Consider the following 44,876-nt stretch of genomic DNA (forward strand, 5'->3'; position numbering starts at 1 on the left):
AAAAGCAGCCTTACTACATACGGCGCAAGGACGGCGAGCCGCTATGGTTCGCAGCCCTGGCCCAGTTGGACCGGAACGGGATGGCGGAGCGCGAGGGTGACGGGTTTGTGATCCTTACGGCAGACAGCGACCAGGGCATGGTCGATATCCATGACCGCAGGCCGATCGTACTTGAGGCCGACCTGGCTCGCGAATGGGTCGACCCGGACTTGCCCCTGCCACGCGCTGAGGCAATCGTGCGAGACCTCGCACTACCGGTCGAAGCGTTCGAGTGGTTCGCGGTCGACCGTGCGGTTGGCAATGTCCGCAACGAGGGACCGGGGCTGATCGAGGCGATGTCGACCTAGCCAGATCGCCCTGCTATTCGTAGCATGAGGAACACCTCCCCCCGGAGGGAGGCGTTGGGTTATCGCCGTGCCTGGTGTCACATGGCGTCAAATGCTGCCTGCAGGTCTTCTTGCCCCGACGTCCCGCTTTGCAAAAGCAGCATGAGAAGAATGCGCGCCTTTTGTGGGCTGAGATTCCCGGCCATGACAGCGCCCGCATCCGCAGTCGTTTTGCCACCGCCTTCGAAACCGTAGTTGGCCATGACGCGACCGTTATAAACACGCGTCGAGATCACGACGGGCACCTGCTTTTCCAGGGCGTACTTAACGGCCTCGAACATCGGCTGATTCATGTTTCCCATGCCCAGGGCTTGCACTACTATTCCTTTCGCGCCCTGGTCGACAGCGCTGCGCAGCAGGCTGCCATCGGCCCCGCCGTACATGGCAACAATTTCTACTTTTGGCATCTCATCGGTCTGGATTTCGATGTGCTGTCGGCGCAGCGGCTCCCTCGCAAATATCACACGATCGGGATAGACCTCTCCCAGAAAGCCGTAGTCACCGGATTGAAAGGTTTCTACATTCGCTGTGTGGGTCTTGGTCACATGGCGCGCCGCATTGATCTGGTTGTTCATGGCCAGCAGAACCCCTTTGCCCTTCGCCTGCTCATCGACAGCTATACGCACTGCATTGAGCAGGTTGCGCGGGCCGTCGAAGTCAGAAGACGATGCGTTGCGCTGCGCTCCGATAACAACGACCGGCTTGTCGGATTCAACGGTCAGGTCAAGCCAGAATGCGGTTTCTTCGAGGGTATCGGTGCCGTGCGAGACGATTACGCCAGACACCTCTGAGCGCTGCAGCGCAGCGTTGACCGCTTTGGTGAGTTCGATCCAGCGCGGCGGATCCATGTAGTCCGAAGGCACATTCGACAGGTTGTCGACTTCAATCTTTGCGTATTCCCCTACCTCCGGCACCGTCGCGAGCAAGTCATCACCCGAAATGGCAGGCACGGGCGCCTTTTTGACCGGGTCGATCTTCATGGCAATCGTTCCGCCAGTCGCAATCAACTGAACCGTGGGCTTTTCCTGCGCGTAGGCGTTACCAAGCAGGGCTGCGCAGAGCCCGGCGATCAAAAATGAGCTCTTTCTCATGTCAGTTCCTTACCATCATTCTTATGGGGGTAAGGAAACTGACAAGCGATCTTCTGTTTGGTTGTGGCTCTGCCAGCAGGCCACTACCCCACGATGCCCCGGAAACTGGCTCGGTAGTCGGTCGGCTGGAAGTATAAGTGCTGGCTCAGGTCGCCGCTGTGGTTGAACAGAAGCGGGCAAGCGCTGCTGTTAGAACTAAGTGCCCATTGCGCTTCTGCTCGGCCAGCTTGCGGAGTGTTTCATGCTTAGGCACCGAGACAAGCACCGCCAGGTAGGTTTCACTTCTCCCAGGACGTTAACCGCTTGCTGGCAATTCAGGAAATACGCTTGTACGAATTTCCGCAGCAGTAATTGGCAATTGCCCCGGGCTTGGCATGCCAAGTGCCGTACGGCGCTCACGTTCTGATGCTTGAACTCGACTGAGAACATATATGGCCATGGTGTAGGCGCCGCAGGGCCTGGTTGTGCTCGAATTTATTGTAGGGTAGGCCAGCTGCCTCGGCATGCAGCATTTCGAAGGTGTGGCGCATCGTGGCCCCGGCTTCCAGTCCTCGCCAATACGAATGGTGGTGCCCCCATGGTTCGTCAGCCGGAATGAGAACTGCCTCGCCAACGCAACAATTTTCGGCGCTCAGCGGGCCTGGTTTTGAGAACTGCTTGCCGAAAGCAACCAGTGGCCCCGCCGTTGATACGCTTGAATGGCCTATCAGCCACTCACCCTTTGGCTTTATTACAGCTGTCTAACAGAGCGTTATCGGTAGCCGCCATCGCCCTGGCGGCGCAGACGCCGTACAGTTTCATAACGATCCAATTACGATTCAACTGCTTGTTAAGCGTGATTAGGTCAGGCAGGAGTTCAACCGGCTCACCGTAGCGATCGTAGCTGCGCTGCGCGAGTGTCAGTGCCCTTTCGGGCTCACGCTCCCGTAACACCTCCACCAGGAGCAAGTTGTCGCTGTAGAGCGCCCGCTCATCAGAAACGACGCTTTCGAGTTCAACGACCGCATCGCGCCCGAGGCCGTTCACACTCAACGCATTGATCAGTACGTGACGCGCAAAAGCTGCACTGGATGCAGGGCTTTGCCCAGCCTGACGCGCACGCGACAAAGCGTCTTTACGGTCCTGCTTCATTAGGGCAAGCGAGGAAACATGAGCTTTGTCTAACCCTTCGAAGAAACGACGAGCCTCAGAGGCGGCCACCACCCGTTTATAAGCGTCAACACGAAGGGACGGCCGCTCCACTTCAGCGTAATGCTGCTTGATATACCTGCGCAGTCCATCCATTCGAGTTGCTCCCGAATCATGGTGCCGGCTCCACTTCCCGATAAGCTTCTCAGCCTCATGTTCGAGTTTGTCTACCTGGCCGTCGATAGCCTTAGCTAGTGCGCTATTGTCGCTAGGCTTAAACAGCTGGAAATAGTCTTTTTTACGCGCCTCGCGTTGAGCCTTGGTCATATCGTCCCAAGTCCTGATACGGCTCAACAATTTATGCGCGCCGATATAAGAGTACCCTGCCCGGATTACGAGGTCGGCGCCCAATCGGTCAGCCTCGTCTTCCTGAGAACGTGTCAAACCAGGAATAAGCCCGATCTGAGACAGTCCAAGCCCAGCCTCGTTGATGGCAAGCATACGCAGCAGATCGCTCTCTACCGCATCAGCCTGTCGCCGGCCGATGTACAGCTTACCGGCGCTGTAGAGAAAACCGGAGGCGGTATCAAGCCAGTTAGTCTTGTGATGGTTCAAAAGAACATGCGCGTACTCGTGTGCGATTAACGCGGCTAACTCATCTTCGCTCTCGAGCGCACCTAGCACTTTGTATGGGATATAAATCCCGCCGTCCTCATAGCTCGCTGCGCTGAACTCGGTATTCGGCGTGATGTATACCCGTCCCGCAGCAGGGGTTCCCGGTAACGTGCGCTGCAGTTTTTTTAGGATTGAGTTTGTGTACTCGTCGATACGCGGATTGTCGGCTGTGCCTAACGCACGATGCTGCAGCAAAAAGCTATCAGTGGTTTGCAGACCCACCTGTTCCTTGTTAGCTGCCGTACCAGGGAAACGCGAGTCCAATAGCGTGATGGTTGGGTCATCGGCTGCCATGGCTATAGGCAATTTCGGCACGCTAACCTGCGCGCAGCCACCTATTACAGCCAGAGACAGCGCCGCACAAACAAGCCGCTTCATGGGCACCCCTCCCCAGCTCCACGCGAGACGGCCGCTACGGAGTCCTGAAGCGTCGGCACACAGCCACTTTTCCCGATACTCGGCGGCGGGAATACTTCGACATCCATGCTGTCGAGCCAAAGTTCCTGCCCCTTAAGTGAAACCTTCAAGTAGCCCCTAGGGCTTTGCTCGAGCAGCACTAACGGTAACGATAACTCTTGGACCGAACGCTTGCCGGTTCGAACGTACAGCCCGTCTGCTTGACGTTCGTACACACTAACGGGGTCGACGTTTGCTTCGGTAACTTGCGAATCGGCAAGGCAGCTCAGCGGCAAGCCAGCAGTGAAGGCGAGACAAATGACAGATCGGATCATGGCGTTCTTCCTTAATTTACGGACGGCTGTCGCCGATTGGCAGAGGCTTCCAATATCCTCCGGGCAAGTTCGAAAATGAGCAGAAGCCCAAGCCAGTCAAGCGGAGGGCGATGCAAAACCAGGTAGAAAAAAGCACTAACGCCGAGTACAAGCACCGCTGCGAAGGCGTGCAATAGGAAATCCAGGCGTGCAGGATTGGCACGAATGAGAGCGGCAGACACCCAGGCCAAGAGCAGCCCGAGGACTAGAAGCGTGGGGGTACCTTCGGCCCGGGCGAAATAGTGATCGTCCCAGGTCAGTAAGTTATCCAGCGCCATGGCATGCAGATAAACACCTGGCAACTGTCCATGAACGGGGCTTGCTACGAGGTCATGGATCCCGGCAAGGCTCGTTCCGACCAAGACCACCCGGTCTTTCAATAGTCCGCGAACTCTAGCGCTACTCAGGTCCTCTTCGCGCACCGTCAATGTATAGGGGCATGTCTGACGGCCTTGGGCTTCGGACTCTTTATCGAAGCTGGCAAGTAAGCTTGACCACAGGATCCGTGCGGAGTCGAAGAGTCGGGTTCCGGGACTTACCTCAGACGGCGCACACTGACTTGCCGCGAGCAGGTCCCGAGCGCGGACCTGCGGCGCAACGTTGTATCCCCATTGAACAACCATCGGCGCACAGAAAGTACCGGTGTCACCTTGTGCTAAAGCTTCACCACAGCTCTTGTTCTCGCCGCGCTCGCAGAGTTGGCGATACAGAGCGAAGGCCGCAGTCGGCAGGCTATCGGCGCCACATCGGTTGTCGCTCACCGACGGCATCGCACCAAAGCGATGGGGGCCGTCCACGAGAAGTGGATAGTCGGCGCCATGTCCACTCCAACCGGCCATTGCCAAGTGAGTTCCAGGGACTTTTGCAAACAGGTTGCGCTCACCGCCGTCTAGGACCGCTAGGTATAGCGGAACCCCCGTTTCTTTAAGGGTCTCCTCTAGTGCCTTTTGTGCTAGCGGGAGGGACGAATCATAAGAGCGGCGGTCTTCGACAAGAACGTCGAGAAAGATGGCAGAGGGGCGTTGTTTAGCGATCCGTCGAACCACCTCCTCGTAATACAGATAGCGGGGCGGCCAGCTCTCACCGCGTACGGCCAAGGCGCCTTCGTCGATAAGCACTACTGCAATCCGCGATTGTGCAGTTGTTGGGTAAAAAGGCGCAGCGATCTTCTGCACAATCTGTTGGGAATGCCTTTCCACCGCGCCCGAAAGACCGAAAGGATCGACAACCTCCAGCAGCCATGCGGGAATGATGAGCGCAACGAAAATCACAAACATGCGAGAGACAGTTGCCCAGGCGACCAGATTGCCCGGCACTGTCTTTAAACGTTCATCCCGAAAGCTTGCGAAGTAGCCGAGCATTAACTGCCAGCGTCGCACGAAGCTTACGCCTACTCGATGCAGCAACTGGCGTGGCCGCCTGCACATGAGTATCAGCTTCGCCAGCTGTCGGGCGTAGTCTTCAATGCCTTTCATCTGCCCTGACGCGACGTCCGGGCATGGCTCTTGGTGATTCCCGCTCGGCATCCCTGTCCATCCGAAGCATGTAGCGAACCAGCCCATGCAAGTCCTTATTGATCGGATAGCATCATAACGCCATCAGCGAAAAAGCACGACGTATGTCACAAACCATTGGTCGGTTCCCTGATTGCGCTACTTTGGCGAGGAGCGTTGCGGCGTAGCCAAACCGTAGCCACTCTCCTGCTGACCCGCACGGTTGCTTTATTCCTGTTTTCGTCACCAGGCGAACTTGCTCAGCCACAACATAAGCTGTCGCAACGGCCGCGCATTATCCAGCCATCAACTGCACGAGCTCGAAGCGGCTAAGTCCGTGAAGATCCACCTGACCCAAACAGATAAGCTGTTATTTAGCCGGCCCATAAAGCTTCCGGCCGCACCTCTGGCCCGGGGCTCGTGGAACTGGTTGATGATGACATCTACCTGACCGACAACGCCTACCTGATGCAAAACAATGAGTGCAATAGGTCTTTTCTGACGATGCGGATTACCTGGCGGCAACGATGCAGCGTCTCAAATTGGGCGTACTGAACAATTGTTCAAACTCCGCATCCGCGCTGGCCGCGTGATTAAGCGCGCTGGAGGTTCCGTCCGAGCTTACCCGCATGCCACGATTCTAGGCACCACCAACTCCCAACGCTCGCACTTATGCCAAGCTCGATATTGCTCCTCGCAATGCGCCGATTGCCTGACCAGAATGCCCGCCGCCTCGCATCGCTCAACCTCGAGCGGGAGCTTGAAGGTTTTGGAGGTACGGCCAAGGGTTTGGCCCTGGCTGTTTTGGATGAGGTACCGGTCTTCACTCGGGACCAGCGTCAACGGGTCTCCCATCTGAAGCTGCGCAAGCGCCGCATGGATTGGTGCGTGTTGGGGCTGGCGCCCTGCGTAGTCGAGATCAATATCCTTGAGTGAAAGCTGAAGGTAGCGCTTCTTAAGCTCCGGAAGGTACCGACCCACGTATTCACGCCTTTGGACATTTGCGGGCAGATGACAGCTGAACGGATTGCCATCGGAGAATTCACACAGGGTCAGTGTCTGCTCAGCCCGGGTCATGCCCACGTAGTACAGGCGGCGTTCGTCATTGAGTACCTCTGCGCCGGTGGGCCAGCCACCGTCGAGCAGCACCACGTGACGGAACTCCAGCCCTTTCGCCGAATGCACAGTGCCCACATACAAACCCTGTTTGGGCTGCTGGCGCAGCTCGCGGGCGTAGTCGTAGAGCCAGTCGATAACCGCCTGGGCGCTGAGCTGACACTCACCCAACTCAGCAAGAAGTTGGCCGAACGCCGTTTCGAAGAACTCGTGCCATTCAGGATCAAGCGACGCACTTTCGAGATCGCGCCAATGGCCTTTGGCATCGAGGGACCTGTCCTGAGAGCGCAGTTGCTCGATCGCCTGTACAAAGCCCCGTTGACCTGTGAGCGGGAGCGCTGAATCCTTATCCGCAGCCAGGCAATAGGACACCCCGTTCTGCTCGCACCAGGCCTGAACCGGGTACAGGCACTCGTGCCGGCGAGCCAGGATAGCGCACCCCAGCCAGTCGCCATTTTCCAGATCCAACAAGCGTTGAAGCTCGGCTACCGCGGCCTGCGCCTGGAGGTTCGGTCTCGTTTGCTCATCACCCGTTATCAAGAGGCGAATGACCTGACCTCGCCGTTCGGCATCGATCTCCTCCCAGTCGCCGCCGCGCGGATGATCACGGCGTAATGCGTTGATCTGAATAGGATGACGATGTTTCAAGCGATCGGGGTTGCGCTCGATAAGGCTGTTGGCGGCCTCAATGATGTGACGAGTCGAGCGGTAGTTATCGATGAGGTAGCTGGTGGTGGCTTCGTAGTCTTCACGAAACTGCAGGATGTAGCGGTTATTGGTTTCCCGCCACTGGTAGATGTTCTGGTCGTCGTCCCCGACCGCAAGGATGCATAGCCGGCCGTCCTCTTCGGCCTTGCGCCCGGCCAACGCACTGACCATCCGGTACTGGAGCTCATCGATGTCCTGGTACTCGTCCACCAATATGTATCGGTAGCCACGCAGGAGCTGCTCACGCAGATCATCCTCGCCTTCGACCTGGCGTTTGCCCTCGAGCAGTTCAACCGCATCGGAGAGAACCTGTTTGAGCGTGCCCTCCTCGACCGTCTCGCCCCGGGCGAAGCGGGTGCCGGTCAGCCGCATCGCCATTCGGTGATAGGTCATCACGTTGACCCCGAAGGCATCGGCGCCTACCAGGCGCAACAAGCGTTGCTTGATTTCGTTGGCGGCGTGGCGATTAAAGGTCAGGGCTACAATGCAGCTGGCCGGCACCCGGCGCACGCGCAGCAGGTAAGCAATCCGATGCACGATCACCCGCGTCTTGCCCGAACCGGGTCCGGCAAGCACCAGCCGGTTCATGTCGTCATCGTCGGTCACCACAAGGCGCTGCGGCGCGCTCAGGGTTTCGATGATGGTGTTCCAAGACTCCTCGCTGGTGGCGAGCTTCAACACTTCTTCACGCCCGTCGAAATAGCGCTTGATGAAGTCCTGCTTTGAGTCGCTGAAGTAATGCATCACCAAGCTCAGCGCGGCAGCCATCTCGCCCAGCGCGACCTCGGCGTATTCGCGCATCACATGCACCTGGATGCGCTTTTCCCGGTAGTGCTCGTCGAGCTTGGTGTAGTCATCCTTCAAGAAGCCACTGCGTTTTTCCGGGTTGACCTCAATGGTCATGGCACGGCGCATCACCGTCATGCCGTGATTGAGGGTCAGGATTTCCTGTTTGTGCAGGTACAGCAGTACGTGCTCGATAGCCCGACGACGTTGTTCGGGAGGAATCAGGTGCGGCAGCTGCAGGTCCGCCTCGAGGGCGCGCCCGAGCTCACCAAAGGTGGTTTCCACCAGCAAATCTTTGCCGCGCAGCCCCGGCGGTATTTTGCTGATCAAATACTCGAGCAGCACACCGGCCAGCGCGCGACGCTTCTCGCCAAACTTATGGAGCTTCGCCCAAGTGTGGCCTCCCTTGATACGCAGTTTCAGATAATCCCGGCTGACCTGGCGCAGCTCCAGCGTGCCCTTCTGTTGGCTGTCGCTGTCATGGTCCTGGGCGAGGCTGCGTAACAGGCGCAGCACGTGCAGCGGAATCAATTCGCCCTGCCCGGTCATTTCTTTGAGCGCGGCAGTCAATGGCGGCAGGTTCAGGCCTTGCCAGGCTCCGCTCTCGGCATCCGGGGCCTGCTCACGCAGCGTGTCAAACCACCCAGCCTCCAGTTCGAGGGTGTGTTTTAAGCGCTGGGTGGCCGCGCCCGACACCCCATGACGCAGGTAAAGGGTCAGCTTGGAGTCATTCTCCAGCAGCCCCATGTCCTCCATCTGCTTGAGGGTCGCCGTGACCTCCTCGGAGGTGAGGCTAGTCAACGCCATCAGCGCATCGGTGTTAATGCGCTCATCGGAGCCGGCGTCATACAGGAAGCGCAAGATCGCCCGAAACTCTTCCAGGCGGCGCGCGGGCAGGTCGGCGTTATCAAGCCGTAGTTCGGCTTCAGCCTGAGGCAGACGCAAGGTCGCTGGAAAGATCTGGGTCTGGTTTTCTTCACGCTTGAGGTACTGGCCGCGCTCAAGCCAGGCTACCGCAGTGACCACTTTGGTTTCGGCGTCGCGGTCATCGGCGTTGAAGCTGGTTTCGACCTCCTCATCGAGCAAGACTTCGCCAGCTGTGATGACGAGCTTGCCGCCTTTGCGGCGTTCGCTTTCCCGGCGTAGCTTGCGCAGAATCTGCTGAATATCACGCAGGCCGAGCTTTGAGCGTTCGCACATGCCGAACTGGGTTTCGATGTCCTGCAGGTCATAGAGCAGCACGCAGCGGGCGTCACCCTGGTCGCGCCCTGCTCGCCCGGCTTCCTGAAGGTAGTTTTCCAGCGAGCCCGGTATGTCGGCATGCACCACCAGGCGAATATCGGCCTTGTCCACGCCCATGCCAAAGGCATTGGTGGCGACAATCACCCGCAGTTGGCCTGCCTTGAACGCATCCTGAATGTCGGTTTTCTCGTGGGGTTCGAGGCCTGCATGAAAGTGCTTGCAGGGCCAGCCCTGTCCGATCAGAAAGTCAGACAGTTCCTCGGCGCCCTTGCGGCTGGAGACGAAGACCACCGAGCCACCGTCCTGACGACCGATATGATCCTCGAGCAGTTGGTGAGTGCGGGCCCACTTCTCGGCGCGGGTGCACGGCAGCACCTCAAAGCTCAGGTTGGTGCGCTCGTGGGTGCCGAGAAAGGTCTCGAACTCAATCTTGAGCTGCTCTCTGAAATGCTGCTGGATATCTTCGAGCACATCGGGTTTGGCCGTGGCGGTAAAGCAGCCAATCGGTGCCAGCGGACCGTCACCGGTGTGCTCGCTGATAAAGCGCGACACGTACTGGTAGTCGGGTCGGAAGTCGTTGCCCCACTTGGACAGGCAATGCGCCTCGTCAAAGATCCAGGCGCCGATCTGACGTTGTTTGATCGCCCGGCGAAAGGCCTTGTTGCGAAACTGCTCAGGCGAGACTAGCAAGATACCCACATCGCCCATCTGTACCTTTTCCAGCACCTCGGCCCGCTCGGGCATGGTCAAAAGACCGTTGAGGGTGGCGGCGCATTGCACGTTGCGCTCAAGCAAGCCGTCAACCTGATCCTTCATCAACGACTGCAGCGGCGAGATGATGATCGTGAGGCTGCCGTTGCGATGGAAGCGATTAAGAGCCGGGAGCTGGTAGCACAGGGATTTGCCGCCCCCGGTGGCGAGAATGGCCAACACGTGCTTGTCGCGCATACCCGCCAGGACCACGTCGTGCTGCAGACTTTGGCCTGGGCGCTCGTAGCGAAAGTCATCAAAGCCGAAGTAGCGTTTGAGCTCGTGGCGGGGATCATGAGTTGTTGAGCAATACTCGCAGCTGCTTTTTCCGCACGGCAAATCACGCAGCTCAGTGATGAGCCTACCTACCTCTGGAAACTGATACCTGACCCAGGGCGCGAGCACCGAGTTGCCGCCAGAGACACGCAGCCAGGCCAAAGCATAGGCCAGTGGTAGGTGCAGGGTCTGGTCCAGCAGGTCCACTTCCAGCAGCTGCTCAAGGCGCGTGCTGCAGACCTTCATGCTGCGGGTCAGGGTTGGGTCGGTTTCAACGAGCAGCTGAGGGATCAGGCCACGCAGCTCCGTGACCGGCTTGGGGCTGATGCCACTGAGGGAGGCGAAGAACGAGCCGAGGTCGCTCCTGAGCGTGGGAGCTAGCAGCGTCTGGTAGCACAGGAGCTCGGCCTGATTGGTATCGTTCAGTTGCGCAAAAGCCTGACGCTGGTCCTGAAACAAGGTGAGTGTGGAGCGGCAGTCAGACAGCGGCGAGTTGAGGCTGTCACGAATGAGTTTGTAGTCCTTGACCAGGCGGTGATACGGATTCTGCGGAAACGCCAACGGCGACAGACGCAGAGTGTCGATCACGGGGAGCCCATGCAGGGCCAGATGTGGAGCCTGTTGTTTTAGGATTGGAATGTCATGGTCGATGACGTTGTGGCCGAGGACGAAGCTTGCTCCCTGCGCCAGACCGCCCAAGGCGTTGAGAACGTCAGGCAGGTCTCTTTCGACCTTGCGCTCCAGTTCGGCTCCCGTGTCGGGGCGCAGGGCGCCGACCATGAAGATTCGATCGGGCTTATCAGCTGTGCCGGGAGCAACTTCGAGATCGAAGATCAGGCTTTTGGGTTGAGACGGTGAAGCCATCCGGACGGCGATCCTTGCAACAGACTACGGGGCTAACTGCACTGTAGCGGCAAATGCCCGGTCTAGGTAGGTGCGCAGGGTCGCGGTGAGGCGTGCTTGGGGAGGTTTCCGACGGGTGTGGGGTAGCTCAACGGCAAGAGCAAAAGTGCAAAAGTGCAAAAGTGCAAAAGAGTATGGCGTCACCCGGCTGGGCCGGGTCGCGCTGGCGTGCTGCGCATCGAGCCGGCCAGCGCCGTCTCGCCCCTAGGGTCGTAAGCGCTCCATAGACCAAGCCCGAAGCCGGTGACGAAGCGATCGAGTTGACGGTCGACGAATTGAACTGGCTGCTCGACGGCATCGACCTATGCCGCAATCGTCCTCATCAAGTTCTGACGCCGCGTTACGTGGCCTGAGCCGGTATAATCCGGTGCCATGAAATTTGGCGCTGACTCCCTTCCCGACGATCCCGTCTTGCTCAAGGCCCTGATTCTGCAATTACAGGAACAGGTCGCCCTGCTGCGCCATAAACTGTTCTCGCCCAAGTCTGAGCGCAGCCCGGAAGACGCTGACTCGCCGCAGTTGGCCATGTTCAACGAGGCCGAGGAACTGGTCGAAGCGCCTGCCGCTGAGGCGGACGAAGCCGAAGCTGAGACCGAAGAAATCGTCGCCCCGGTCAAGCGCCGTGGCAAGCGCAAGCCGCTGCCGGCAAATCTGCCGCGCGTCGAGGTTATCCATGCGCTGCCCGAGCACGAGCTGACGTGCGAATGCGGCTGCCGCAAGCTCTCACGGGAGCCCCTACCATCCAGCCTGAATGACCTCGCCATGAATATAGCGCTCATTTTCTTTGTAGATAATCACATAACCAGGCAGCGCCGTGATTTGCCACTCTTCGCCCAACACGGTTTTAACCTGTCGAAGAACATTCAAAACACTGCTCTCCTCCGAACGCAGGCTGACCTGCGTTTCAACCAGGTCAGTATGCGGCCGTCTGGAACGACCGCCGGCATTTTGATACCTGACCGTGTAGGCCAATTGATCTTTTAATTGTCTCAGCACCTCGGCCACACTACGGTCACCTTCAGGCTGAACGACACGCGCCTCCAAACCTAGGTCGATGGGATAGATACTGTCGAAATGGCTCTCCTTAACCACGGACTTGTCTCTATTACGCCCAGGATCGTTAGAGCCGAAACCGCTGAGATTCCAGGCTAGAGAAACTCCGTCGCTGCGGTAATGCTTGATGAGCAAATCCTCGAGATCCATCGCGGTAAACACGTAGACCCGAACAGCCTTGAATCCAACCTGGCTCTGACGCAGATTCCGGCGAGAGCGGATTTTCTTCGCGTGGCGCAGCAGTCGTTGCCTCAAACCGGCGTCCGCGTCGGTTTTCCCCACGTAGACCAGATCGCCATCAAAAAACAGCTGGTAGACCCCCTGCTGCTCCGGCACCTCCAGAACCGCTTCCTCATTGAGTGGACCCGGCGTCATTTGCTCGAACAAGCCGACTAATTCCGCCAACAGTGCGGAAGGCAGATCAAACTCCAGATCCTTGAAATACTCCATGTCTCTTCGACTTCCTTAGTCAAATCACACGCCGCAAGCCGCACGCCTGCAGTAGCGTCGAACCAGAGACGCTGCCGTTCAGAAGCAGGGCTGACTTTTTAGATAGTAGAGTTACTCGCCTTCAGCCTCGATAAATTGACCTGAAAGGCATGCCGGCAACACTCGGAGGTAAGTTTCGGCATCCTGGGCGATCTGCTCTTGCGACTCTGGACGCTCCACGAGACGCATGGCCCACTCTCGTCCAGGATGCAAGACGTCCCATCGGGGGCGCATGCCAGCGTGTCGCCCCTTGCCGGGGTTGTGGTTGCCGAAGCCGTCAATAAGCGAATTCCACACCGGGGTGAAGCGGGCAATAATCAGTGACTCGCCAAGCGGAATCCAGATATCGTCCACCACAAGAAAGCGGCAATGAAAATCCTCGATGTGTAGGTTTTCAGCGGCGCGAATGCTGTCGGCATGCTCCTTCAGACGTTTCTGCAACACCTTCCCAGCCGGCACCTCAAGATTTGCCCCCATCCGTGCGCCTGGCGGAACAGCCTTGCCTACGTAAATGGGCAGCATGAACCTACCTTCACGGTTCAGCCGGGAAACCTGGGCGTACGCCGGGAAGTCGCCCGAATAGTAGATGGCATAAATGCCCGCTCCCTCGAACGCCGGCAGATCACCCAGCGGATGGACCTCTTTTGTCAACAACGCCTCGGCGACGCTCGCGCCCAGATTCTTTTTATCCAGCGGATTAAACGGAATTACCTTTCCAGTCACGCGATTTCCCTTCCTCTACAGATGTCCTGTTTTTTCAGTTTGCTCAATTCCGCCATGGCAAGTTTTTCAGCCACACTCGAGGCCACCCGCTGGGCCAGTAGCACCGGCACCGCGTTGCCTAGCTGGCGCATCGTCTCAGTCCAACTGCCATGAAATCTGTAGCCATCCGGGAAGGTTTGAATGCGCGCGCTCTCCCGCACCGTGAAGTAGCGGACGCTGCCGTCGCGCCTAACCAGCATGTTTTCGCCGCCAGGAACGCCATGGTCCCCGGCTTTGAGTGTCTTGGCGGGCAGGTCCAGTGGGCTCCCCGTGTGGCCTGGATATACGCGCGCGCCGAACTGAAACAGGTGATTTGGCACGGTCATGGCCAACGACGACTCTGGGTCCGGCAAGTCATGTATGGCGTCCCTGACGGTGCGCCATGGCAGCGTCGTCAACGGAGCCTTTGCTGTCCGGAGCTTTTCGACACGCCCTACAAGCTTGGTCGGCACTTCCGGCACCGACAAACCATGGCGCGCCCAGTAGGCGCCGGTGACCCATTGATCGTGAAGCAACGCCTCGTAACTGTGAGTTGGTTCAGGGAATGACCACTCCACTCCGAGGTCATCTCTGAACCCAACTAGGAATACCCGCTCGCGCTTTTGTGGAACGCCGTAGTTGGCTGCATTAACCAGCGTGGGCACAACATTATAAGTTAGCCCAGCTCCCTTGCTTTTGCCCGAGGTCCGCTCTTCCTGCAAGCGCTTGAGATGCACACTCCAATCTTCGTCGCCAATGGGTGGGAGTTCCGGAAATTCGAGCTGAAGCTGGATGTAGTGGAAGTAATTGGCGAATGTCGCGCGGGTCAGGCCCTTGACGTTCTCAACGATGAACGCCTTTGGCCTTAGGCGACGTATGACCTCGACGGTGGCTGGAAACATGTCGCGCTTGTCCGCTTGGGCGCTGTGCTTTCCGCCAATTGAGAACGGCTGACAGGGCGGGCCACCCGAGAGGAGCTCGATGTCCTTAGGAATGGAATCCCAATCGAACTCACGCACATCCCCCTCATGAAGATTCCAGCTCGCGAGCAGCGGATATCCACGCCGTTTGTTCTCTCTCACGGTGTCACAGGCCCACTTGTCCCATTCCACCACGGCAAGGTGTTCGAAGCCCGCGATCTCGCATCCCATTGCCAGGCCACCCGCGCCGGCGAATAGTTCCACTGATCTCATTGCCCCGCCCTCGATATTCGACTCGCAAAAACGCGTTGAATCTTACCAAAGCGATAAGCCACGAACACGCTGAAATGTCTGACAAGAATGGCCGGAGTGACCGAAGGGAAGCGCAACGCGAAGTACGACCGCTAGCGGAGCCGAGGACGAAGCTCGCATCCTGCCCCAGGCTGTCCAGGGCGTCGGATCTCAGGCAGGTCCTTGTCGACCTTGCGCTCGAGTTCGGTGCCGCTGTTGGGGCGCAGGGCACCGACCATGAAGATTCGGTCGGGCTTATCGGCTTTGCCGGGCGCGACTTCGAGGTCGAGGATCAGGCTTTTGGGTTGAGACGGTGAAGCCATCCGGACGGCGATCCTTGCAACAGACTACGGTGCTATTGGCACTGTAGCTGCAAATGCCCGGTCTAGGTAGGTGCGCGGGATCGCGGTGGGTGCGGGTTTCCGACGGGTGTGGGGTTGCTCAACGGCCGAGCAAAAGAGCAAAAGAGCAGAAGAGCAAAAGAGCAAAAGAGTATGGCGTCACCCGGCTGGGCCGGGTCGCGCTGGCGTGCTGTGCATCGAGCCGGCCGGGCCTTCTCGACCCATGGCGCGCTCATTGCTAACGCAAGGAGCGGTGTCGATGGCTGTTTTCGGCCAGGAGCGGTCTGTTGGAACGGTTGAAATCGACCCATGGCAGCCCGCAGTCGATTACTGCCAGGAGGAGGTGAACAAAAGGTTCTGGTTCGTTATGCTGATGGCACTTTGTCCTTATGGAGCGAACCGCATGGCCGGATACGACATAATTGATGGAATGCGGGTGCCTAGGACGATCCTAACGACAAACCAGATTCTATCGGGTAGACATCAGGGGAGCATCACCGTAATAGGCTGCACACTCGTGATTAATGGCACGCTTCAGGGATCTCTCTCCGTAGAAAGCGGCGGTGAGGTTCTAGTTGTGGGCACCCAGCAAGGATCTACTAACGTTTCCGGTAACAGCAGGGTTGAGGTGTCGGGAAAGTGCCAGGGTTCCACAAATATTGGCCCGGGCTCAGAAGTCCTGATACAGCCGTCCGGCAAGCTGCAAGGTTCAATGAACAACAACGGTAAGTTGATTGTCCGCGGCGCATTTGGTGGCGCATACAGCGGTCAAGGCGACACCTCCGTAGAAGGAGATGGGTATATAAAGCAGCCGCGAATAGAAAACGGTGTGCATTATTACGACTGGTGAGAACAAGCCCAGCTTCGCCGGCTTGCGCTGGAACAAATTATCTTTTGAACAAATTTGAAAGGAAATCAAATTGTGAAAATTGGAGTGCGGGCGTCACCTACTGAAGTGGTTTATTGTGTATTCGACTCCGATCAGAGTGTTGTGGTGAATTTGGGAAAAATAAGTATACCCAAATCACTAGGGGTTCCTGAGCAACTCAAACATATCAGGCTGAATTTGCTTGATGTGCTTCGGGAATACGAGATTTCCGAGGCGGGCATCCGCGTTATCGAACCCACGGCGCAGAGCATCTCGATTGAGCGTGTCCAGATCGAAGGCGTCATTCAAGAGGCGTTTGCGAGCAGTAATGTGAAAAAATATTACGTAGGCCAAATCTCAAGTATTGCATCCAGGGTTGGAATCGAGCGAAGCCAGTTCAAACCTCTGGTTGACGGAGATACAAGCCTTGAAGGCTTTGAAAATTGGGAGGAATTGTCTAAAACTGAACGCGAAGCGACACTCTGTGCTATGGGGGCTTAATATGTACGGAATTTATAGTCGCGCGCAAGTTGAGTTCGAGTATCACAAGGAGATTGGCCAAGATGGCAAAAACTCCAAAGCCTACCTCGCACATGACAAATATTTAGATGCCGAGCTAGTAATTAAGGAAATGGCCCGGGATGCATTCGAAGATAGCGAAGCATTCTTCGCAGAGTCCAGATTGCTGTACAGGGCTGCCCATGCACACGTAGTTCAAATTCAGTATGCGTGCGCATGTGAGAAAAACATTTACCTAGCTCTGCCTTATTATAAGAACGGCTCTTTGAAGGACTTTGCTAAAAGTAAGTCCCTTACTGTTAGAGAGATTGTTAGATTTTCTATTCATATCTGCTCTGGACTTCACAATATCCATTCAAAAGGTCTGATCCATTTCGATATAAAACCGGATAACATCCTGCTTTCAGACCGCATGGAGGCTTTGGTTTCAGATTTTGGACTCGCCAAAGCGATGGGGTTAGACTACACGGCGACTCCTGCTCAGATGTATACCAAACATATGGCTCCTGAGTTTTTCACGGACTCTGAATTCACTAGCCAGTATGATATTTATCAACTGGGGCTTACTATTTATAGGTTGATTATTGGTGAACCTGACTTCAATGCTCAGATAGCCGCCTTTAGCTCTTTTGATGAATTCAGAGCTGCGATCCTGACCGAAGCTTTCCCCCGGCGACTATCCCTTGAGCACATACCATCACGCCTGAAAAAGATCGTAGAGACGTGCCTGAAGGTCGACCGCACCCAGAGGTATCAGTCTGCACTGGAGGTCGCGAACGAATTGGCCCAGATAGATGACAATACGCTCGACTGGGTGTATGAGAACGTTGATGGCGTCCGTCGTTGGCATAAGGTGACGCCAACCCACGAGTACCTGCTGGAGGTCGATAGCACTGGCACGTCCGTCGCCCAAAAGAAGACCCATGCAGGTAAATGGTCTAGGATAAAGGAGTCATGTGGTGGCTTAACGGCCGCTGCGATCAAGAGGTTTCTGAGGAAATTCTGATGCGTGTTATACGCAATGACAAGAAAGCCTATAAAACCCGAGAGTCACTCTCGTCCCCCCCTAGAACCAAGGATTTCGAGACAAAACCAAAAGATAGGTTTGAGTTTGAGATCAGTGGTCACTACGTGACGCGTCGGATAAAGGCCGACTAATGTATAGCCCGGCCGAAGCCGGGCTTTTTCACGTCCTCATTTCCTCCCTGCCACTCCGCTCTGATCCAAATAGAGCATAAGCGCGGAATGAAGCTCTTCAGCTCGGCAAGCATGGGCATGAGCCACAGCCGGAGAACTTCCGTCATGCACTTTGCTAGGCGCTATATGTATGCAGCTAGGCAACTTTCGGAAGGGGCACGATTGGTGCGCCAAAGCTGAGGAGCGCGGTGCCCACAAACGCATCGTTGACACCGACCGGGCATCTTCCTTCATTTGGACAAGGCAGGCGCGGAACCATGAGGATTTCCTTGCTGGCAGAAGATCCCAACCGCTACCACTGGGTGAATGACAAGGAGCGTCGCAGTCAATTACCCCTGGATCGTGGCTAGCTGCGAGCCTTAATATTGTAGTTTGATCACCTGCGTGACAGTCCGTTTCTGGCCGGTTCAGCCATTCGTGACGGGCAGAAACCGGCCAATAGCAGACATAGAAATCTGGGAGCTATAGCGCCGACACAGCCTCTCTCGGGGCGGCCACCATCCTGGGCCTGTTGGTAATTTGAATACTGGCAAAACTGTGCTATGACGTTGAGCAACGCAAGAGAGAACGGGACAAGGACACATAGTGCAGAGCTTCAACTACATTTCCTTCGGAAATCGAGATTATCTCGAAGGGAACGGTAATGAAATCTCGATGGGGCGGGGGCGCATGTTCGAATACACGCCAACCGACGTTGAAAAGCGGCTTGAAATCCTCGATGCCACAGCAATCGCCTTTCTCGAAAAGTTACCGACCTTTTTGTGTAGCGAGATCAAGCGAGCTAGAGACGGTGCCTCGATGCTCATCAAATACGGTCGAATTTCGCAAACTACGCCTGGGCGAAAAGAAGTCTCCACTCTATTCGAGACTGTGATCGATTTTGGTGAGGTCGAGTTCGACGACATCGAGACAGCCCGGATGGTGTTCAGCGCGGATCCATACCAGCTCCATCGCACTCACTGGGCTGTCCGCGAAGGCGACGCGCAGATGGTGTTGCGCCGATTGGCCAATCTTAAGCCCGCCCTTGCTCATCTCATCGACACGCCTGAGGCGCCTCGCGCCGAAGATGCGACGGTCCAGCCTCCGCCTCGCGATAAAAAGATTCTGGGTGTGGCCGATAGCGTGGAGTCTTTTCTTCAACTGCTCTACGCCTCGCCGGGAAAAGACGCGAGCGAAATTTTCTTCCGAGGCCATAGTAACGCCAGTTATGAACTGACGCCGTCAGTGCTGCGCAAATGGGACAATGGTGACTGGATGTTTATGCCGAGCGAGGACCGACTCTGCAAGGAGCTGTTAATTGCGCATTACGATGAATTCCAGGGCGATCAATACTGTTTTGACCGCCTTGTGCGCATGCAGCATTACGGTTTACCTACGAGACTGCTTGACATCTCTAGCAATCCCTTGGTGGCGCTCTTCTTCGCCTGCTCTGGCAAGAGGGACCAATCGGGACTCGACGGTGAGGTCATCGTCTTCAAAGTCGACTCGCAATTGGTAAAATACTTTGACTCGGACACCGTTAGTTGCCTTTCAAATCTCTCCAACCTCACGTATGAACAGAAGAATGACATCGATCTCGGCCTCGATAAGGACACATTTAATGGAACTGAAGTCGTAGGGAAACTGCTCCACCACATCAAGTCGGAGAAAGGCTTTTTCGAGGGGCGGATTGTCCCAGACGACGTAAGGTCTATTATCTGCGTAAAGGCAAAACGAACTAATACGCGCATCAAGTCGCAGTCCGGCGCATTTCTGCTGTTTGGGCATGAGGCTGCGCTTCCTGATGCCGGTCAGGATGGGATTGAAATCGCACGAGTCACGATACAAAACAAACCACATATTCTAGAGCAGCTCGACCGAATCAACATCAATGCAACAACTGTCTATCCGAGCATCCAAGAAACTGCTGTTCATTTGAGGGATAAGCATCAGTTTCCGCGTCCTTGCAAACAAGACGCTGTTGCGGCGACCAATAACTCTCCAGAAATCTAATGCGACGGCCACATTCAAGGTAGAGAGCGATGTCTGCTTCGGGTCAGACGCAGTTGCTCGCTAATGTCCGCTTCTGGCCCAGAGTGTGTAAAAACGCTCGTACAAACCCTTGCTATGATTTCTGAGAATTTCATCGTAAGGGAAGCCCATGAAACGGTTTATCGAGGGTGAACACCGAGATCAAAGCACCTTGCTTCCCGAGAGCCTCGACGACTACGTCAGCGATACCAATCCTGTGCGCGTGGTCGATGTCTTCGTCGATGAACTCGACCTTGCCGCGTTAGGTTTTGAAGGCGTCATTCCAGCCGAAACCGGCCGACCTGCGTACCACCCTGCGATCCTGCTGAAGATCTATATCTACGGCTATCTGAACCGCATCCAGTCGAGCCGACGTCTTGAGCGAGAAGCCCAACGCAACGTCGAGCTGATGTGGCTAACCGGGCGGCTGATGCCCGACTTCAAGACCATCGCCAACTTCCGAAAAAGCAACAGCAAAGCCATTCGCGGCGTCTGCCGTCAGTTCGTTTTGCTCTGCCAGCAGCTGGGGTTGTTTAGCGAAAGCCTGGTCGCCATCGACGGCAGCAAATTCAAGGCAGTTAACAACCGTGACCGCAATTTCACCAGTGCAAAGCTGAAGCGGCGCATGGAAGAAATCGAGTCGAGCATCAACCGTTATTTGGCCTCGCTAGATGCGGCTGATCGGCGAATTCCTAGCTCTTCTGAACCAGACACTGCGTGCCTGGAAGAGAAAATCACCAAGCTCAAAGCGCAGATGAAAGAGCTTCAGATAATCGAGTCTCAGCTCAACGAATCGCCAGATAAACAGGTGTCACTGACCGATCCAGATGCCCGTTCGATGATGACGCGCGGCAACGGTATCGTCGGCTACAACGTGCAAACGGCGGTCGACACCCAACATCATTTGATCGTTGCTCATGAGGTCACGAATAGCGGTTCAGACCGAGACCAACTCAGCTCGATGGCGAGTCAAGCTCGGGAAGCCATGGCTACAAAAACGCTATCCGTGGTGGCTGATCGGGGCTATTTCAAAAGCGAAGAAATCCTGGCCTGTCATGAGGCAAAAATTACCGCCTATGTACCTAAGCCGATGACCTCTGGAGCTAAAGCGGATGGGCGTTTCAATAAGGATGCCTTCGTTTTTAACGCCGCTAAAAATGAGTACATTTGCCCGGCTGGAGAGGCACTGATTTGGCGTTTCTCCAGCGTCGAGAAAGGTCTAAACATGCACTGCTACTGGACTTCGAATTGCCAGAGCTGCGCACTAAAAACGCAGTGCACACCGAGCAAAAATCGTCGAGTGAGGCGCTGGGAACACGAGGCTGTGCTGGAGGAAATGCAGCGCCGCCTGAACCAAGCGCCAGAGATGATGCGGGTTCATAAACGGACTGTTGAGCATCCCTTCGGGACGCTCAAACAATGGATGGGTTCGACGCATTTCTTGACTCGTAGGCTCGTCGGAGTCAGCGCGGAGATGAGCCTAAATGTGCTCGCCTACAATATGAAGCGGGTTATGAAAAATCATCGGAACCGAAGGCTTGTTGAAGGCGATGGCGGCATAAAAAGCCCCGCCTTTCACGGCTCCAGGAGGCGCTAAAGCGCTTCATAAACGCTCTGGAACGTTACCGGTGCTGATCGTGGCAAATGCTTAGGCAATCGCCTCACCCAGCAGCGCTGGGCTACGGCTACGGCACCCAAGCTGCGAAAGTGTTTTTACACACTCTGGGCCGGAAGCCGCCCATCACCATTTACCTGCGATACCTACTCTGCACTTCGCTCCAGTCTGTTTGCCCTCTCTAATCCCTCGAGCTAGACTGGCTCGGTCGCGGTAAGTCCCGCGACCGGGCGTGAGAACCCGGCGTGTTTGTCCAAGGCGCGGTTGCGCCGTAGCGCACAGCCAGTGTTTGCACTGAGCTGTAGCGACGCTATGGCGGGCCGTGTGAGGCAGGTTTCGGCCTGGCCGGTTCCCTTGGACGCCGGTTCTCACCCTTGCACGGTCCGCCACCCTTGCTCGTGAGAAGGCTGGATGGCGGCTCCTTAACTGTCCAAGGAGCACCAGCAACATGCGATACATCCTTTTTACGCCCGCGCCCCACCTAGATTCATCAGCTCTGTTTCGTGTCGCCTTTTCGGAGGTGTGCCCATGACTGATTGCGAATCCAGGCTTCTCCCCTTCCCTCATCGCCCTAGATCGTCTGCATCTCGTTCTGTACTTGCGGCGGTGTCTACCCGACCGCCCGTATTGGCTGAGGCCGAACTACGTGCTGATATGGTCAAGGATCTGCTGCAACAGATTACGGGACCTGATGGGTTCTATCCCCAAGACCTGCGCCTGAAGATGACCGTATACGCTGCCGAGGCGCTGCTCGACGAAATGGTCGTGCTGTATCGGCGAGCACTTACCGGCCCGGCCACTGGCTGAGTCAATCGCGGGCCGTCCGTTCTGGACGGCCCGTTTCCAATCCGATGTTCGGTTCGTTGGGCAGGTACGCCAAGACATGCCTGTGCGCCTTGGGCGCGTCTCCCATTGCGCTGAACATGGGCTGACCGTTTTTCTGCGTCAGCTGGGAGGGTCGTGATGGAGCTCAAACTGATCAGCCGTGCCATGTCCGAGCTGTGTGACGCAGGCACGCTGGATGATGTGCGTCAGGTACTGGATGAGCTGTTTTCCCGGCTCGATATCGATCAGTACGCTTTTATCAACACCGGCAGTTCGGTGCGTTGGGGTGGGTCGCCGATGCTGGTATCAAATTACGATTGCCGCTGGCAGGCCTTGTATCGATCTCACGGCTATCAGTGCAGCGATCCATTCCTGCAGCGGCTGCACCGCTGTCCCCTTCCCTTTCTCTGGTCCGAGCTGAGCTCAGGTTTGCCTGGGTGTGAGAGCGATCTGGCGTTCTTGGCCTGTGCACGCGGTCATGGCATCGACACGGCACGCGGCGCGACCATTCCAGCGCATGTGCGGGGTGAACAGCTCTCCTCCCTTCACATCAGCCAGAGCATGACCAATCGAAGAGCGCGAGAGATCTGCGCTCGAGACGCCTACCTGTTGTCGGGCGTGGCGACCACCCTGCACCTGCGGGTGGGTCAACTTCATGGCGGAGGTATTAGTGAGCCTCTCACTCGGCGTGAACGTGAGTGCCTGCTCTGGGCCTCGCATGGTAAGAGCCAGGAGGACACGGCGATCATTCTGGGCATCAGTGCTCGTACGGTGCGCTTTCATCAGGAGAACGCCATGTGCAAGCTTGATGCGGTGAACATTGCCGCAGCTGTTGCCGCCGCCGTAGCACTGGGTCTGATCTAGCCGCAGTCGTGGTCTCTTCAGGCGTGCGGCGTCATGCAGGCCGAACCGTCGCCGTTCAGGTGGATGACATAGTCCGCCTTGGCGACAACCGAGGGACGATGGGTGATCAGGATCAGGGTTGGCGGGCCCGTTTTTTGAGCATCTCGATGGTCTGTTCCTCGCTGGCCGCATCCAGGGCCGAGGTAGGTTCGTCCAGCAGGATCGTTGGCGTGCCGCGGGCAAGCGCCCGGGCGATGGCGATGCGTTGTTTTTCGCCGCCCGAGACGGCAGTGGCTTCAAAACCTACGTGCTTGCCGGCCATGTTCTTGCCGGTCGCGTAGGCATCAAGGCCCAGGTCGGTGAGGATCTGATCCAGCTCAGGCTCGGTGAGGTCCTGTTTTGCCCCGTAGCGGATGTTGGCGGCCACGCTACCGGAGACCAGGAGTGGGTGCTGGGTAACCACCGACACGGCATCGAGCAGCGCCCTGCTGTCAAGCGCATTGACCTCGACGCCAAAGGCCCTGACGATACCTTGCTGCGGTTGAATGAGTCCGCACATCAGGCGCAGCAGCGTGGTCTTACCCGCGCCGGACGGACCGGTGACCACATAGGTGTGGCCCTGCCTGATCGTGAGATTAATATCCCTGAGAACGACCCGGTCCTCGGTCCGGTAGGACAGGTCCCGGAGTTCGAACAGGATGTCCTGGTCTGTGTCGGGCAACAGTTCACCGGTACGTTCAGCAGCCATGTCCAGGTATCCGAAGCCTCGGTCCAGCTGGACGAAGTGGTTGCGCACCTCGATCAGCACGCTTGCCAGCAGCGCGAGCTGGAAGGTCAGCTGAATGACGTAGCCGTTGATCATGACGAAGTCGCCAACGGTATAGGAACCAGAGATCACTTCCCCCACGACGTAGAGGGTCGACGCCAGCAGCAGCGCGCCGACGAGGGCCACCTGAAGCAGCATCAGCAGCCCGATTCTGAGGTTGCCGACCGTGACGCTGTCGATAAAGGTGCGGACCTTGCGACCGAAGCCCAGCTGCTCCTGAGGCTGAGCATTGTTGAGCTTGATTTCCTCAACCAGGCGCATGCGCTCGACGAAGTGGGACATCACCCCGTTGTTCGATTCGATAATCCGCTGATGAATGCCCTTAGCCTTGCGAGACAGAAGGACCGATAGCCCCACCAGGACGATGATTGCCGAGATGAACGAGACCGCGAACAGAGGATTGATCAGCTTGGCCAGCACGGCAAAAACAAACAGCAGCTCGACGACCGTGGGCAGCACGATCCAAAACAGCGTGCCCGTCAGAGCGCTGAAGGCACTCTTGGAGCGTTGCGCGTCGGCGACCAGCACGCCCTGATCAATCGCACGAAAGTCCGCATACGGCACCTTGAGCAGGTGATCAAAGAAGGCCCGGTAGAAGGCGGCATCGCAGCGCACCAGCACAGCTGCCGAGATGATGTTCTTAGTCCACTCCAGCACCTGCGCGCCGGTCCAGCACAGCGCATATACCGCTGCGGTCGCAAGCACCACGCCGGAGACCTCGCCAGCGGAGAGCCGATTGGTGGCATCGCGCAACAAAACCGGCACCGTTGCGTTCAAAAGCGCCAGTGCCAACAGGATCAGCGTGCCGATGGCGAAGAGCGAAATGGCCTTTGGATAGTACGTACGGGTCAGGGCCAACGCGCGGCGGTACTGCGAGAGTTCCGTCTTCATGCGGAGCCCCTGAGCCGGTGAAGCGATCGGGAGACATGATCAGGTTCGCCTACAGGCTGGCCGTTGAGTTCGAGCCAGGCGTGGGCCATGAAGCTGTACGTCTGCACGCCAATCTCCACACGGCCGAAGAGGCCATGGCGCGCAAGGCGTTCTCTTAACGCAAGGGAGAACTCAAGACAGGCCACCTTGCAAGGGAGGTACCGCGCGGCACGGAGCAAAGCACTGATCTCGGCATCGATGATCCCTCTATCGACCCTTCGCATGGGAATGCTGGCGTTGCGGTCAGCGGCAAGCAACCGTGACAGGTCGAGGTATTTGAGCAGCAGACAGGTCTTCGCCAAGGTCAGAACGGCGCCGCCCACCTGCTTGAGCGAGGGCTCCCCGAGGTGCTGGCTCGCCTTGTAGCGAACCGACTCACTCCACGTAAAGTCGTCCAGACCAGGTGCGCCGCTACGATTGACCGACGTCTTGATCCGAGAGGTAACCAGCACCCCTTCGGCCGTGAGCTCCTGGACAAGCGGGCCGGTTGCGTTGCCATTGATGCCACGCATGATCTCACCCGTTGCGGCCGCGTCGTACAGAATGAAACGATTCGATCGGGTATCGAGTAGCACCAGCTCGTTGTGAGCTACCACGTGCAGGATTGGAGGGGCGAACGTCAGGTAGCGGTCTGCCATGTGGATACTCCAAGAATGCGGGCCCAGTGCTGGAGAAACAGCTCGAGCGAGAGTGCGTTGAGAAGGACCGGGCTCACCTCTTCTGAGCCAGAGGCTGCACGCTTCAACAACATCAGCATCTCGCCAGCGGCAAACAGGGCCAGCGCCTGCCCCGTCCCTTGTTCAAGAAGCCCTGCAAGCGCGTCATGTTGCAAGCGGATCGCCCGCTGGAACACGCCGGTCAGATGACCCTTGCTGACGCGGCTGAAGTCGTCGGTGCCATGGTGGGTGTTCATCGCCTGACGAAAGGGAAGCCGCGACTGTCGCTCCCCGACGTAGGCGTGAGGTGGGTGGGACAGCGCATAGCGCAGCATCGCCGGGTGGGTAAACGGATGGATGAGCTTGTAGGGCAACCCGCAGTTGTTCCAGATGCTGTTCTCGTAACACGCCTGCTGAATCATTCGCCGGTGAAGACGCTTGCCGGGGGTTAGGGTAAAGTCCGGTTTGCCTATGCCCTGCCCCAGCTTGCGATACCGCAGCGGGGTCAGGAATCCCTGACCGTGAAAGGTGACGAGCGTGCGGTAATAGCGCAGTGCCTCCGCGACACGACCGCGCGCCAACAGATCCACAACCGGCGCAGGGCTCGGCGGGTCCAGAAAGATATGATCGCCTCCGTGCCCGTTAAGCACGACGGTAGGGGCGCCCTCTCCCGCCGCCTCACGGATCAAACGGTCGTTGATATCCTGGGAAAAGAGCGAGAGGCTTGGCCTGTCCGGCCAGTAGGTGCCGGCAGGAAGCCGGAAGAGGTGCTCCGGCGCCATCGACGCAAGACGGTGAGGCAGCCCAAGCTTGCGCGCGATGTGCTTGGCATGTTGGATATCGCTTGCGCCCAAGGTATTCGGATCGACCCACGTGATGGCCTGAACCTTGTCGCGGCCAGCGAGTGCGTAAGCGATCGCGGTCGAGTCGGTCCCGCCTGAAAACTCAAGGACGACCTGATGGTCTTCAGAAGGCAAAGCAGCCCTAAGTATTGTGGCTGGATTCCCGATGACCGACTCGTCATACGCTTCACCGCCCCGGGTCCAGGGCGCGTAGCGACCGGTGACGCCAGCGGGTCCTAGCGTAAGCCTTGAGCCGGGAAGCAGGAGGTGAACACCTGCCCACACCAAGCGATGATTCACCGTCTCGCCGAAACGCAGATGATGTCGGATCGCTTCAACATTGAGTCTTGGATGCGTGCCATCGAGCAGCTGCTTCAAGCAGCTCCACAGGCTGAACCCGGAAGGTTCCAGCTGGATGTAGAAAGTCTGCTCGGCTGTCGAGTTGTACAGGACCGCGCTGTCGCCCTCCGTCTGGAGCCGAAGCCCGGGCAGGATGTGAGTGTCGGAAGGACCCGCACCGACACGCCAGTTCTTCTGGAATACCTTGCTCATTCGCCGTTCCAAAGGGTTGGGCGGCGCCCGGCCGCCCAACAAGCCGTCAACGCGACCAGACACCGTAGCGGCCTTCAATAATCCCGCCGCCGGGCACCCCATTGATCTTGCGCTTGGCATTTTCGATGACGACAGCACGATCCGTTACGGGACGCTTTGCCGACTTGGTCAGTAGGAGTTTGAGCATGTCGATACCCTCCGCTGTGATGTATGAGGCGGAATGCCTCGCCAACAAGCCTAAGGGTCTTAAAGCAGAGCGCTAGCTGTCAGATATGCCAGGTCAGGATGCGTAGTCACCGTTTCGTGGTGTTGTGATTCCACGGCGCCGGGCACCAAAGCCTATCGCTGGGCAAGGCAGCGTAGAACTCTCGCAGCCAGGAAAGCCTTGATGCGGAGCTTTTAAGCACTGAGGTTCTTCACGCCCTAAGCCAGTCCAGCAAAAACACTGCGCCAAAAAAGATGCTGAGTCAGCCGGACCACGGTAGCGGTGTGAAGAAGCTTCTTGAAGAGGCCGCGCGAGACGTCGCGCGAGTTTTGCCGGATGAATTCACAGGCCTCTGCTCGGGCCTCTCTTCAGACGTCGATTTGGCTCGCGCGGCTCAGGTGCGGCTCGCACGCGCAGCGGATAACAGGGTCCGGCGTGGATTGATGGCACACCGCCGCACGCAAGCGCAGCGCACAGCCCCCCATCAGCGAGGCCGAAGGCGTCAGCCGAGCACACCGACGGAAGGTGCGAGGACCAAGCGCAGCGAGGCACGGTGCCCTGCTCGACAGCGCTGTCGGCGATGTTGAGAACGTCATCCACGCCTCCGCGACGACGGCAGGTGAAGCCCTGCCGGCCGGACTGGATGGCGCAGCAAAAAGGGGGCCGAAGCCCCCTGCGGTTACAGCAATCCCTGCTCAGCGAACGAAACGGGTCCCTCGCCACCTACGACGATGTGGTCCAGCGTGCGCACCTCCACTAACGCCAAGGCCTCCTTGAGACGCTGAGTCAGCACCTTGTCCGCCTGGCTTGGCTCCGGATTTCCGCTCGGATGATTGTGCGAGAAGATCACCGCTGCTGCGTTGACCCGCAATGCTTCCTTGACCACTTCGCGCGGGTACACCGAAGCCTGGTCGATCGTGCCGCGGAACAACTCCACGTACTCAAGCAGCCGATGTTTACTGTCGAGGAACAAGGCCGCGAACACCTCGTGCTCGAAACCGACCAACTTGGTGGTCAAGTAAGTTTTGACCACGTCCGGTGCGTCAAACAGCGCCCCGCGCTGGTACTTCTGATTAATCGCCTGGCGCGCCACGCTCAGGATCTGATCCACAGAAGCCGGCAGGTAGCGCCCCTTCGCGTCACGCACCAGCAGCATGGAATCGAACGAGGAAAAGGACAGTTGCGACATGGTCGTACTCCGGTTGCTCGGGCGGAATTGCCCGGAACCGGCGCCAGCACGGCGCAGCGCAGCTGTCAGGGGTCCACGACGGCCGCCAGGACGCCAGCGTGCACGCACGCGCAGCCCTTGACGGCGAGAACGCCGTGATACGGTGAAGGGAACAGCAAGACCGCCCCACTCCACCCATGCACGGATCGGCAAGCGGAGCGCGCAGGCCTGTAAGGCCGGAGGCATCAGGGACCAGAGCCGAATGGCCGCGACTCGGCACGAGGCGCGGGGCGCAGCCCGCGAGCCCGACGGCGGTACGCCGAGATGCCCGAAATAGAACTACGAAACAAGTCGCTTCAGATGCCTGCTAAAAAACGGGGTGACCTGCCGGGAGTGATCGGCTGCAATCGCCGAGGCTGTGTAAAAACGTTTTTGACATTGTGACGCGTCCAGCGAACCGTCTCCAAAAGCGCGTCGCTACGAAAGATTCAGGTCTGCTGAATAGCCAAGCGCTGTCAGATTTTACGTAGGAGCGCACACTTCAAAACGGACAAGGCGTTTTTACACAGCCTGGGCCACAAGCGGACTGTCACGTAAGGAGCGAGCCTCCTCAACCCATCAGTTCGGACAGACTGTTCGCCAAAGCATGTGAGGACAGCAGCGACTGCTTGTCAGATTCCCTTCCCTAGCATCTTGCCGTTTACGATTTCCCCGTAAAGGTTCACGCCGTCATTGGCGTGGTATTTATCACGGGTTTTCTCGACCGAGCCATCGATTAGGCGCGGGTCTTGCGGTCGCTCGTGGCTGTTCATGAAGGCCGCCACGTTCCAGGCGTCTTCAGCCGACAAGGTGCGACCTTTGCCCAGTGGCATGTTTTCCTTGATGAACGCCGCGGCCGTGTTGATCCGATGCATGCCTGCACCCCAGTTGAACGAATCCGCCCCCCAGAGTGGCGGGAAGACGTAATCGTCACCTGACTTCTGCCCTTCCCCGTTTGGCCCATGACAGACGGCGCACTGTGCGTTGTAGATCTGTTCACCCTTCGCCAGGTCGTATCCGCCGTCGGGTTGTGGCACTTCCGGATAGGCCCGACCCGGCAGCTCTTGCCCCGTTGGCGCTCCGGTTGCAAGCCAGTAGGAATAGGCTGAAAGCGCAGCGATTACCGGGCCATCGGCCTCGGGTGCCTTGCCATTCATGCTGAACTGGAAACAGCCCTGCACGCGCTCGGCATAGCTGTTCACCTTGTCGTTCTTTTTCCGGTACGCCGGGTACATCGTATACGCAGCCCAGAGCGGCGCAGAGTTGGCCTTTCTGCCCTGTTCAAGGTGACAGTTCGCGCAGGCCAGGCCGTTACCAACGTATTCCGCCGCGTGGTTCTTGGTGTCGACGAAAATGGCCCGTCCTTTCTGTACCAACTGCCCGTAGGCGTTATCAGGCAGTTCGCTTTCCTTTGGCGGCTGGAAATACTTGCTGCTGGCGGGATCACCTGCCCCGGTCAGGATCTGTGACTGATCTTCCATCGCGATTTCGTCCGCGAGCACCGGGAAGGCCAATGACATCAACAGCAGTGCGCTTGTCTGGGGCTTCATTTGGCTGCTCCTTTTTCGGTCAGGCCTGCAAAGTACGTCGAGACAGCCTTTACCTCGTCCTCGGTCAAGCTACGTGCGATGTGGCCCATCAAGTCGTTGGGGTCGTTCTTGCGGGTGCCCTGTCGCCAGGCGGTCAGCTGCGACGACAGGTACTGTGCCGATTGCCCGGCCAGGGGTGGAAAGGCGTCGCCGACACCCGTTCCGCTAGGGCCATGACAGGCGACACACTCGGGTATATCGCGATCCCAGGCGCCACGCAGCGCAAGGGTTTCGCCAGGCCCGTCGACCAACGCGGTGCGGTCGACTCGCTCGACCCGTGGTTGTGGCTTGTCAGCCAGCATCGTGGAGACGGCTTCGGCTTCCTCACGGCTCAAGGCAGCGGCAATGGGCTGCATGATCGGATTCGCCCGCGCACCGGATGCGAAATCAGCCAGTTGCTTGCGCATGTAATTCGCCGACAGCCCGGCCAGGCGGGGGAATCCCGCAGCGGCCATGCCCTCGCCCTCGGCGCCGTGGCAGGTAGCGCACGCCATCGCAGCGGGGTTGGCCCCGCCTTTGCTGTACACCGCAACGGCATCCGCAGCGTGCGCGGACACAGAAATCGCAAGGAAGAGCCCGGCCAAGGGCCAGAGGGGGACGTTCATGTAGCCTCCAGATCATTCTTGTTATTAGGTGCCGGCGCTGACTGACACGTATCGTGCTGCTAGCGTTTTGACAACGGCCCCATGATGCTATTCAACGCATCGGGACGAGGGGCGCCCTGATGTTGCTGCAGACGCCCTTGCTCATCTAAGTAATAGATAGCCGGCGTAGCGGAGGCACCCATCTCGCCCATCAAGGTGAGGTTCGCCTCAAGCTGTTCGTTCACCTCGGGCGCAATCAGCTCGATAGGTTTGAGCGTGCTGGCCTTGCCCGCTGCTTCGTGCTCATTGAGGGCTGCCTCAGGGTCCTTGGCGGCCAGCAGCGCCGCGGATTTCCCCGCGCTGTCCGGACGCAGCATGCCAACCATGACGTGACGGAGCTGAACGTCGCCAGCTTCGACCCAGGGCCGCGCCTGTTTCCAGAACATATTGCAGAACGGGCAGTTGGGGTCGGAAAACATGTAGACCACCCGTGATGCATCTGCCGCACCGTCAGCAATCCAGGTGCTGCTTTCCAGCCGCTGCCACATTTCGCTGCTCATCGGCTCATACACCAGCTTCTCAAGTGGTGCCTTGGTCAGGTCTTCGCCAGCGGCGTCCAGCAAACTGCCGACCACGACATGATCGCCGTCCGGTGTCAGATACAGCGCAATGCCCTGGCCGTTGTAACGCGCTGCGTAGCCCTTCAATCCTCCCGGCGCGTCGAAACTGCCGACCACTTTGGCTCCGCGCGCCTCAATGGCCTGAACCGCGGGAGGCAGCGCGTCGGCCAGCGCCGAGGGCGTCGGCAGCAAGGCGAGCGTTGAGATCAACAGCGAAAGTGAACGTATAGGTTTCATGGCTGGGTTTTTACCTCTAGTTGCTCAAGGGCGCGCGCCAGGCTGGCACGGGACAGCTCGCCGAGGTGGCTGCCAACCTGGCGGCCCTCGGCGTCGTAGAAAAGCGTGGTGGGCAGCGAGGCAGACCCTACGTGCTGGCCCAGGCGACCGCCGGTATCGAGCAGGACGTTTTCCAAGCCGAGCCCTTCGGCGTCGAGGAAGTCGGCGATCAACCGCTCGCCCTCGCCCTGGTTGACGAATAGGAAGGTCACCTCGGCGTTGTCTTGTTGCGCCTTCGCAAGGACCGGCATTTCACGCCGGCAGGGCGGGCACCAGGTGGCCCACAGATTGACCACCAGCGGCTTGCCAACATAATCCTGCAAGGCAACGGGCTTACCCTGGCTATCCCGCAGGCCCATCTCGGGCAGCCGCGTGCCCTGCTCGAACGCATGCAACGCAAAAGTCCCGAACCCCCAGCTGAGCACACCCACCAGCACCGCCGTACCAAGCGGAGCGCGTAGCTCGTTATCGCGCCAGGCGAGCCAGCCCCCCAGCAGCACAGCCACCAGTAGCCCGGGCCAGGCGATAAAGCCGCCGTCGCGTATATCAATCACGCGCCAGGGCTCGTTCTGGAAATGCTCGGCATACGCCACTACGAAAGCCGCGCGAGCGACCACTAGCGCTACCAGCAGCAGCCTGAACAGTTGTTGTTCCGGGTTCCGAGCGCTGCGCCGCCCCATCCACCAGCCGGTGAGCATCGCCAGGAACAGGCTCCCCAGCAGAAGTACATGCGGAACCGCCAGCGCCAGAGGCCCCAGATTGATCGTCAGCATCAGCCACGCTCCCTTGTTTGGTTCCATCTGTTCAGAAATTGGCTCGCATCCACCTCGCCGGTGATGCGCTGGGTACGTCGCTCCTCCCCGTCGGGGCCGATGAAGAGCAGCGTCGGCGGCCCCATGACCTGATAGCGGTTCAGCAGCTCGCGACTGGCGGGATCGGTCTGCGTCACATCCGGTCGCAGAACCCGCACGCCGGCGAGCGCGGCCTGCACCTGAGCGTCGCCAAACACCTCTTTTTCCATGACTTTGCAGGACACGCACCAGTCCGCGTAGTAGTCCACCAGCACCCACTGGCCCGCGGCCTTGGCGGCAGCCAGCTCACGATCAAGGTCGGCCGGCTCGCTGAAGCCGATAAATCCGTGTGCAGACTCAGCACCCTGCGAGGACACTACCCCGCCGGTAAACACGCCGAGCGGCCGCATGACATCTTGCGCGCCGCCAGCCGCTCCGAGCAGCAGCGCTACGCCCCAGACTCCAGCCAGCGCCGCCACCGCGCGGCTGAGCGCCTGATGCCGCACCAGTTCCCGCGACAGGTGCAGCAGCCCGCTGGCGCCCACAACCAGCAACGCGCCCCACAGCCCCACCCAGAGCGGGTCGGACAAAAGCGGGCGAAGAACGTACAGGGCGGCGACCAGAAACAGGAAACCGAAGGCAACCTTGACGCGATCCATCCACGGCCCAGGCTTGGGCAGGAAGCGATTGCCCACCGTCACCAGCAGGACCAGTGGCGTACCGATCCCCAGGCCCAGAGCGAACAGCACCAGCCCACCGTTCAGGGCGTCGCCGCTTTGGGCGATGTACAGCAGCGCCGCGGCCAGCGGTGCGGTCATGCAGGGCCCCACCAGCAGCCCGGACAACACGCCCAACGCGCTGGCACCGGCGAGGCTGCCGCCCCGACGCGTGCGTCCGGCCTGCTCCAGCCGATCACGCAGGCCCGCCGGCAGTTGCAGTTCGAAGAAGCCGAACATGGGCAAGGACAGCAGCACGAACAGGCCTGCGAAGCTTGCGATCAGCCACGGCTGCATCAGCCATCCCTGCAGATTCGCACCCAACAGCGCCGCCACCACTCCGAGGGCGGCGTAGACCAGCGCCATGCTGAATACGTAGGCCCCAGCCAATGCTATGCCGCGGCGAGGCCCGGCCTGGCTACCCACCACAATGCCCGCCAGGATGGGCAGCATCGGCAGCGAGCAGGGAGCAAAGGCAAGCAGAAGGCCGAGTCCGAAAAAGATCAGCAGACTCCATCCAAGCGACTGCTGTTGTAGCCCGTTGGCCAGGGCCTGGTCGTCGGCCTGACCAGGCGCGGACGGTGGGGTGCTGCCGCCGCCCAGCGCTACCGTGCGGGTTTGCGGCGGATAGCACAGACCGGCATCGGCGCAGCCTTGCCAACCGAGTTCGAGCGACGCGAGACCCGCATCGGGGAGCTGCACTTCCAGGCTGTCGCGGTAGATTCGCGAATCACCAAAATACACGTCATGGTACGGCTCGCCTGGGGGCAACTGGGGCTCGGTCCCCGGCGGCAGCCCTGCGAATCGCAAGCGTTCCTTGTAGAGGTAATAGCCGGGCGCAATGTCCCAGCGCAGCACGGCTCCGCCAGCGTCAGGGTGCTCGATGTGCAGCGTGAACGCTTCGTCCACGGGCAGGAAGTCCTGCTGTTTCTGACCGAAGGTGAACGGCGAAGCGTTCGCCAGCTGCACGGTCCATAGGCAGCAGGCCATAAAGATAAAAAGCGCTCGCATGCACAACACCCGATTACCAGATTCGACGGCGAGCTTGCCGACTCGGGATTAAGAGCCGATTAACGAGGCTTGCCCGGACACAACCTGAAAGGCTGAGAGGCGTTGAGGCACGAGCAACTCGGCGTACCATCTGCTAACGCGCCGTTAATCCAGGCGGACGATACTGACTGCTGCTTATCAAGCGATTCCCACATGCACGTACTGCTGACAGAAGACAACGCACTGATCGCCAGTGGCATCGTCGCCGGGCTAGAAGCTCAAGGCTTCAGCGTGGCCCATGCCGCTACGGCCGGGCAGGCCGACGCGCTGCTGCGCACAGCCAGCTTCGACCTGATGATTCTCGATCTGGGCCTGCCTGACGAAGACGGCCTGCGCTTTCTCCAGCGTCTGCGCCGCCGCGGCCTTGAGTTGCCTGTGCTGATCCTGACCGCCCGGGATGCGGTGACCGAGCGGGTCTCCGGGCTTCAGGCCGGCGCTGACGACTACCTCGTCAAGCCCTTCGACCTGCGTGAACTCGCCGCCCGCCTGCACGCCCTGCTGCGCCGCGCTGCCGGTCGGGCAACGCATATGATCGAACACGGGACGCTGAGCTACGATCCTGCCGCCTGTGCGGCGTTCATGGCGGGCGAACCCGTGGACCTGTCGCGCCGTGAACAGGCGCTGCTCCAGGCGCTACTGCAGAACCCCGGCCGCGTGCTATCAGCCGAGCAGCTCAAGGACGCCGTGTACGGACTGGGCGATGACGTTGAAAGCAACGCCCTGAATGTCCATATCCACCACCTCAGGCGCAAGCTGGGCAACGGCATCGTCGAAACCGTCAGGGGGATCGGTTATCGCCTGGGCCCTGCCGGCCAAGCACCGGCTTCCACCGAGACGCCCGACCCATGAGCTTGCGCCTGCGCCTGACCCTCACCCTCGGCTCGGCCTTCGTGCTGCTCTGGGCATTGGCTGCGACCTGGATGCTCTTCGATGTTCGCAATCAATTAATGCAGTCGCTCGATCAGCGCCTTGCCGCATCAGCCAGGATGGTCGCGGGCCTGCTCGTGCAATTGCCGCAGCCGCAACTGGGTGAAGGCGGTATCACCCGGCTAAGTGCGGAACAGCTGGGTATCGAGAACGGCCTGGCCTGCCAGATCAGCTCCTTGCGAGGTGAAATCCTGGCACGCAGCCATGCGGCGCCAGACAGTGCGCTCGACGCCCAACGCACCGGCTTTCACGACCAAATGATCGGCGATACCCCCTGGCGTAGTTTCACCTTCATCCAGAATGGCATGCGCATCACCACGGCCGATCGCCTTGACGAGCGCAGCGCACTCCAGCGTTCGGTGCTATTGGCCGCGGCGCTGCCGGTTTTCGTCGCGTTGCTGGGCAGCCTGATCGTGTTGTGGATCGGCATCGGCAACGGCCTTGCGCCGCTCAGACGAATCCGCACGGCCCTGGCGCAACGCAGTGCCGACTCGGTGGAGCCGTTGCACATCGAACGGCTGCCGCGAGAGCTGACGCCCCTGGTCGAAACCCAGAACCAGCTGTTCGCGCGGATCGCGCACATGCTCGAACGCGAACGTCGGCTGACCGATGATGCCGCCCATGAACTGCGCAGCCCGCTGACCGCCATCAAGACCCACCTGCAGGTAGCGGCCATGACCGAGGGCGACACCGCGAAGCGGGCACTGGCCCAGGCCGAAGTCGGCACGGATCGTCTGCACCGCATCCTCGAACAGCTGCTCATGCTGGCGCGGGTCGAAGGTCGCGTTTCCTTTGATGACGGCCTCAGCTGCACGGCCCGCGACGTCGCGCAGCTGGCGATCGCTGACGCCAGTCAGCAGCCCGGGCCGCACATCGAGCTGTGCGGGGCGCAAGATGTCTCCCCTCGCCCACTGGCGATGCCGCCGACCCTGGCGGTCGCGGCATTGCGCAACCTGCTCGACAATGCCCGCCGACATACGCAGGACGGCACGGCCATTCGCTTGACGCTCTCCCAACTGGATGAAAGCCGGGTTCGCTTCAGCGTGCAGGATCATGGCCCGGGCATCCCGCCGGAAATGCTTGAGCGCCTAACCGAGCGCTTTTGGCGCAGCGGCGTAGGTGAAGGCAGTGGGCTGGGCCTGTCCATCGTCAAGGCGATCGCCGAGCGCTGCGCCTGCGATCTGCGTTTCGTGCCGCATGAAGGCGGTCTCGTCGTCGAGCTGGTGGTCGGCCTTCAGGCTGCTGCTCCTTGTGACGCCTCGATAACCTGAACGTCCAGGCACGCACACCGTCCGAATAGTTAACAGAGCAATCCGTTAACCATCGTCGGAGGTGGCAATGCTTGTTTTCGAACCTGTTTATACAGACGGCCTGGCGCAAATTTCCTATCTGATCGGCGACAGCAAGGCCGCGGTAGCCGCGGTCATCGATCCCCGCCGCGACATCGATATCTACCTGCAAATGGCGAAGACGCGAGGCCTGCGGATCGCCTATGCCATCGAGACACATATCCATGCCGATTTCGTGTCCGGCGCCCAGGCGCTGGCAAAGCGCACCGGGGCACAGATCATCGGCGGCCGCGCGGGCACCTATGAATTCGAGCTTCGCCAGGTCAGCGGTGGCGAGACGATTGAGCTCGGGCAAGCCACGCTGCAGGTCATGCACACGCCGGGGCATACGCCCGAACACATTTCCCTGCAGCTATTCGACGCCCAGCAGGGCGACCAGCCGATCGCGTTGTTTACCGGCGACACCCTGTTCAACCTGGACGTCGGGCGCCCCGACTTGCTGGGCGAAGGCAGTGAACGAAAACTCGCCGGCGCGCTGTACCACACGCTTTTCGATCACTACCTGCCGCTTGGTGACCGGATTGAAATCTACCCCTGCCATGGCGCCGGTTCGGCCTGCGGCAAATCCATCGGCGACCGACGCCACTCCACGCTCGGCAACGAGCGTCTCTTCAACCCTGCGTTGTGCGTACAGCGTAGCGAGGGCGCGTTCATCGATTGGCTGCTGGCCGACATGCCGGAGCCACCCCGTCACTATGCGCGACTGAAACAACTTAACGTGCATTCGGCCGTACAGATGGAAGGCCCTTCCCTGCCACCGCCGCTCGCGCCATCCGACTTCGAGACACTGGCGACGCGCGACATGCAGGTCGTGGACGTCCGTTCGATCCTTGCGTTTGGCGGCGGACATGTACCCGGCGCGATCAACATCGCGTTGCGTAACGAATTCGTCAATTGGGCTGGGCGGATGCTCGATGATGATCGCCCGATCCTGCTGGTGGGCGAGTCGGCCGACGACGTCCACCAGGCCGTCACCCAACTCTATCGGATAGGTCTGGACGATATCCGCGGCTATCTGCGCAACGGCATGACGGACTGGCAGAACGCGGCGCTACCGCTGAACAGCCTTCAGGAATGGACGGTGCATGAACTCAATGCACGTCGCGAAGCGCCCGAGGTACAGGTGCTGGATGTACGCAGCCCGCAAGAGGTCGCGGCGGGTCGGGTGCCGGGCGCCAGGCACATCTTCGTCACCCACCTCGCTGACCGGCTGAACGAGCTGGATCCGGACAAGACCACCGTCACTTACTGCGGGTCCGGCTATCGGGCCTCCATCGCGGCCAGCATCCTCAAGAAAGCCGGCTTTCGTGAGGTGGCCAATGTCCCCGGCTCCTGGATGGCCTGGAAGGCGGCGAACCTGCCGGTTCAAAACGACTAAGAGACTTATCGGTGTTTGCGCGGCGCAGGTGCCTGGCTAGTCCCCTGCGGGTGCGCGATCATAAGGCGACTTGAATCAACAAGGCCGACGCGGCCACAGCCGCGATCAGCCCGAAGCCTCTCTGCAGCAGGCGCCCATCCAGGCGAGAGGAAACCGTGCGGCCGGCGAACATCCCGAGCACGGCACCAGCCGAGAACGGGAGAGCCACTGCCCACTGAACGCTACCCGAGGCCGCGGCGGACAATACGCCGCTGACGGACACCAGGCCGATGACGGCCAACGACGTGGCGGCAATCGAACGCATCGGCAGATCACTGAAGCGACTGAGCGCCGGAACCAGCACGAACCCGCCGCCGACCCCCAGCAAACCGGAGAGGAAACCCGCCAGGGTGCCCGAAGCGGCAACGGTCGCGGCACAGCGGGAGGTCCAGTGGAAACGGCCGGTGTCGGGATTCAGCTGACAGGGCACGGCTCTCGGGGCCGAGTCATCGCTCGGAGAGCGCCTGAATGCCCTGAAGGCAACCCAGAACATCACCAGCGCAAACACCACGGCAAGCACATCGTGCGCTACCCGTGCGGCCACCCAGACGCCGAGGGGCGCGAGCAGCACACCACAGCAGGCCATGAAGGCCGCTGCCTTGTAACGGACAATGCCGTCCCTCAGACCAATCAACGCCCCAACCCAGGCCGCGAGTCCGACCGCCATCAACCCGATTGGCGCGGCCTGATGCAACTCAAGGCCGACCACGAAGATCAGCAACGGCACGGTGAGGATGCCGCCGCCCGCACCGGTCAGCGCGAGGACAAGGCCAACGATCAACCCGAGTCCGACCTCAATCATCATTCGCATCTTTCCCGTTCGGACACCTTGGTTTCCCGAATACGAATGCGCCAATCACTGCGTCTTGCCCGAAAAGCGCGCGTGCAGCTCGTACAGCCCCATGCCCGCCAGCATCGCGAGAACAAAGATCAGCGGTTCGCTCCGACCACTCAAAAGAGTCGCGACCGCCGGTCCAGGACAATAGCCGGCCAGCCCCCAACCCGCTCCGAATGCCAGGCTGCCCAGTACAAGAGGGCGATCGATCCGGGTGGCGGTGGGCATTCGCATGACATCTCCCAGCACCGCCCGGGACCGTTTGGAGGCGTAATAGAACCCGACACTGCCGACCGCAATCGCACCGCCCATAACGAACGCGAGCGAGGGGTCCCACGCCCCGGCCAGATCGAGAAAGGCAATCACCTTGGACGGATCGGCCATCCCTGACAGGATCAGGCCAAGGCCGAAAACCAGCCCCGCTACAAAGGCGCTCAGTAATTTCATGGCAACTCCTCAGCCCAGCAGGTGGCGGATGACGAACACCGTAAGAAAGCCGCTGGCCATGAACGCGGCCGTCGCGGCTAGCGAGCGCGGCGACCGTCGCGACAACCCGCAGACGCCATGCCCACTCGTGCAACCGGAGCCATACCGCGTACCGATCCCGACCAACAGGCCGGCTGTAATCAGGGTCAAGGCGCTCGCATCTACTTCAATGTTTGGTTGCTCGAACGCGGCCTGAAACAGCACCGGCGCGGTAACCAGGCCGGCGATGAACGCAACACGCCAGAGCACATCGCCTCTGGCTGGCCGCAGCAACCCGCCGATCACGCCGCTGATGCCCGCGATTCTCCCGTTCAACAGGATAAACAAGGTCGCAGCAAAACCGATCAGCGCGCCCCCAGCGAGTGAGGACCACGGTGTGAAATGTGCCCAGTCAATTGTCATGTCGAGGGTTCCTCCCGGTCGGGATGCTGGCAGTAGAGCCGGTAAAGCACCTGCATGACCTGCATCGCTTGATGGCTGGCGATGCTGTAATGAACTTGCTTGCCCTCGCGTCGGGTGCTGACCAAGCCGTTGTGGCGCAGCACCGTGAGCTGTTGAGACAGGGTCGGCTGCACAACACCCGTCGCACGGGCGAGGTCACCCACGCAGTGCTCGCCCTGGGTCAACTGGCACAGCAACAACAGGCGGTCCGGGTTGCCGAGCACCTTCAGCAAGCCACAGGCGTCTGCGGCACTGCGACGAAGCGTTTCGATATCGAGATCTGCCATGTGGGCCATTTTGTTCAGGTGGGTCAGATGGATTTGACAATACAATTTATCAATATATATTTCAATAGATCGTATCGACGCGACAGCGGACGCCCGGTCGGAACTCGACGTCCCGCACGCGCCCTAAAATTATGCGGCATCGCTGTGGCTTTTCACCTCGCCGCGCCCACCCCGTCGGCGCGAACCAGGAGATCAACATGTCATCGATACAGCAAAACAGTACGAATCATGACCAGGCGGACCGGGTTCGCCGATCAACGTCCCAACCTGTGAACCAGGAAATCGACCGGCAGACGGACCACAACATTCGTCGATTCAGCGGAATGGGGCGAAGCGCAATACTTCAGCGCATTGACGCCCTTGACCGTGAATGGGACGTGGAACGCGTGCTTGAGGTCAATGCCTCCTCCCTGGCGCTGTCTGGCCTGCTGCTTGGCCTGACAGCGAACAGAAAGTGGTTTCTGCTGCCTGGTGTCGTGCTGCCGTTTCTTCTGCAACACGGTTTGCAGGGCTGGTGCCCGCCGCTGGCGATCCTGCGCCGGCTGGGTGTCCGCACGCGGGGCGAGATCGATCAGGAAAAGTATGCACTGCTCAGTGCGCTGGAACAGTCACCGCAGAACACTCATCACTAGCCGAGATCATCATGATATTTCGCCAGCTGTTCGAACCTGTGTCGTCCACCTATACCTACGTGCTCGGGTGCGAGGACACCCGCCAGGCCGTGCTCATCGACCCGGTCATTTCCGCAACGGACCGCGACCTGGCTGAGCTGGCCAGGCTGGACCTGCAGTTGGCGTTCACCTTGGACACCCATATACATGCCGACCACATCACCGCCGCGCTAGAGCTGAAGAAGCAGACCAGCTGCCGTATGGCGGGGCCTGCCATCGACAAGCTGCCCTGCACGGATGTGGGCATCGAGGAAGGTGTTCCTTTCATAGTCGGCAGCCTGCAGTTCACACCCTTGCATACCCCCGGGCACACAGACGGGCACTTTGCCTATCTGCTCGGCGATCGCCTGTTCAGCGGTGATGCCTTGCTCATCGACGGCTGCGGCAGGACGGATTTTCAGAATGGCAGCGCCGACGATCTCTTTCACAGCGTCAGAAACAAGCTCTTCGCCCTGCCAGACGACACTCTGGTATACCCCGGCCATGATTACAGCGGTCGTCGCGTCTCGACCATCGCGCAGGAAAAGCAGCGCAACCCCCGTCTCGGTGAAGCGATAACGCTGGAGCGCTTCGGCGAAATCATGGCGGAACTGAATTTGCCTTATCCCAAGTTCATCGATCACGCCGTGCCGGGGAATCTCGAGTGCGGCGTATGCCCGCCCGACCTGACGGATAATTTCCGTCGCTATTGCGAACAGGTTGAGCACAGTCCTCAGGGTTGAGCCACGTCATGTCAGCCAATATCAGCGCCGGGAGGCCCGGAGAATCCCGTGAAACGAGTCAACGTTCGCAACCTCCAGGCGACGTTACCAAGCACCCATCTCGCTATGTGAGGGAGTGAATATGAAGAGCCCTGATCGACCTCGTTTCCGCGTGAGCGCAGACCGACAAGCGGGGAGCCGCCGCGTTCGCTATGTCGAAACCAACCGCCCAGATAGCCAGAACTGCACGATTTGCCAGCTGGATGAGGAAAACCCATCGCCGATCGAGGTGTCTTCCAGCGCGCAAAACGCCGACGAGCAGAAACCTGGCGCCAAGCCGGAGCGATCCAGATAGATCGTCCAAACCACCAAACCCGCGATATCTGATGGGCGGGGCTTGGCGCTCATACCCTGCGATATGAGTTTCGGTCTCGCCGACCCGCCCATCTACCACTTCGTCAGGACAAAAAGCCGAGCTTCGCTAACGCGCCATTGTCCACTTTTGGCGGAAACCTGCCCTTCGCGACAGGCCGCTTTTGGCCGACACCAGTCTCTCCCGGCGATCGGGCCATCGCATTGGCTGGCGGAGACCGAACCACTCCCGCCCACGAGGAAGTTGACAGGTATAGCTATCTTTTCGCCCCACTACGCTGCAGCAGGTTGTCTCGATAGAAACTGAACCTCACCATGTCCCCATCCAGCCAGACTCAAGGAGTCCGAGATGGGGTACCAATCGCACATATCCAGCGCACCAAGCTCCAAAATCCGCCAGTCTCTTCCCATACCAGATACGGAAGCCTACGAGACACTGCCGCAGTTCCCGAAGCGCAGCCCCCTACCCTTCCGGCGTACTATTCGGCGACATGAGCTGCGGCAGATCATTCCTCTGTCCGAGACGACGATATACGAGATGGAGCGACGCGGTGATTTTCCCCGGCGCTTTAACCTGACCCCGCGTTGCGTAGTCTGGGACTTGGCTGAGGTGGAAGCCTGGATTGAGGAGCGCAAGCGAGCGCCTCGCCTAGATGTCAGCGGCCCGGATGTCCGCCTACGAAAAACTCGCCCTGTTCGGGTGGGCGAAGATGAGGCGTGATGCTGGCGCCAGGGGACAACTCAGCCAACGAGAGCCTTTAGCTCCTCAGAAGCCGAGCGGGGTAGACGCTGACTTTCCTTGGCTAAATTGACCCGCAAGGCCACTCGCGCCACATCCAGAACATCCCTCGCCAGCGAATAGCTGCCCTTGTCCTGCAGCCAGGCCAGCACGTCCGCCAGGTGCCATATCGATGCACTGCCCTCATGCACCGGTGCGGGAAAGCTTCCCGGATTGGCCAACATCAGCTTGCGCATGTTCTGTCGCGACACCCCCACCATTTCGGCCACATCAGTGAGGCCGACCAGGTCTGGGGCCACTTCAATCAGCTTGGCCGAAGGCACTGCACGGCGCACATCGGCCAGCGCACTTCGTACAGCCGCATCGGCACTCTCTGCCTCGCGGGAGAACTCCATTGCCAGCCGCCCTGGTTGGCCAATACCCACCAGAGCATCGTCGCAACCCGCTTCGCCAAGGCGCTCGACCAACAGATCCGGATTACGGTCGCCTTCGGCGAGCTGGTATTTCAGCGTGAACGTGTATTCCATCGTGCTACTCCTCTGCACCGTCGGCGGCCTCCTGCAACTTCCGGTGTGTGGTGCAATTATCCACGACGCGCCGTAGGGCGCGTGCGTGGCTAGTAGGGTTCGTCGGCGTGCTCCAGACGCTTGTAATGCAGAACTCGCCGCAGCGGCATTCCTCGTCGTTGTAGGGGCAGTAGATCCGCCCCCAGGCGTGACTGCCGCCTACTTCTATGCGCCAACCTTGCCCTTCGGCATGTCTTATCGCTTCTTCGACCTCTTTCTTCGGATGCGAGGCACGGGTCATAGTTGATCTCCAGTATTCGCGTGGATAGCAAGGTTGTCAACTGACAACCTCGCTATCCCTTTAAACCGTAGCACTCAGCACCGGCACAGCCATGTTGTCCGGCAACAGTTTCGGCACATGAGCCCGACCATCAATCCATGCGTCGACCATGTCTGCCCACTCCTGAAGCATGTGCCGCCGCTGCTCGGCATACTCAGCCTTGTTGTAAACCGAGCGCGAGGAGCGTCCGTCCTCGTGGGCCAGACACTTCTCGATCCAGTCGCCGTTGAAACCGACTTCATTGAGTAGCGTGGAGCCTGTCCTGCGCAGGTCATGCACAGTGAACGGCTGCAACGGAAGCCCCGCTTCCTTCGCGCGCGACGCAATGAGTTGGGTAATCCGGTTCAGGGTCGCGTGCGACATGCAGCGATGAATTTCATAGCGCGATGGCAGCACGAATCTGGAACCAGCGGCACAGGTGTGCAGTGCCACGAAAATATCCAGGGCTTGGCGCGACAGGTAGACCACATGGGGGTTGCGCCCCTTCATCCGCTCTTTAGGGATCGTCCAGGTGGCGCCCTCAAAGTCCACCTCATTCCAGGTCGCCTGGATTAGCTCGCTCTTGCGTACCAACGTCAGCAGCACCAGACGCAAGGCCAACCGAATGGTGGGGTACGCCGCGATCGACTCCAGCTGATGAAAGGCCAGGCGGATCTCGGTCGGGGTCAGTGCCCGGTCTTTCGGCACAAACGTAGCGATCGACGCCGCCTTCACGTCATCGGCTGGATTCTCGACCTTCTCGCCATGCAGGATCGCGAATGCATAAACCTGTTTCACGATGTCACGAATGTGAACCGCCGTCGCCGGCGCCCCTCGTGCCTTGACCTTGTTGCAAAGCGCTCGCAAATCGTCAGGGCTGATTTCGGTCAGCAGTCGATTCTCGAACACCGGCAGGATGTCGCGATCAATGATGCTCTTGCGCATTGCCCGCGTACTGTCAGCCATACGCGCATCGGTTAGCCAACGCTTCAGCATGTCGCCAAAAGTCTTGGCAGCTGTCAGCCGCCGCTTGGCCCTCTGCTTCTCAAGAGATGGAGAGATACCTTGGGCAACCTGCCGCTTGGCATCGAGCAGCTTCTCACGCGCCATCGCCAGCGAAATCCCCGCGGGCCCATACCGTCCGATGGTCAGAGTTTCCCGCCGTCCATTGAGACGGTAGTCGTAGCGAAAGGTGACGGTACCGCCAGGGGATACCGTCACGTACATGCCGTCACGGTCGGAAGCCTTGTAGGGCTTGGCTTTGGGCTTTAGTTTCCGCAGTGCGGTGTCGGTCAGCATCGAGGTTTTTCCTCCTGTTCAGGGCGGCTTTTACCGTCCAGGGTCAGGAGACCTGCTGATGCCGGGAAAGCCGCGTGACAGCAGCTTTCCGGTGGAGAGATTTACCGTCAAAGACCGGTTTGGTCTCGATAGTAAACGGGAGGGTCCGAATCCGGCCTTCGGTTGCTACCGTCACCGCTACCGCCAAAGCATTCTGCTTACCGGCGATAGCCACTGATAGGTACCGTGACGTATTTTGAATCAAATCAACACGTTACGGCACTTTATCGATAGGTACCGATAGTCCCCGAAGGACCTGATTTCATTCCCACTCGATAGTCGCTGGCGGCTTACTCGACACGTCGTAGGTGACGCGGGAAATGCCTTCGATCTCGTTGATGATGCGGTTGGAGACCTTCTCCAGCAACTCGTACGGCAGATGCGCCCAGCGCGCGGTCATGAAGTCGATGGTTTCTACCGCACGCAGTGCAACGACCCAGGCGTAGCGGCGGCCATCGCCGACCACCCCCACCGATTTGACCGGCTGGAACACAACGAAGGCCTGGCTGGTCTTGTGGTACCAGTCGAAGTTGCGCAGCTCCTGGATGAAGATGTGGTCGGCACGACGCAGCAGGTCGGCGTACTCCTTCTTCACCTCGCCGAGGATG

The 44,876-nt window shown here is 59.3% G+C and carries 39 protein-coding genes and 2 pseudogenes (1 of these 41 running past the window's edge); 15 read left to right on the forward strand and 26 right to left on the reverse strand.

The features are described from left to right. A protein-coding gene (locus tag DQ405_RS16545) for an SOS response-associated peptidase family protein (protein WP_128118906.1) crosses the window boundary here: on the forward strand, positions 1 to 347 show its final stretch. 349 nt of this gene lie to the left of the window's left edge; only the last 347 of its 696 coding nucleotides appear in the window; the start codon falls outside the window, past its left edge; its stop codon occupies positions 345 to 347. Between the two features lie 77 nt (positions 348 to 424). On the opposite strand, the gene DQ405_RS16550 is transcribed toward DQ405_RS16545, so the two are convergent. The 4 genes from DQ405_RS16550 to DQ405_RS16565 all read right to left on the reverse strand — a co-directional run bounded on the left by DQ405_RS16550 (position 425) and on the right by DQ405_RS16565 (position 11,285). Next, entirely contained in the window at positions 425 to 1,477 is a 1,053-nt protein-coding gene (locus tag DQ405_RS16550) for an asparaginase (RefSeq protein ID WP_128118905.1), read from the reverse strand. 714 nt (positions 1,478 to 2,191) lie between these two features. Continuing rightward, complete coding sequence (locus tag DQ405_RS16555; RefSeq protein ID WP_128118904.1) at positions 2,192 to 3,658, reverse strand: M48 family metalloprotease; 1,467 nt, start codon at positions 3,656 to 3,658, stop codon at positions 2,192 to 2,194. A gap of 364 nt (positions 3,659 to 4,022) precedes the next feature. After that, positions 4,023 to 5,525 (reverse strand): CHASE2 domain-containing protein, encoded by a 1,503-nt coding sequence (locus DQ405_RS16560; RefSeq protein ID WP_168425190.1) that lies wholly within the window; start codon positions 5,523 to 5,525, stop codon positions 4,023 to 4,025. Positions 5,526 to 6,164: 639 nt separating this feature from the next. After that, complete coding sequence (locus tag DQ405_RS16565; protein WP_128118902.1) at positions 6,165 to 11,285, reverse strand: RecQ family ATP-dependent DNA helicase; 5,121 nt, start codon at positions 11,283 to 11,285, stop codon at positions 6,165 to 6,167. Positions 11,286 to 11,696: 411 nt separating this feature from the next. Here DQ405_RS16565 and DQ405_RS16570 point away from each other — a divergent pair. Next, positions 11,697 to 12,044 (forward strand): annotated as a pseudogene (locus DQ405_RS16570) (transposase domain-containing protein); the annotation flags it as partial. A gap of 15 nt (positions 12,045 to 12,059) precedes the next feature. Here DQ405_RS16570 and DQ405_RS16575 read toward each other — a convergent pair. The 4 genes from DQ405_RS16575 to DQ405_RS16590 all read right to left on the reverse strand — a co-directional run bounded on the left by DQ405_RS16575 (position 12,060) and on the right by DQ405_RS16590 (position 15,141). Beyond that, positions 12,060 to 12,827, reverse strand: a complete 768-nt coding sequence (locus DQ405_RS16575) for a GIY-YIG nuclease family protein (RefSeq protein WP_128118901.1) — start codon at positions 12,825 to 12,827, stop codon at positions 12,060 to 12,062. Positions 12,828 to 12,938: 111 nt separating this feature from the next. Further along, positions 12,939 to 13,589, reverse strand: a complete 651-nt coding sequence (locus DQ405_RS16580; protein WP_128118900.1) for an Eco29kI family restriction endonuclease — start codon at positions 13,587 to 13,589, stop codon at positions 12,939 to 12,941. After that, complete coding sequence (locus DQ405_RS16585) at positions 13,586 to 14,800, reverse strand: DNA cytosine methyltransferase (protein WP_128118899.1); 1,215 nt, start codon at positions 14,798 to 14,800, stop codon at positions 13,586 to 13,588. The genes DQ405_RS16580 and DQ405_RS16585 overlap by 4 nt, the downstream gene beginning before the upstream one ends. 131 nt (positions 14,801 to 14,931) lie before the next feature. Continuing rightward, positions 14,932 to 15,141, reverse strand: a complete 210-nt coding sequence (locus tag DQ405_RS16590) for a hypothetical protein (protein ID WP_128118898.1) — start codon at positions 15,139 to 15,141, stop codon at positions 14,932 to 14,934. Positions 15,142 to 15,418: 277 nt separating this feature from the next. Between DQ405_RS16590 and DQ405_RS16595 the strand changes: the two genes are divergently transcribed. The 7 genes and pseudogenes from DQ405_RS16595 to DQ405_RS16625 all read left to right on the forward strand — a co-directional run bounded on the left by DQ405_RS16595 (position 15,419) and on the right by DQ405_RS16625 (position 23,057). Then, positions 15,419 to 16,009 carry a hypothetical protein gene (locus DQ405_RS16595; protein WP_128118897.1) on the forward strand — a complete coding sequence of 197 codons (591 nt, stop codon included), beginning with the start codon at positions 15,419 to 15,421 and terminating at the stop codon, positions 16,007 to 16,009. A 72-nt stretch (positions 16,010 to 16,081) separates the two neighbouring features. Then, entirely contained in the window at positions 16,082 to 16,528 is a 447-nt protein-coding gene (locus tag DQ405_RS16600; RefSeq protein WP_206606856.1) for a hypothetical protein, read from the forward strand. A 1-nt stretch (position 16,529) separates the two neighbouring features. Next, positions 16,530 to 17,552, forward strand: coding sequence for a serine/threonine-protein kinase (locus DQ405_RS16605; protein WP_128118896.1), 1,023 nt, complete (start codon positions 16,530 to 16,532; stop codon positions 17,550 to 17,552). 776 nt (positions 17,553 to 18,328) lie between these two features. After that, positions 18,329 to 19,735, forward strand: coding sequence for an FRG domain-containing protein (locus DQ405_RS16610; RefSeq protein WP_128118895.1), 1,407 nt, complete (start codon positions 18,329 to 18,331; stop codon positions 19,733 to 19,735). 148 nt (positions 19,736 to 19,883) lie between these two features. Beyond that, positions 19,884 to 21,315 (forward strand): annotated as a pseudogene (locus tag DQ405_RS16615) (IS1182 family transposase). Positions 21,316 to 21,995: 680 nt separating this feature from the next. Then, entirely contained in the window at positions 21,996 to 22,175 is a 180-nt protein-coding gene (locus DQ405_RS27520) for a hypothetical protein (RefSeq protein WP_241730044.1), read from the forward strand. A 156-nt stretch (positions 22,176 to 22,331) separates the two neighbouring features. Continuing rightward, complete coding sequence (locus tag DQ405_RS16625; RefSeq protein ID WP_128118892.1) at positions 22,332 to 23,057, forward strand: LuxR family transcriptional regulator; 726 nt, start codon at positions 22,332 to 22,334, stop codon at positions 23,055 to 23,057. Positions 23,058 to 23,169: 112 nt separating this feature from the next. Here the strand turns inward: DQ405_RS16625 and DQ405_RS16630 are convergent, their stop codons facing one another. The 10 genes from DQ405_RS16630 to dsbD form a co-directional block, all read right to left on the reverse strand. After that, positions 23,170 to 24,720, reverse strand: a complete 1,551-nt coding sequence (locus DQ405_RS16630) for an ATP-binding cassette domain-containing protein (protein WP_241730047.1) — start codon at positions 24,718 to 24,720, stop codon at positions 23,170 to 23,172. Positions 24,721 to 24,749: 29 nt separating this feature from the next. Continuing rightward, complete coding sequence (locus DQ405_RS16635; RefSeq protein WP_128118890.1) at positions 24,750 to 25,430, reverse strand: lasso peptide biosynthesis B2 protein; 681 nt, start codon at positions 25,428 to 25,430, stop codon at positions 24,750 to 24,752. Next, complete coding sequence (locus DQ405_RS16640) at positions 25,412 to 26,842, reverse strand: asparagine synthase-related protein (protein ID WP_168425191.1); 1,431 nt, start codon at positions 26,840 to 26,842, stop codon at positions 25,412 to 25,414. The genes DQ405_RS16635 and DQ405_RS16640 overlap by 19 nt, the downstream gene beginning before the upstream one ends. Positions 26,843 to 26,888: 46 nt before the next feature. Then, positions 26,889 to 27,029, reverse strand: a complete 141-nt coding sequence (locus DQ405_RS16645) for a hypothetical protein (protein WP_168425192.1) — start codon at positions 27,027 to 27,029, stop codon at positions 26,889 to 26,891. Between the two features lie 697 nt (positions 27,030 to 27,726). After that, the gene (gene radC / locus DQ405_RS16650) at positions 27,727 to 28,236 is read right to left on the reverse strand and encodes a RadC family protein (RefSeq protein WP_128118888.1); all 510 of its coding nucleotides are present in this window, start codon (positions 28,234 to 28,236) and stop codon (positions 27,727 to 27,729) included. 650 nt (positions 28,237 to 28,886) lie between these two features. Next, entirely contained in the window at positions 28,887 to 29,804 is a 918-nt protein-coding gene (locus DQ405_RS16655) for a c-type cytochrome (RefSeq protein WP_128118887.1), read from the reverse strand. Continuing rightward, complete coding sequence (locus DQ405_RS16660; protein WP_168425193.1) at positions 29,801 to 30,448, reverse strand: c-type cytochrome; 648 nt, start codon at positions 30,446 to 30,448, stop codon at positions 29,801 to 29,803. The genes DQ405_RS16655 and DQ405_RS16660 overlap by 4 nt, the downstream gene beginning before the upstream one ends. Positions 30,449 to 30,507: 59 nt before the next feature. Beyond that, positions 30,508 to 31,284 carry a thiol:disulfide interchange protein DsbG gene (gene dsbG, locus DQ405_RS16665; RefSeq protein WP_128118885.1) on the reverse strand — a complete coding sequence of 259 codons (777 nt, stop codon included), beginning with the start codon at positions 31,282 to 31,284 and terminating at the stop codon, positions 30,508 to 30,510. Then, entirely contained in the window at positions 31,281 to 32,096 is an 816-nt protein-coding gene (locus DQ405_RS16670; RefSeq protein ID WP_128118884.1) for a TlpA family protein disulfide reductase, read from the reverse strand. Before DQ405_RS16670 ends, dsbG begins: the two co-directional genes overlap by 4 nt. Then, complete coding sequence (gene dsbD, locus DQ405_RS16675; RefSeq protein ID WP_174824686.1) at positions 32,096 to 33,841, reverse strand: protein-disulfide reductase DsbD; 1,746 nt, start codon at positions 33,839 to 33,841, stop codon at positions 32,096 to 32,098. The genes DQ405_RS16670 and dsbD overlap by 1 nt, the downstream gene beginning before the upstream one ends. A 192-nt stretch (positions 33,842 to 34,033) precedes the next feature. Here dsbD and DQ405_RS16680 point away from each other — a divergent pair, with 192 nt between their 5' ends. The 3 genes from DQ405_RS16680 (at position 34,034) to DQ405_RS16690 (ending at position 37,534) form a co-directional block, all read left to right on the forward strand. After that, entirely contained in the window at positions 34,034 to 34,729 is a 696-nt protein-coding gene (locus DQ405_RS16680) for a response regulator (RefSeq protein WP_128118883.1), read from the forward strand. Next, the gene (locus DQ405_RS16685) at positions 34,726 to 36,078 is read left to right on the forward strand and encodes a sensor histidine kinase (protein ID WP_128118882.1); all 1,353 of its coding nucleotides are present in this window, start codon (positions 34,726 to 34,728) and stop codon (positions 36,076 to 36,078) included. The genes DQ405_RS16680 and DQ405_RS16685 overlap by 4 nt, the downstream gene beginning before the upstream one ends. Positions 36,079 to 36,145: 67 nt before the next feature. Next, positions 36,146 to 37,534, forward strand: coding sequence for an MBL fold metallo-hydrolase (locus tag DQ405_RS16690; protein WP_128118881.1), 1,389 nt, complete (start codon positions 36,146 to 36,148; stop codon positions 37,532 to 37,534). 58 nt (positions 37,535 to 37,592) lie between these two features. Here DQ405_RS16690 and DQ405_RS16695 read toward each other — a convergent pair whose 3' ends face one another. From DQ405_RS16695 to DQ405_RS16710, 4 genes are read right to left on the reverse strand one after another with little or no spacing between them, the layout of a single operon-like run. Next, positions 37,593 to 38,378, reverse strand: a complete 786-nt coding sequence (locus tag DQ405_RS16695; RefSeq protein ID WP_174824687.1) for a sulfite exporter TauE/SafE family protein — start codon at positions 38,376 to 38,378, stop codon at positions 37,593 to 37,595. A gap of 51 nt (positions 38,379 to 38,429) precedes the next feature. Then, positions 38,430 to 38,855 (reverse strand): YeeE/YedE family protein, encoded by a 426-nt coding sequence (locus tag DQ405_RS16700; protein ID WP_128118880.1) that lies wholly within the window; start codon positions 38,853 to 38,855, stop codon positions 38,430 to 38,432. A 9-nt stretch (positions 38,856 to 38,864) separates the two neighbouring features. Then, positions 38,865 to 39,296, reverse strand: coding sequence for a YeeE/YedE family protein (locus DQ405_RS16705; RefSeq protein ID WP_128118879.1), 432 nt, complete (start codon positions 39,294 to 39,296; stop codon positions 38,865 to 38,867). Then, positions 39,293 to 39,631 carry an ArsR/SmtB family transcription factor gene (locus tag DQ405_RS16710; protein ID WP_128118878.1) on the reverse strand — a complete coding sequence of 113 codons (339 nt, stop codon included), beginning with the start codon at positions 39,629 to 39,631 and terminating at the stop codon, positions 39,293 to 39,295. The genes DQ405_RS16705 and DQ405_RS16710 overlap by 4 nt, the downstream gene beginning before the upstream one ends. A 188-nt stretch (positions 39,632 to 39,819) precedes the next feature. On the opposite strand from DQ405_RS16710, the gene DQ405_RS16715 reads away from it, so the two are divergent. The 3 genes from DQ405_RS16715 to DQ405_RS28615 all read left to right on the forward strand — a co-directional run bounded on the left by DQ405_RS16715 (position 39,820) and on the right by DQ405_RS28615 (position 42,087). Further along, the gene (locus DQ405_RS16715; RefSeq protein WP_128118877.1) at positions 39,820 to 40,254 is read left to right on the forward strand and encodes a hypothetical protein; all 435 of its coding nucleotides are present in this window, start codon (positions 39,820 to 39,822) and stop codon (positions 40,252 to 40,254) included. 11 nt (positions 40,255 to 40,265) lie between these two features. Continuing rightward, a complete protein-coding gene (locus DQ405_RS16720; protein ID WP_128118876.1) occupies positions 40,266 to 41,015 on the forward strand; it encodes an MBL fold metallo-hydrolase in 750 nt (249 codons plus the stop codon). A 700-nt stretch (positions 41,016 to 41,715) separates the two neighbouring features. Next, the gene (locus DQ405_RS28615) at positions 41,716 to 42,087 is read left to right on the forward strand and encodes a helix-turn-helix transcriptional regulator (protein WP_128118874.1); all 372 of its coding nucleotides are present in this window, start codon (positions 41,716 to 41,718) and stop codon (positions 42,085 to 42,087) included. Positions 42,088 to 42,107: 20 nt separating this feature from the next. On the opposite strand, the gene DQ405_RS16730 is transcribed toward DQ405_RS28615, so the two are convergent. The 4 genes from DQ405_RS16730 to DQ405_RS16745 form a co-directional block, all read right to left on the reverse strand. Then, on the reverse strand, positions 42,108 to 42,632 hold the full coding sequence (locus tag DQ405_RS16730; RefSeq protein ID WP_128118873.1) for a helix-turn-helix transcriptional regulator: 525 nt from the start codon (positions 42,630 to 42,632) through the stop codon (positions 42,108 to 42,110). Positions 42,633 to 42,636: 4 nt separating this feature from the next. Continuing rightward, positions 42,637 to 42,912, reverse strand: coding sequence for a hypothetical protein (locus DQ405_RS16735; protein WP_128118872.1), 276 nt, complete (start codon positions 42,910 to 42,912; stop codon positions 42,637 to 42,639). A 60-nt stretch (positions 42,913 to 42,972) separates the two neighbouring features. Further along, positions 42,973 to 44,229: a tyrosine-type recombinase/integrase gene (locus DQ405_RS16740; RefSeq protein WP_128118871.1), complete on the reverse strand. Its 1,257-nt coding sequence runs from the start codon at positions 44,227 to 44,229 to the stop codon at positions 42,973 to 42,975. Between the two features lie 301 nt (positions 44,230 to 44,530). Continuing rightward, positions 44,531 to 44,876 (reverse strand): GMP synthase (glutamine-hydrolyzing) (locus DQ405_RS16745; RefSeq protein ID WP_446730888.1); only part of this gene is annotated, 346 nt, incomplete at its 5' end.

It is taken from the genome of Pseudomonas sp. SST3, assembly GCF_003325755.1.

Coding starts and splice junctions, on each gene's coding strand:
- DQ405_RS16550 (WP_128118905.1), bottom strand. CDS start 1,477: ATGAGAAAGAGCTCATTTTTGATCGCCGGGCTCTGCGCAGCCCTGCTT.
- DQ405_RS16555 (WP_128118904.1), bottom strand. CDS start 3,658: ATGAAGCGGCTTGTTTGTGCGGCGCTGTCTCTGGCTGTAATAGGTGGC.
- DQ405_RS16560 (WP_168425190.1), bottom strand. CDS start 5,525: ATGAAAGGCATTGAAGACTACGCCCGACAGCTGGCGAAGCTGATACTC.
- DQ405_RS16565 (WP_128118902.1), bottom strand. CDS start 11,285: ATGGCTTCACCGTCTCAACCCAAAAGCCTGATCTTCGATCTCGAAGTT.
- DQ405_RS16575 (WP_128118901.1), bottom strand. CDS start 12,827: ATGGAGTATTTCAAGGATCTGGAGTTTGATCTGCCTTCCGCACTGTTG.
- DQ405_RS16585 (WP_128118899.1), bottom strand. CDS start 14,800: ATGAGATCAGTGGAACTATTCGCCGGCGCGGGTGGCCTGGCAATGGGA.
- DQ405_RS16590 (WP_128118898.1), bottom strand. CDS start 15,141: ATGGCTTCACCGTCTCAACCCAAAAGCCTGATCCTCGACCTCGAAGTC.
- DQ405_RS16595 (WP_128118897.1), top strand. CDS start 15,419: ATGGCTGTTTTCGGCCAGGAGCGGTCTGTTGGAACGGTTGAAATCGAC.
- DQ405_RS16605 (WP_128118896.1), top strand. CDS start 16,530: ATGTACGGAATTTATAGTCGCGCGCAAGTTGAGTTCGAGTATCACAAG.
- DQ405_RS16625 (WP_128118892.1), top strand. CDS start 22,332: ATGGAGCTCAAACTGATCAGCCGTGCCATGTCCGAGCTGTGTGACGCA.
- DQ405_RS16635 (WP_128118890.1), bottom strand. CDS start 25,430: ATGGCAGACCGCTACCTGACGTTCGCCCCTCCAATCCTGCACGTGGTA.
- DQ405_RS16640 (WP_168425191.1), bottom strand. CDS start 26,842: ATGAGCAAGGTATTCCAGAAGAACTGGCGTGTCGGTGCGGGTCCTTCC.
- DQ405_RS16645 (WP_168425192.1), bottom strand. CDS start 27,029: ATGCTCAAACTCCTACTGACCAAGTCGGCAAAGCGTCCCGTAACGGAT.
- radC (WP_128118888.1), bottom strand. CDS start 28,236: ATGTCGCAACTGTCCTTTTCCTCGTTCGATTCCATGCTGCTGGTGCGT.
- DQ405_RS16655 (WP_128118887.1), bottom strand. CDS start 29,804: ATGAAGCCCCAGACAAGCGCACTGCTGTTGATGTCATTGGCCTTCCCG.
- DQ405_RS16660 (WP_168425193.1), bottom strand. CDS start 30,448: ATGAACGTCCCCCTCTGGCCCTTGGCCGGGCTCTTCCTTGCGATTTCT.
- dsbG (WP_128118885.1), bottom strand. CDS start 31,284: ATGAAACCTATACGTTCACTTTCGCTGTTGATCTCAACGCTCGCCTTG.
- DQ405_RS16670 (WP_128118884.1), bottom strand. CDS start 32,096: ATGCTGACGATCAATCTGGGGCCTCTGGCGCTGGCGGTTCCGCATGTA.
- dsbD (WP_174824686.1), bottom strand. CDS start 33,841: ATGCGAGCGCTTTTTATCTTTATGGCCTGCTGCCTATGGACCGTGCAG.
- DQ405_RS16680 (WP_128118883.1), top strand. CDS start 34,034: ATGCACGTACTGCTGACAGAAGACAACGCACTGATCGCCAGTGGCATC.
- DQ405_RS16685 (WP_128118882.1), top strand. CDS start 34,726: ATGAGCTTGCGCCTGCGCCTGACCCTCACCCTCGGCTCGGCCTTCGTG.
- DQ405_RS16690 (WP_128118881.1), top strand. CDS start 36,146: ATGCTTGTTTTCGAACCTGTTTATACAGACGGCCTGGCGCAAATTTCC.
- DQ405_RS16695 (WP_174824687.1), bottom strand. CDS start 38,378: ATGATGATTGAGGTCGGACTCGGGTTGATCGTTGGCCTTGTCCTCGCG.
- DQ405_RS16700 (WP_128118880.1), bottom strand. CDS start 38,855: ATGAAATTACTGAGCGCCTTTGTAGCGGGGCTGGTTTTCGGCCTTGGC.
- DQ405_RS16705 (WP_128118879.1), bottom strand. CDS start 39,296: ATGACAATTGACTGGGCACATTTCACACCGTGGTCCTCACTCGCTGGG.
- DQ405_RS16710 (WP_128118878.1), bottom strand. CDS start 39,631: ATGGCCCACATGGCAGATCTCGATATCGAAACGCTTCGTCGCAGTGCC.
- DQ405_RS16715 (WP_128118877.1), top strand. CDS start 39,820: ATGTCATCGATACAGCAAAACAGTACGAATCATGACCAGGCGGACCGG.
- DQ405_RS16720 (WP_128118876.1), top strand. CDS start 40,266: ATGATATTTCGCCAGCTGTTCGAACCTGTGTCGTCCACCTATACCTAC.
- DQ405_RS28615 (WP_128118874.1), top strand. CDS start 41,716: ATGGGGTACCAATCGCACATATCCAGCGCACCAAGCTCCAAAATCCGC.
- DQ405_RS16730 (WP_128118873.1), bottom strand. CDS start 42,632: ATGGAATACACGTTCACGCTGAAATACCAGCTCGCCGAAGGCGACCGT.
- DQ405_RS16735 (WP_128118872.1), bottom strand. CDS start 42,912: ATGACCCGTGCCTCGCATCCGAAGAAAGAGGTCGAAGAAGCGATAAGA.
- DQ405_RS16740 (WP_128118871.1), bottom strand. CDS start 44,229: ATGCTGACCGACACCGCACTGCGGAAACTAAAGCCCAAAGCCAAGCCC.